Below are 57,671 nucleotides of genomic sequence, written 5' to 3' on the forward strand. Positions count from 1 at the left end.
GATATCGAACATGATTTTAGTGCATTAAAGAGGGCAAGAATGTATGCTCCTGTGGGGACACCCCTTGATGAAATTATTCGTACTTATTGTGTCGCCTAGTGTCTCGTTCTTATTTGAAATAACTATATTTCTGAACCTCCCCCCTAGGAATATACTAGCTATGGCTAAAAGTCTTACAGAGCCTGAGTTAAAATTTAATTTTTTAGTATTTCTGTAGGGAGGCAGACCCTAACTATATATTGGCTTCAAAAACGGGACAATAGCCTTCGGCAACCACTTTAAAACCATAGAGGGGAGAAGCGGGATTCAAACAGCGCTGACTTTTGTAGTGGACACAGACACGACAGCAATCCATCTCCTCTAAAGCTTTGGTGATGCGATTAGGACTCTCGCTTAATAATTCCCGTTGGGAGACTCCCCGCAATAATAATTCTTCCCCTTGCCAGCGCGCTTCCACCAGTCCCGTATCGGCGAAATTACTCCACCGGGGATCCCGGGTGATCGACTCTGGTAAAGTGATAGTGATGATCGAATCCGATTCATTTAATTCTCCCTCATAGTGACTAGGGGCCGGGGGTGTCGGTTGCAGAAAGCGATCGCCAATAGGCAATTCCACCAGGGTTCCCACGGCCGGAGAATGGAGTTGATAACGGCTTTGTAATTCTTCTAAACTGGTCAAATCCGCTAGATATAGGGGCGAGCCATGGACGAACATGATATGCTGCGGTCGCAGGTTATGGATCAGTTGGGTGGTGTTGCGACTATCGCTATGTTCGGCCAGTAGATAGGTTTCTTGGCTAATTAATTGCGAACGCTGTGCCGCTTTTAATCGGGGATTCTCCAGGGTGATATCGTGCAGGTGTTGGGGAACTAACATTAACCAAGGTTTATCCCCTTGTAGATATGTACTCACCTCCTCTAGGCGATCGATTAGTAAAATTATCGGAGTGGTTCCCCCTAGAGGTGTCGGTTTTTCTGGCAACCTTCGCAACCGGGGACAGATGCGCTCATCCCAAAATAAGGGCTGATGTTTGGCAAAATTCTGGACAGATGCGGGAAATTGTGGTAAAATTTCCAGGTAGGCATCGCAAGCTTTAGCGATCTTGCCTCCAACCCAGATATCAATGTCACGGCCCGTGAATTGGTGGTGCGATCGCAGTAATTTTAAAATTTCTTGACCCAATCCCAAAGCGGGGACGGGTAGTAGGACATTTTGTCCCTCAGCGATCGCATGATAGATGCGATTCATCAACTGTTTTTCCTGCTGTCGTCGGTGGGGATGGCGTTCTGTGCCGTAACTGCCCTCAATAATCAGCACATCGGGGGATACTCCCCGCAGCAGATCGATCGATAATCCTTCCACCAGTTGAAAATTAGACAGGGAAAAATCGCCAGTATAGAGGACTTTATAGGTGCGTTTGGGGGTTTTGTAGGTGAATAGGACCACGGCAGCCCCAGGCAGGTGGCCAGCCGGAAAAATCTCGACGGTGAGATCATCAAAGAGAGCGATCGGCGATCGCCATGGCCAACCCTGACAGAAACTGCCGATTTCCTCGGCAGAATCGGGCCATTGTAGGGGCAGCAGTTGCACTGTCACCTCACTGGCATAAACTGGCAATTGGGGATAGGTCTGATGGAGAGCCATTAACCCACGGATGTGATCGCTGTGGGCATGACTACAGAACACCAGATCTACGGGGGGTTTTTTGTTTTGGGTGAGGGGTTGCATATCGGCCAAACCGCAATCTAAAAGAATGCGATAGGGACCGATTTTCAGTAGGAGACAAACTCCTTCTGATGCGTGACCAACACCAAAAGGTAAACAGGATAAAAGGGATTTCGACCCCCAGACAGCAGTAGAGCGTTGAACCATGGCAACCCTGATTATGATGACTGGTTAGTGAGCCGAACCATTGCCATCGTAGTTATCGCTATCGTAAAAACCGTTGCGGGTGCCGAAAAAGAGACAAGATACGGTGAATACAGCCGTTAATGCCAACAAGATTAATTTGATGTCCATATAATTAGTGCAACTCCTCAGAGGGTATCTCCCCTCATACTAACCCAACTTTTTCGGTTCTTAGCAGCTAGGTTTCGGGTTTGACCATCGGCGCTCACCCTCTTTTAATAATTAAACTTGCCAGTAATTTGTGATGGTTTTAGCAAAAACTATTGGTAATTGTCCTAAAAATTAGCATCTTTTGTCATAATAGTCAAGAAAATTTTACAAAAATTTAGCCTGACTTTAAATGCTCCTTTTCTCAAGTGCGACGTAATGATAGGTGTAAATTTTCTCTTTTAGACGTGGGGCAAAAGCAAACAAGTTATTGATTTTGACTCAGATTAGCTCAATTCAATTATAGGGGAATTTTACTATGGGGTTTCGATTAAATTTGCTATTTGCTCCCATTATAAACTTAATTAAGGTTGATTAAAATTAAAGTTTGTTAAACTCGGCTAAGTCATTAGTCTTTCCAAGAAGAGGATAACGAAGTGCTGTTTCATCGACTAGGCTAGATAAATACTCATAAGTCTGACGAAGTTCATAGGCATTATCATCACTTTTTGCTTGGTTACACTGCCAGCATACCAGTTGTAAATTGTCGAAATCAAACAATTTTTCGGGACAGCGAACCTTATTAATTATATGATCGATAGTGACATAATTGGGATGAAAAAATATATAATTGATTTGATTAATAACTTTTTTCCCTTGATAATTATTATATTCGTAACCCCTTTTGATAGCTTCTGACTGAGAAGAAGTTTTAAATTCTTCGCCATGTTTCATCTTTTTACCACAAAAAGGACAGGGGTTTTCTTTGGCCATTGTTCGATATTGATTCGGGCTAATTAATCCTTTTTCGGGATGTTCGATAACTGCTAGATGTTGATTAGAATTCCAGATTTCTGCAATTTCATCGGAGCTATATAATTGAGATAACTTTGATTTTGATATTTTATTCATGGCAGTACATATCAATCATAATAAAGGATATTTAGACAAAGCTTTAGCCGCTATTTCATGCAAATTGTTAGAGATTTTTTCTAAACCTTGTTTTCCTTCTTCAGACATTTTTTTAGCTTTTTCAGACTCAATAATTGCTAAATCAATGGCTTTGTCGAGATTTCCCTTATTTAATTCATGCTGGAATAAACTGACAACTTTATAAGTATTATTTTTAAAATCCTGAAGAAGCTCCCAAGAGCTTTTAACCTTTCCCCATCCGCTATTATAATAGCCCTTTTTTCTCGCTTGTCTTTGTTGCTCTAGGGAAAGGCCATGAAATACTTCACTATTTCTTTTTTGCCATTGGCGATAGCTCATTTCTTCTAGTAAATTCATTGCTTGAGTTCCTGGTCATCTGCAAAGTAACGACTGATTTCTTGCCACTTTTTATCGCCATAGTTATTAATAATATACTTTTTAATATCCCCCAGTTGTCTTCGTAGTTTATCATTAGTTTTTTCCAGAGATTCAACTGTAGAGATGGCTCGCTCTTTTATTTGTGTAATCCCATCCTGTTGTTCCTGAATAGTATTTTTTAGATCGCTCACCGCTAGATTATAACTGTCTTTATGAACTAATTCCTTTTCTAGTAAAGCCTGTTGACGTTCCCAGCCAGTTTTAGATAAACTAGCCTTTAACCATTGACCTAAACGATAAACCTCAGATTGATCAAAGTCTAATAAATCTTGACGTAACCGCTCTAACTTTTGTAGCAACTCATTAACTTTTTCTTGCCAATAACTGACTTCTTGTTTAAGCTCAACATTCTCGTTGGATAAATTCTGATTACTTTTTCCTAACTGTTCAATTTTGCCCTCGTGTCTGGATATTTGCAAGGACTGATTTGAATTAACTTTGGCTCGATCATTTCGTTCTTGTATGATAATCTGGAACAATTCCGCCGCTACAGGATCATCAAGATGTTCTACAATCCATTCTAGATGACGTGCTTTTAACCTATCGCTCAAATAGCCCTTAATTTCTATGTGTTGTTCTTTCAATAGGGCTAGATTAGATTTAATGGTCATGACCGTAATTCTGACTTTAGTAAACTATCCATAGTTATTTTAGTACAAGTATAAGCTTTTGGAAAAAAGCAATCTTATCGGTCATGGTAGTTTTGCCTGTCTCTGGGAATCAACTCGGACTGACTAAAGAAACAAAGGAAAATGGAAATTTTGCCGATCTAGGGCTGGCCTTTGCTATAAGTGAGCTATATAGCGCCTCCTTGGCTAGTGAGGAAATTCTCAAACGCTAAAGCTGAGAGCTTACCGCTATAACTAAGCACACGAATCACCCAGACTGAGAAAATATCATGCGTATCGCTCACGATGTCACCGAATTGGTTGGCCGTACTCCTTTAGTACAATTGAATCGGATTCCCCAGGCGGAGGGCTGTCTTGGCCGAATTGTGATGAAATTAGAAGGGATGAATCCCGCTGCTTCCGTCAAAGACCGCATTGGCACTCACATGATTAATAGCGCCGAAAAAGCGGGTTTAATCAATCCAGAAACCACGGTTTTAGTGGAACCCACCTCTGGCAATACGGGAATTGCTCTAGCGATGACTGCGGCAGCTAAGGGTTATCGCTTGATTTTAACTATGCCGGAAACGATGAGTTTAGAGCGCCGGGCGATGTTAAACGCCTACGGTGCTACCCTAGAACTTACCCCCGGTTCCCAAGGTATGAAAGGGGCAATTTTACGCGCTCAGGAAATCGTTGATAGTATCCCCGGCGCTTATATGTTGCAACAATTTCGCAACCCTTCTAACCCAGAAATTCACCGTCTCACCACCGCTGAGGAAATTTGGCAAGATACGGAGGGACAGGTAGATTTTATTGTTGCGGGTGTGGGTACTGGCGGCACGATTACGGGAGTCGCTGAAGTGATTAAATCGCGTAAACCTAGTTTTCAAGTAGTCGCGGTGGAACCTTTCAATAGTCCGGTGATTTCTGGTGGTAATCCCGGTCCCCATAAAATTCAAGGTATCGGTGCGGGTTTTATTCCGGAAGTTTTACGCACAGATCTGATTGATGAGGTAATTACTGTCAGTGATGAGGAAGCTTTTCAATTTGGTCGTCGTTTGGCAAAAGAAGAGGGTTTACTTTCGGGGATTTCTTCCGGTGCCAATCTTTGCGCTGCGATTCAACTGGCCCAACGACCGGAAAATGATGGTAAATTAATTGTGGTGATTCAGCCTAGTTTTGGAGAACGTTATCTGAGTACGCTGATGTTCCAAAATATCGAGGAGCGCGAGTTAACTTTGGTGTAAAAAAATATCCTCCTCAGCCTCTAGCAGTCAGCTTTAGTTGAGGGCTGATTGCTAATAGCAGAGAGCTTTTTAATCATATTTCAAGAGGGATTTTTTCACCTGTAGGGGTATTTGTAAAGGTTGCGGTTTGATTGCTTCTTTGCCAGAAAAATTATCCAATAAAGCTGATCGCACTTGCGTATCGGTTTCTCGCGAGAGAAGATAACGGAAGTATTCTTGGCATTGTTCTCGACGACTGGGGGAAAGTTCCATTTCACTTAAACGTCGGACTGCCATTAAGCGCATTAAGGGATCATTGACTGTTAATTTTTCTAACCAGCGATCAAAGTTTTTTGACTCATTTTGACCGCGATGGTCGAGAAAATGCCATCCTAGCAGGATTAAAGTCAAAACCGTGCCAAATCCTTGCAAAATTGAGGCCAGGGCCAACCAGCGATTTTCGGCATAGGTCCAAATTGCCACAGCGAGATAGGTGGCTAAACTGCCTAAACCGCCACAGACTACCGCTAAAGTTAACTTACCGCTGTCGGCGCTGAAAAAAGCACGCCACCACAGCCACAGCGATCGCCAGTTTTGCACCTGGAGATGGTAAACTCCAATCATCGCCCCCACCCCGGTTGAAGTGGCCAAAACTAACTGCCAATTCCACGCCCAGAGGATCAAAAAACTAGCACAAGCTGCCGCCCATGTCAAGAATTGACGGGTTTTTTTTGCCGCGAGAGTTTTCATGACTCGACGCTGCAGAGCGGGAGAAAAATAGCGAGGAAGGCGGAATACTGAAGACACGGGAAGTTTTTCACTGAGGGTTTGATGATCACTATAGCCTGTTCTCAGGCAGACAGATCATTTTTCTTGGTAAAAATCTTCGTGGGAAAAGAGGGAAGTGTTAGGGTGGGCTAAAATTGCGATCGAGAATCGGCTAAAGTTCAGATTGGCGAGCTTAGGTGTTAAGATTGTTTGCAATCAAACTCAACTTTTTTTATTAATAAATAGCTCAACAATATTCTGTAAACTTATATATAGAAACCTCAAGAAATATATTAATTTGCAGTTTTTAGGGTAACAAGTTCCGATAGACGATCTAAAGTATTAAGTATAAATACCGCATCTGATTTTACCTAGTCACGCCAGCTATCTAACTCATCTATTTCACTTCCGAACAGAGTTGAAACGTCCTTTGTTACGTTCTGAGAGGCAAAAAAATGACTACTCAACTACAACAAAAAGCCGAACTTGAAATCGTCACCTTGAACCCTGTTTACGGAGTTAACTATAACAAGGGTTACATCGGTTTTACCTATGACGGAACACATCCAGTCGGTCGAGGAATTGCTTATTTTACTAAGTGGGATAAAATGAGCAATATTTATGCTACTCACGCTCTCATCGTTACGGGTGAAAATACCTGTATTGAAGCGAATGCTGGCACGAATATGGTAGAAGAAAATCCTCTAGAACCCTATTTTCAACCTTCTAATTGCCAAATTTTCTTCCGCAAACCCAAAGATTTAACTGATGAGATTGCAGAACGTATTGTTAAGATTCTCAAACCAGAAGTAGGTAAAAAATATGACTATAAACTAATCCTAGCTCATGCCTTTTCTGGAAGTTTACCCGGTCAGATACTCAATCTTTTATCACGGCAAAAAGTCAAAAAATTACTGTCTGAAGCTCTCAATTGTCCTGATAAATGGATTTGTAGTGAGTTAGCGGCTTACGCTTTGGATGAGCAACCTGAATACCGAGATATCGGAGTTCTGATCAATCCTAATTCTACCATTAATCCTCAAAAATTATTTGAAGATGATATGATTTTTCAGGCTTGGGAAAATCAGGTTGCAGCAAAGTTTAAAGATTTAATCACCGGGACAACAGTAATTGCTTAGATGTATTAACTGCATTATTGATGCCATCAGGAGAATATCAAATGACCACGACAACTATTGCTAGAGTTCCTCTTCACGAACCGGGAAAATTACTTGATCCCTATATCAAGGATAATGATGCTTTAATTGCTCCTGCGGAGGATTTTACTATTTCGATCAATACAGTTTCACTGCAACTATACACTAAATACAAAGGTGATTATTTAGCAGGACAGTGGGATAATAACTATTTCGCCCTTGTCAGTCAGATAGGATTAGGAGATCAAGAAACCCCTATTTTAAAGGTTCACTATCTTAATCACATCTCTGGAATGACTTTAGATGTAACAGATATTTGGGCTGAAAATGTTGCTGTCATTGAAGACTTTCAAAAAGATGAAAAATCTCAGCGATTGTATTTATCATTTAGTAGTTTTTGTCAAGGATTAGGACGTTCTACTTTAGAACAAGTTACCAATTCATTGAAGCAAGTTGTGGGAACTGTAGGGGCGGCTTTTCCTAGTTTAATACCTTATACAACACTGGGAAGTACAGCCTTACAGGGCATTAATAATATTCTAGCCACTGTTCTTGAAGCTAGATTTCAACCCCAAGTGAAAACATCAACTTTTGGTCTTTATCCTGCTAACGTTGAGCAAAGACCTGTGATTGGAGAAGCTCCCTTACAAACAGGAGCTTATGCCTTTTTCTTTGAACCCGTTGAGATAGAAACCTTGAAAATGGGCTCAGACGGAATTGTGACTGCAACTAATAATAAACCCGTGAGTCCTTACATTGTAGTTAACATCAAAAAAGGGATTACTTTAGCCCCCAGTCAAATCGAGAAAAACTTAGCCACTGAAGTATTAGAAGCTTACCACAGAACTACTAACTATCCTCTAACCACTTCTAATACTGTGATTCCCTACTTCAATGCTTTAGAAGAATTGGGTAAAACTATTCGTTTAGCTAGTTCTACTAAGCGGTATTTTGAGTTAAAACAAAAAGGTGAACGAGTGACTGAAGCGGAAGCAAAACGTCTAGAGATTCTCTTGGCTTACTTAAAGGAAAATCTTAAGAATTTTGAGCAGTAATCAATTAATTTACATTCCCTAACTTTTAGTATTTGGAAACTGTTTAATAATAGGAGGAAACGATTATGATCTTCTCATGGACTGATTATGTGCGTGCCGTTGCTACCACCGAACAAATTCCCACTCGGTATCGCAAATTACGGGTTGTTCAATTAGCACAAGCAATCGTTGAATCTGCACGAGGTACGAGTAAACTTTTTCAAGAAGCGGGAAACCCCGGTGGACTCAAATGGCGAGATAAAATTGACGACAATTACACCGAAAAAATCACCCATCAAATTTGGTTAGTTACCCCTAGCGAACCCAATGGTTGTTATTGGTGTCATTGGAAAACCGCAGAACAGGCCGCAATGGGATATTGGCGGTTTATCGGTCGTCCGAATTCCCCCTATCAGGGATGGGAAGCCTATGATAATGATCCCGAAGGCTATTTACAATATATTTGGGAAAAGGGCTATGCCACCGACCCAAACTATGTCAGTAAGGTCAAAAATGTTTTCCCTGAAGCTCAAAACTTGCTAGATGAATATGGTGGAGAACAACCTCCTCCATCACGGATTTTCAAAGTTGCTATTATGCCAGGACATGGAGGGACAGATTCAGGGGCAGTCAACCATACGTTAAATTTACGGGAAAAAGACTACAACTGGAAAGAAGCAGTGGAAATTAAAGCCCGTTTAGAAGCGGAAGGCAATTATCAAGTGATTATCTGTCGTCAAGAAAATGAATTAGCTTCCCTTTCCACCTTGCAACAACGAGCTAATGACAGTGGTGCAAATGTTTGTTTGTGTCTGCATCATAATGCTTGTAACCGACAGGCAAAAGGTTGGTGGTTATTTTATGTGAATCGGAGTCCAGAATTTGAGAAATTTATCAAAATCATGGATAAACACTTCCGAGGACTGCCTTTACAAGCACGGGGTTATGAATATGCTGGAACGCCCTTTGCCCATGACTGGTATAGTCGTGTCTGGAATTGTACCCATGATTGTACTATGCCCACCATCTTGCTTGAAAGTTGCTTCATTGACAATGATGAAGATGCTCGTTGGTTGAGAGATGGCGGTTATCAGCAAATTGTTGAGAAAATTTGTGCGGGAGTTAAGGAATATTTAGGAAGTCAACCACCCATCGTTAATCCACCTCAGTCCGAAAAATTCGTCTTTGTCTGTGATGCCAATCCGCCTTTAAATGTGCGGAAAGGTGCAGGAAGTAATTATGATCCTGTGGGGCGTTTAGATAACGGGACACGATTAACGGTTGTAGGTGAAGAGGGCAATTGGCTGAAAATTAGTAAACCGATTGAAGGTTATGTTCATCGTGACTTGACAAAATCTTCCTATTGCGTGTTTGTCAATGACCCAAATCCGCCCTTAAAAGTCCGTTCAGGAGCAGGAACAAACTTTTCAGTGGTGACAGAACTGACTAATGGCACACCCTTAAACGTGATAGGGACGGATGACAATTGGCTCCGCATTGATAAACCTGTGGAAGGTTATGTCTTTACTTCTTTAACTTCCTCGCTGCATCGAGTCTTTGCTGCTGATGCCAATCCTCCCTTAAATGTGCGCTCTGGACCTGGAACTACCTATGAAAAAGTGGGTCAATTAGACAATAACACGGCTTTAACTGTCGTAGATGCTGGTTTGGATAGTCAAGGTGCGAGATGGCTTCGTATTAGTTCACCTTGTTCCGGTTGGGTTCTAGAAAGTTTAACCTCTGATCGCCTGATGGGTTCGGGAATCAACCCTCCTGCTTCTAATCTATCGGAAAGTGAGCAATACGATTATTGTGCCGAGATTATCACCCATAATGGCGGAACATTGCGTAAACGCAACTTAATCTCTTTCCGGAAGGAAACCAGTACAAAAGTCAATCAAGGGAAAGGTCTTTATGATGATGTAACTTTCATGATCTGGAAAGACAATTCAGGAAAGAAATGTGTCAAGCGGTACACCTCTAATACAGAACCTTCCTATCAATATACAGGTCGCTATGGAGTTGATGCAAATGGGGATGGACGGAAGGATTTAGGGCGTTTACCAGAGGGTTATTACGAATATAAAACAGGAACAAGTGCCACCTTGGGTAAAGTATTGTGTCCTACCGCATCAGCCATGGCGGAACGAGATACCAGTCACGATGGCCTATTTCAACCTAATGAACCTCGTGCTTCTGCTGGAACTTCAATGTTATTCCATAAAGGAGGCGTAGAGAATACGGGTAGTGCGGGCTGTCAAACCATGCCTCCTAATGAATACACCAGATTCTGGACTGATTTAAATAGCAACGGTGATCCCGGTGTTATTGGTTACACCATTGTCCGTTGGTGTTCAATTGCTTAATTCCTTGTCCAAAAATTCACGTCAAGTTAAGCAATCACAGATAAAATATTGTCGGCATTGACTTAACTTGATTACCAAGGATGGCAACACTATTGGCTGAAATGGCTAGATAAAAGTCAAGGCGATCGAGACATTCATTTTGTCTTTGACGAATACGCAGAAGTCAAAGAAACTTAAACTTTTTGTTAGGTAGGGCAAAGTGAATCTAATGCTCTCCTAGTTTTAATAATTATGATCACTTATTTGAGGACTTAATTATGATATCAATCCCTGGAGAACTCAATCCCAACCAAGGCATCCCTGGATGGCTAGAACTCGATGATTTAAGCCTTCATGGAGACATGGTAGCACGCATCCCTAAAGGAGCTTATATCAAAGGAATAATCGGTGGAGAAAAACCTTTTTTTCCCGTCTCTGAAATTCTTGGTACAGCTATCTCTAAACCTGAAGGAGTAAATAGCAATTGTGGATGGGTTGAATTAGAAACTCTGACCTTTCATCGTGACATAGAAGCTGTTGCACCCCTTGCTCCTTATGTGCGGGGAGAGATGGATAAAGACCACAATTTTTATCCCGATAAACCTTATACTATTGTGCGCTCAAATGATTTTATTGGCAATGGAGAAGAAAAGTTTATGACGACTCAAGCTATCGAAGCATTGGTAAATACTGTCATTAAAAAATACCCCATTGATAGTACACAGATAACCGATCCAAGACAAAAATTTACTTTATTAGCTGGATCGAAACTTGAGATTCAACAGTATGACAGGGTGGATCATAATCATTGGAAATTGCTTTTATCTTCCCCTGTCAATGGTTCAGTCATCTGGTTTGCTTATAGTCCTCATGTCAATATCATTCGCCCAAATATTAACCGAAGCACGGTGATTACTTACCAAATCTTAAACGATGACAATGGGAAGCTGAAAGCAACCGCTAAATTAGCCTGTAACTTTTGGAATCGTTTTGTCATTCCTCAGTCTAATATTGTGATCCGACTAGGAACATTTTATAGTCCTGGTTCTGTGATTGCTAGAGCCTATAAACCTTATCAACAAGGCAATACCGTCTATGGCAAGATTGAGTTTAATACTAAGTATCTTGGAACGTTTACTAATTATGGTATTGCTGGCACAATTATTCACGAAATTGGACATACATTAGGATTTGGTTGGGATCAATGGATGAATTTGTTTTATCAAAATACGGGTGCTTTTAAACCCGAAACAATCAAGAAGATTCCCGAACTACAATATATGTTTGTTGAAACCGATTATGGTCCAGGAACAGCATATTCCCACTGGGACGAAGAACGATTTGATCAGGAATTAATGACGGGATTCAAAGATACCTATGAATATGTCTTACCTGTGACGATTAAAGTGATGGCACTTCTCGGTCATGTTATTGCTGAGGAATTAATCCAAAAAACGAATTTAGAAACCTTGATTCGTGAGATTGAAGATGTTTTATTCACCATGACAGAAACAGTCCAAGAAATTAACTTTGAATACTATAAAGATACCGAAATATCGGAGGAAATTTACACCGCATTGACCTAAAATTGTCAACATAAATATGGGGGGAGTTATTACTATTTTCCTGAATTAAGCTTCCCCCGATCGAGTGTTTCATAATTTAAGGACTGTTTCTATGAAAATTACCCACCTTTTCAAGCTATTATCAGCACTTAGTTTGGCTCTTCTTCTCGGTTGGCTTTTCCCGATGGCTCATATTAAGGCTGACAATGTATCAACACTGGGAAAATATCCTGTCTGTGAACCATCTGCTGTCGTAAAAGTAACCTGTCCAGAATCAGAAGGAAATTGCCTTTTAGTAGCAGATAATGAACAAAAAGACGCTCTCTTTCTCTATTCTGTGAGTTCTAAGCAATTAGACTCAACTCGTCAAAGTCAGTTAGCCTTAGAGAAAAAAATAAGTGACATTGAAGCGATCGCAAAATTAGATGATAATAAAGTTCTTCTCTTCGGTTCTCACAGTCGTAACAATAAATGTGAGATCAAAGCAAATAGACAACGGTTTGTACAGGCTCAATTGTCGGGAAATCAATTAAAAATTATTGGTGAACTGATCCAAAGTCCTCAAATCGATTCTAAAGTTCTCTTTCAAGGTCTAGATGTGAATTCTAACAAGATTATCAGTGCCGTGAGTCGTACTATTGATGAGGCGGAAACCAAGGCTAATCAATCATTAGGAGATAAAGTGGCGTGTGAACAAGCCAATGCTTTTAATGCGGAAGGAGCAGTAGCCATTCCTGAGCCTTTATCCCTCGAAAAATTCAAGATTTGGATTGGCTTACGTTCTCCCGTTGTCACATTAGACGCTAAGAATTATGCTGTTTTACTATCAATGGCTAATCTGGATAACTATCAATTCGATGGTGCAACACTTCTAGATTTAGGGGGACGGGGAATCAGAGAAATTACCTTTGATAATAACCAGATTTGGGGAATTGCTGGCGGGCCGAAAGATGGTCAAGATAATTTCGTTTTTTGGAAACTATCGGCTGAGGATCTCAAACCCAATACGATTCTTAAACCTGAAATCCTTCGAGAATTACCCCAGTCATCAGAAGGATTAGCGATCGTTGATGGAACAGCCTATATTTTGATTGATGGCAATAGTGGGGATTCTGGAAATCAGTGTGCAATACCTGCCAAGTTTATGCAATTTACTGTCCCTAATTAGGGTTATGTCCTCAAATTTTGCTAGTTTTGAGACTTAGATAATCCTCTGATATTGAAAAAAAGGAGAATCAATGATGACTACCCAAAAACTGAAAGCTCTAGTCAATACTGTTATCAAACAATCTACCCTAGATAGCAGTCAGATTACTGATCTTACTCAAAAATTTTCCTTGACAGCAGGAGATAAAATTGAGATTAATAATTACAAATCTGCGAACAATAATCACTGGGAATTAGAATTAACAACTCCTGTTAATCAGATGACGAAATGGTTCGCTTATATGCCCCATGTCGAAATTAAAAGTAATGACCCTGTGGCCAAGATATTGCAAGATATTAAGCACTCTCAATTTAAGGTGTATCATCGACCAACAGAACAAGATGGAGATGGAGTGGGGATTCCCCCTAATGGACAAGACAACCGTTCAGAAAGAATTTGTCCTGTGTACGTTCTTAGTCCAAGAAGACAAACAGATTCTTTAGTCAGACAACTGATTACACTGCTTCGGGTCAAGGATACAGCGTTCATTATTGCAGAACGATTGCTACAATATCCCGAAGATTATCTCCCCACTATTTCTCAATTTGAAAAAGCGGTCATCGTCCAATCTTTTGTTGGTGTCGGTCCTCCTCAACCGGATCCAACTCCTTATCCGGATTGGGCAAAAGAAAGACACGACAAAGAGTTATGGAGACTCGAACAATCTATCCGTCTATTACAGTCGATAAATCGAAAAATCTCAGCTGTCGTTTGTGCGATGGGAGATTCTCAAAAACATTCATCCAAAGATGTGCGAGAAACAATGCAAACGAGATTAGACAAGCTTTTGGATAAGTATAATCTCTCGGCTCTCAAACAGCCAATTACTTGGGGAGCAGATGAATTAGTAGCAATGGGAATTGCTCAAACTCTTCCTAAAACTAAAGTGCGTGTTCGCATCTCTAATAAGGAGACTGAAATGTGGTACGACGGGAGACGACCACCGAGAGAACTTGTGACCGAAAAATTACAAGCAGTTGGGTTAGAAGAATCAGAAACTGGCTGGGATTTCGAGGTCGCTATCCTAACTCGTCGTCAAAATGGTAGTATTAATGATTATCAGAAAGACGACCAGAAACAAGCCCAATTAGATGAGCAATTTCTGGCTAAATACAAGAACTATTCTTCCGAGCAGCGCGCTAAATTAGTTATCATTGATGGCCGACTTTTTAATGGAGCTTGGAATGCCACTTCTGTGTTACCTTATGATGATTTATTAGCCTTCGGTAGTTGGGGAACATTTGGCAATTGTGTTGGCTCAACTTTGGCGGTGGCAAAAATTCTTTTCTACGCTAAAAATCCCGCCGCTCAAAGACAACTTTATTTAGAAGCCATTGCTCATGATGTTTTTGCTAATGGCTATAAAGAAGTTCAAAGACTCGAAGAACCTAAAAGCTTCTGTAATCAGCTAAAAAATCAAACAGGAATCACTTTCAATCATTACGACGGATATGATAATCCTGCTACGGTCAAAAAAGTCTTTGAGGTCTTAAATCGGCACGTTAATGCCAGAATGCAGGAACATTTTACAGGACTTCCCCTTGTTAATAACCGAGTCTTCCGAATTACCCCGCAATTTTGGCGCACTTTTGAGAGTGAAATCCACATCTGGCCAAGATTACCAGAGGAAATTCATAAAGTTGGTATCTATCGTACCGATCTGGAAGCGATCGCTTTTAATCCTTCATTGGGCGATCAATTCGTCTAACAGTAAATTTTTCAACAATCCCATAGGAGAAATGCCATGACTTCCTTACAAATTATCAATCCTACCAATCATGCTCGATTTGAATGTCTAAAACCTGTTACTTTTACAGGCAAAGTCCCCACTGAAATGGTCACTGTAGAACTCAAAGCAGACGAAAAATATCCCCTGGGCAGTGGTCAGGTTAAAGCGGATGGTTCTTGGTCGATTACTTATTCAGGATTTACCAATATCGGTGGGCGCAAAATTACCGCCATCGGTTTTGATCAAGGAAATCAAAAAAAGGCAGAAACCAGTATCTATATTAATGTTGTTTCCGCCACGGATGGACTTGATAAAATTATCCAGATTGCCGCTAATTCCCAAATAGCCCGTTATCACTGGCTCGATCGAGGAGTTGCCCCCAAAGGTTACATTAAAGGCATGGCAGTTATCTACACTAAGGTTTATTGCCAGCTGAAAGCAGGTAATCCCTTTGCCAAAGAAATGGCGAAAGCTAATACAGGAAACTCCGATAAAGATGCCTTAGCACACTACGCTCAGAAATTCCGTGATTTAGGGATGAATAATAGCGTGGCAGGGGTTGATACCCTCAGACATTTATTTGTCTTGCTGATAGGTTTAGGAATGCGGGAAAGTTCTGGAAAATACTGTGAAGGACGTGATCGTTCAGCCAGCAATACCAGTGCTGAAACGGCGGAAGCTGGATTATTTCAAACAAGCTATAATGCCCGCAGTGCTAGTCCATTATTACCACAGTTATTCGAGCAGTATTTAGCCAATTCATCAGGGTTTATCGAAATCTTTAAGGAAGGGGTTACTTGTCCTCCTCAAGACTGGGAAAACTATGGAGAAGGGAAAGGAAAAGAATTTCAACGCTTGTCGAAAGCTTGTCCGGCTTTTGCCGCCGAATTTGCTGCTATTGGCTTAAGAAATCTCCGAAAACATTGGGGGCCAATTAACCGCCTAGAAGCGGAAATTCGTCCTGAAGCTGATGCTATGTTACAGGAGGTTCAGAAGATTGTTGATCAATTGAATCTTTGTTCATTGTTTTAATTATCTTTTTTTCTATCTCTCAAATAAGGGAAAGGAGGGAGTTATGAAACTGTTCAATACTCTAATTGCTGGTGGATTATTAACTATTAGCTTTTTAGTCATTCCTGTGGCAACCAAAGCTCAGAACTTTCAAGAAAAAGTGGCTGAAAACGCTGTTAAAGAATGGCAAAATTTTCATAATCCACCCATTGTTGTCAGAGCTAAAGCAGATACTGAAATACGCAGAGATACAGGAACAGCTGAAAGACCTCTAGAATATGCTCAATGTAACATAGTTAATCGTTACTGGCGCAGTGTACAAACACCCCCTAGAGGTGACTTTTGTAGATTACCTAAAATAGCAGATAAAACCCGAGGCGGTTGGGATAATCATCCTTGGTCAGCCGCTTTTATTTCTTTTATTATGGAACAATCAGGGGCAGGTGATCAGTTTAAATATAGTGTCCGTCACGCTACTTACATCGTTGATGCTGTCAGAAATCGGGACAATCCTCATGCTTCTTTTCGAGGCTATCCCATTGATTGGAGGCTCTTCTGGTTTCTGTGTGGAAACGGGGTCTATACTGATAGTTTCTTTAGCAAAATAGTCCTAAAAGTCTTTCCCAGTAAACATTTCACGATTCTATAAGCAAAAATTATCACACAAAGTCGAGAAGAGCCGATTGGATTCGTCCATCTGTTGGCGATCTAATCTGTGCGCCGCGAGGAAAAAATGCGGGTTTAACCTATCCACAGATTATTGATAAAGGAGATTTTGAATCTCATTGTGATATTGTGGTTGCCAAAAATAACAATCAATTAGAAGTCATCGGTGGGAATGTAGGCTCTTCTCGACTTTGTGTGATAATTTTTGCTTATGAAATCGTGAAATGTTTACTGGAAAACACTTTTAGGACTATTTTTTTAAATAAACTATCAGTATAGACCTCGTTTCCACACAGAAACCAGAAGAGCCGAATGTAGGAGATATAGCAAAGATCGGGGTGGTTAGGACAATCAATCGCTGAAACCCTTGACCGATAAGAGTTTGAAAATTGAAAGCGTCCTAAATAACCCATTTTTTGCTATAGTGTGGCAAAAACGATTGTTTCTCTAGACGCTCAGGGACACATCAAAGTCACCAAACCTGATTTCAGACCTTGGTTTGTGGTTATCAAAAATAATCTCAGATAAGGTGCAACTCTTGAAGTGATGGCAAACTTGAAATCTTTCAGGAGAAAAGGCGATACAAATGGGAGAATCCTGCGCTTTTCCTACCCCACAGAATTTAAACGTATTGTCGCTGGATAAGACTATTATTTCCCAGCGATAGCTCAATGGATTGAGGGAAATATTCCTGCTGCCATTGTCTAGCAATAACAACAGGGGTAAGAACATCCCCTCATGCGATCGCCAGTGGCAGAGAAAATATTATCTTTAACGATCCCAACCAAAACGATAACAGGGGCTATATTAACGACAAAATCAGCGATAAAAGTCCCAATCGCCAAAATTAGGCGATAATAGTCCCCCAAACTCCCTAGCCATGCCAGTCTTATCGAGAGGATCTGCATAAAAATTTAAGAATGATCCCCGTCTGGTGATAGACTTTTGACTGTTAAGGAAACAAACTCACTAGATAAATCATAGATTCAGTTGTAGGGAGGATCATCGAGTGGAAAGTACGCTAGGGTTAGAAATTATCGAAGTGGTCGAACAGGCTGCCATTGCCTCCTCGAAGTGGATGGGTAAAGGTGAAAAAAATACCGCCGATCACGTCGCGGTGGAAGCGATGCGCGAACGGATGAATAAAATCCATATGCGCGGTCGCATAGTTATTGGAGAAGGGGAAAGAGACGAAGCTCCCATGCTCTATATTGGCGAAGAAGTGGGTATCTGTACCCAAGTTGATGCCAAACAATATTGTAATCCCGACGAATTAGTCGAAATCGATATCGCCGTCGATCCCTGCGAAGGCACTAACTTGGTCGCCTACGGTCAAAATGGTTCTATGGCCGTGTTAGCGATCTCCGAAAAAGGCGGATTATTCGCCGCTCCTGACTTTTATATGAAAAAATTAGCGGCTCCCCCAGCAGCTAAAGGTCATGTGGATATTAATAAATCGGCGACGGAAAACCTGAAAGTTCTTTCCGATTGTCTCAATCGTTCGATCGAAGAACTGGTAGTAGTAGTTATGGATCGTCCCCGTCACAAGGAATTAATCCAAGAAATCCGCAACGCTGGGGCCAGAGTTCGTCTGATCAGCGATGGTGACGTATCGGCCGCTATTTCCTGCGCTTTTTCGGGAACTAATATTCATGCTCTCATGGGTATCGGTGCTGCTCCAGAAGGGGTAATCTCGGCGGCGGCTATGCGTTGTCTGGGGGGTCACTTCCAGGGACAATTAATCTATGATCCGGAAGTGGTCAAAACCGGTTTAATCGGCGAAAGCCGCGAGGGTAATATCGCTCGTCTGCAAGAAATGGGCATCACTGATCCCGATCGCGTTTACGGTTGCGAAGAATTAGCCAGTGGCCAAACCGTTCTCTTTGCCGCCTGTGGTATCACCCCCGGCACCCTGATGGAAGGGGTACGCTTCTTCCATGGTGGTGCTCGTACCCAAAGCTTGGTTATCTCCACCCAATCGAAAACCGCTCGCTTTGTCGATACCGTTCACCTGTTCGACCAACCCAAATACATTCAACTGAGATAATTCTCTGACCGGGTGGGGTGGGCATGGCTCACCTCGCCCCCATTGGTAAAAATATATAAAGTTTTTTTTCAAACATCTTTTATTTGCATCCCGATTGGGACTAAATTGCAACAATTAGAGACATAACGCACTGATCTTTATCAATAATTTTTGTAGCCTGAGCAACATTTGTAGGAGAACATAAATGAATATTGCTGTAGTGGGCTTGAGTCACAAGACAGCCCCTGTGGAAATTCGCGAAAAATTGAGTATTCCGGAAGCGAAAATCGAGTCCGCTCTTACCCACCTCAAGGGTTATCCCCACATCCAAGAGGTGGCTATCATCAGCACCTGTAACCGTTTGGAGATCTACGCCGTGGTTACGGATACGGAAAAGGGTGTGGTGGAAATTACCCAGTTTCTCGCTGAAATCGGGCATATTCCCCTTAATGTCCTGCGTCGTTATCTGTTTACCCTACTGCATCAGGATGCTGTCCGTCATCTGCTGCGGGTGTCGGCCGGTTTAGAAAGTCTTGTCCTCGGTGAAGGGCAAATTCTCGCTCAAGTTAAAAATACCCATAAATTAGCTCAGAAGTACAATACTATTAGCCAGTTACTCGATCGCCTGTTTAAACAAGCGATGACTGCCGGTAAGCGCGTCCGCACGGAAACCAGCATCGGCACGGGAGCCGTATCGATCAGTTCGGCGGCGGTGGAGTTAGCCCATGCTAAGGTGACAGACCTCAGCAGCAAGAAAATCGCTATTATCGGGGCAGGGAAAATGTCCCGATTATTAGTTACTCACCTTCTGGCTAAGGGTTCTCAGCAAATTGCGATCATCAATCGCTCCCAAAGACGGGCCCAGGAGTTGGCCCGTGAATTTCCTAACCTACCGCTGCAACTATATGGCTTAGAAGAGATGATGGCCATCGTAGCGGCATCGGATATCGTCTTTACCAGTACCGGAGCCACGGAACCGATTTTAACTAAAAATTTATTGACAGAAGTGACGATTACTGCTAACTCGCTGATGTTAATCGATATTTCCGTTCCCCGCAACGTCCACACCGACGTGAAGGAATTGGCACAAGTGCAAGCTTTTAACGTCGATGATCTTAAAGCGGTGGTTGCCGCCAATCAGGAAAGTCGCCGTCAGATGGCTAGGGAAGCAGAGGCACTCCTAGAGCAGGAAGTGGAAGCTTTCGAGCTTTGGTGGCGTTCTTTGGACACTGTACCGACAATTAGCTGTTTAAGAAGCAAAATTGAAGATATTCGCGAACAGGAATTAGAAAAAGCCCTCTCCCGTCTGGGGACGGAATTCGCCGAAAAACACCAAGAAGTTATCGAAGCAATGACCCGCGGTATCGTCAATAAAATCCTTCACGAACCCATGGTACAACTACGCGCCCAACAGGATATCGAAGCGCGTAAGCGCTGTTTACAATCCCTGCAAATGCTCTTTAATCTCAGTGTCGGAGAAGAATATAGTTAGGGACCGACAATTGACAAAAATTAAGGGCGATTCTATTGGTCTGTCAAGGTTATTTTGAGGGATTGGGATCCGATAATTTTGCCTGATTCCCCTATCCACAATTTCAAGATTGACAGACCAATAGACGTTTGGCTGTAGAAATGCGGTAATTATGCCCAAATTGAGGGGGTGTTTAACTGATGGAAGTGGGATAGTAGGACAGAGGAGGGTGCGAGACAGCAGGGAGCGATATGATTAATAGTTAGACTGCCAAAAACTGAGTTCTCTCTTTCACAGAGTCGTCATCAATTTCATTGTTAGCTCGTTATACTTGGAAAAGCATACTAAGCCTGAGTAATATGGAAAACCTTGCAGAAAAAGTAGCCTTACTCGAAAAAGCAGTCTCAGATGAGAGAAAAAGGCTGTCGTCTGATAGGCTTGACATTTCTTTTGGGGAGTTGATCAACCTATACAAAAATAATCAATTAATAATTAGACCAGAGTATCAGAGATTATTCCGATGGTCAGAAGCACAAAAAACTCCACTTATAGAATCAATTCTACTCTCGATTCCAATTCCTCCAATATTTGTGGACGAGGATAAAAATGGTGTATGGGAATTAGTCGATGGATTGCAACGTGTTTCTACTTTCATAAGTTTTTTTGGTGAACTAAAAGGTAGTGGATGGACAATTGACTATCAAGAAGTTCTAGACAGATCAGGAGTCGAAGAAGAAGAAGAAATTGATGAGAAAAGCGGGGAAGAAACTGGAGGGATAAAAACTACAAATAAATGGACTTTGCAAGAAGGAGGATTGGTCACAAGCTTGCAAGGCTTTAATGTTGATAATCTTCCACCAAATCTAAAAATAAACTTGAAAAGGGCTGTTTGTAGAGTTGAAATTCTGAGAGGAGAAAGTATTACTTCCATGAAGTATGAGTTGTTCAAAAGACTCAACTCTGGAGGTTCAAAATTAACTCCACAGGAGATAAGAAATGCAATTTGTCGAGGGGTTAATCCTAGACTTAACGAGCTTTTACTAACTTTTAGTAAAAGCGAAGTTTTCAGATCTCTTACTCAATTAAGTAGTGTCAAACTTAATGAATTATATGATCAAGAATTAGTTTTTAGGTTTTTTGCTTTGACAAAGTAAAGTAACTCTATAGGGCGGCGCTGCTGAATCAAGGTATGAATGCCAACTGTGCAAGTTCCAGGGTAAAAGTTAGTTGGGGTCTAGGTTTGAAGAAATTCCACCAAAGAAGATTCAGACCTCAAATCAGCAACGCCTTTGATTTTTAACTTGACGTAAGCGGTCAGGGATTGAGATAATCTAACAAGTATGTACGACAATGAAATCCTAGACTCCAGCAACTCCTTAAATAATCCTCTCGATGGGAGCGATCCAGATCAAGCAGCGGAAATCCCCCCCGATCCAGAGGAAATGCTGTCATTGCTTACTTCTGCTCATGTCAGCGAGAGAATGATCGCCGCCCGCGCCTTTTGTGAATTGCGTGACGAAAGAGCGATCGCTCCTTTACTAGAGATGTTAAACGATGTCTGTCCCCTAGTGCGTGTCAGTGTCGCCTACGCTTTGGGCAGAAATCCCAGTCTTAACTCTGCGGAACCCTTAATCGATTTACTGGCCAGAGATTGGAATGGTTACGTCAGAAAAGGGGTAGTTTGGGCCCTAGGTAACTGTGGCGATCGCAGAGCGATCGAGCCTTTGGTTCATGCCCTCAAAACTGATATTTCGGCGGTGCGATTATGGGCTGCTAGTAGTTTGGCCCAGATTGCCAAGGTCAATTATGAAGATATCATCACCGTGTTGCCGCCTTTAATTGAAGGATTGCGCCGGGATTTAATCGCAGCGGTGCGGAGTAATTGTGCTTGGTCGATCGGTCAATTATGCCGAGAATTGCCCTTAAATGTGATTTATGCCACGTCGATCGATGCTTTGATCGAGGCCTTGGTGGAAGATGAGGATTTAGGTGTCAAGGAAGATGCCAGAGGTGCTTTATTAAAAGTAGGCGACCCAAGAGGATTACAATTGATCGAGGAATTAGAGATTGAAGGAATTATCTAAACCGCTAATTTTGGGCGTTACGGGGGCATCAGGGCTGATTTATGCCGTCCGCACCCTCAAATATCTACTTTTAGCCGACTACACGATCGATCTAGTGGCCTCCAAATCAGCTTACACTGTCTGGCAAGCGGAAGATAAAACGCGTATGCCTCCAGAACCAGAGCTGCAAGAACAATTTTGGCGCAGCCAATGCGGGGTGATCGAAAAGGGAAAATTACGCTGTCATCGTTGGGGTGATGTGGGGGCAACGATCGCCAGTGGTTCCTATCGCACCCTTGGTATGATAATTATTCCCTGTAGCATGAGTACAGTGGCCAAATTAGCGGGGGGATTAAGTTCCGATTTGCTAGAAAGGGCGGCCGATGTGCAGATCAAGGAGGGCAGAAAATTGGTTGTAGTACCTCGAGAAACCCCTTTTAGTTTAATTCATCTGCGTAATTTAACTACTTTGTCCGAGGCAGGCGTTAGAATTGTGCCAGCAATACCGGCATGGTATCACCATCCCCAATCGATCGAGGATTTGGTCGATTTTGTCATCGCTCGTACTCTCGATCAGTTAGATATCGATTGTGTGACAATTAATCGCTGGCAAGGACATTAACAGTTATCAGTTATCAGTTATCAGTTATCAGTGGGTAAGTTATCAGTTATCAGTGGGTAAGTTATCAGTTATCAGTGGGTAAGTTATCAGTTATCAGTGGGTAAGTTATCAGTGGGTAAGTTATCAGTTATCAGATGTAAGTTTTAAGTTAATTAGTTAGTTAGTTATCTTTATCTTTATACCTGTTTACTGTTTACTGATCACTGTTTACTGATCACTGTTTACTGATCACTGTTTACTGATCACTGAGTCAAGGGAGGTAAAAATGGGCTGGATTATGGTCTTATTTGCGATCGCTGTGGGCGGATTACTGATCTGGCAGAATCTGGGGGTGATCACTTTGGTCTTTTTTGGCGGTATTATGACAGTAAAACTGCCCCTAGCTGTCTGGGTGTTACTTTTCACCCTAGTGGGAATTATCAGTGGTTTAACCCTGCAATTTCTCTATAGTTTTGGTCGTCCTTTGGCTGCCCCAAAAACTTCCCCTCCGATAGCCAATAATCCTAGAGTTCCACCCCCATCTCCCCGACCCACCTATATTCAGGATTCTGCTGCGTCTCCACCGGGTAACGATTGGGAAAGAGATAGCGGTGATGATTGGAATTTTGATACACCCCCCCTTCAACGTAGCTCAGGGCAAGCCGAAAAACCGACGACCATTCAGGATCGGCAAGAATTCACGCCTAGGGTGGCCGATGAGGAAAAAGTTGATTTTGTCAAGCCTCCAAGTGACAGTTCTAAAACTGGCACGGTTTATTCCTATAGTTACCGCACAGCCAAACAGACTCGCGGGGAAAAAGTCGATCAAGTTTACGATGTCAATTATCGGATTATTACGCCACCTACCCAGGATCAAAACCAAGATCGGGAGGTAAACAAAGGGGATGAGGAAGAGTGGATTTAACTAGCCCTTCGACGTAGCTCAGGGCTAGGATAGAGTAGAGGTTCCTTCCTGCCCAAATCCCTCCGAGAAGACAAACTGTTGTGGCCTTGCTTCCTGTCTTACAATGGGGAAATCTAGGTTGTGCAGACAGAGCGCCATGAAACACACATTATCCGTATTAGTTGAAGATGAAGCAGGAGTCTTAACCCGTATTGCTGGATTGTTTGCCCGTCGGGGCTTTAATATTGAAAGTCTAGCCGTGGGTCCGGCCGAACAAATGGGCGTTTCTCGGATTACGATGGTAGTACCCGGGGACGAGGACAGCATCGAACAGTTAACCAAACAACTTTACAAACTAATTAACGTCCTCAAGGTACAGGATATCACCCAAACCCCTTGCGTGGAAAGGGAATTAATGCTGATTAAAGTTAATGCTACCGCCGATCGCCGAGCGGAAGTGATCGAATTAGCGCAGGTATTCCGAGCGCGGATTGTGGATATTTCCGAGGAAACCCTGACCATCGAAGTGGTGGGGGATCCAGGTAAAATGGTGGCGATTATGCAAATGCTAAATAAATTTGGCGTTCGCGAGGTGGCGCGTACCGGTAAAATCGCTCTGATTCGCGAGTCGGGAGTCAATACGGAATACCTCAAAGCTTTAGAGGCTAAAATGGCAATTTAGGCATATTGGCTATGAATTGGGGTGTTGGGGTTTTAGGGTGTTAGGGTGTTAGTTGAAATTCCCCACTTCCCCACTTCCCCTATTGCCTTCAGAAGCTGATAACTGATAAAAACTATGTCTAACCAGTCGCCGAAAACCCAAATTAGTCAACTTGTCACCGTTGCCGTGCAGAAATTGCAAGGAAAGGTGAATTTTCAGGCGGTAAATCTCAAAAAAGGGGCAAGGGTTCCCGAATTACGCATTAAAAACGAGAATGGCAGTGGGGAAAGCAAATATCCCCTCATTGGCGATCGCTATTTGTTAGGCCGCAGTTCCAGTTCCTGTGATATTACTATCCGTAATACCGTGGTTAGTCAGATTCATTGTTCACTACAGCGTGACCCAAAAAATCCCCATAATTTCCTGCTCACAGATGAAAACTCCACTAACGGGGTTTATATAGGTAAACGTCGTCTGAAAAGCGTTTCCCTGCGTCATGGTGATACCTTTACCCTAGCCCCCCCAGACTTAGCCAATTGTGTCACCATCTCCTATTACTGTCCCCCTCCTCTGTGGGCGCGACTTTTGCGCTATGGTTTCTACGGTGCGGGTGGTATTTTCGGTTTATTAGTTTTAGCGGTTATCTGGGAAAGTCGCAAAGTTAGTGTTTATCCACTCCCTTCCGGGGTAAGCGGTCCGGTGGTCGTCTATGCTAGGGATGGTCAAACTCCCCTCAATCCCATTCGACAGGAAACTCACCAAGAATTAGATAATCTGGGCGATTTTTCTCCCTATTTGCCCAAGGCGGTCGTCGCTTCCGAAGATAGTCGTTTTTACTGGCATTTTGGCGTTGATCCGTTGGGGATTGTCCGGGCTGTTATGATTAATTGGCAAGGTCGGGGCATTCGTCAAGGGGCCAGCACCCTAACTCAACAGTTGGCCCGTAGTTTATTCCCCGAAGTCGGTCGCCAAAATACTGCCGATCGCAAACTCCGGGAGATGGTTGTCGCTTTACAATTAGAAGCGGTCTATAGTAAGGATACAATCCTCAAAACCTATCTCAATCGAGTTTATCTCGGTCTGGGCGGTTACGGTTTTGAAGATGCGGCCCGCTTTTATTTCGATAAATCCGCTAGAGATTTAGATATCTCCGAGGCTGCCACCCTTGTGGCTATGTTACCCGCCCCGAATCTATTTAATCCCATTCAAGATTACGACACTTCCGTGCAATTACGCAATCGTGTCATCGATCGCATGGCCCAATTAGGCATGATTTCCCCAGAAGCGGCCGCCAGCGCCCGCAGATCCCGCATTGAAATCAGTCCCCAAGCCAAAAAATCCCTATCTAGTACGATTGCACCATATTTTTATAGTTACGTTTTCGAGGAATTACAGGACCTTTTAGGGGAAGAAGTGGCGAAAGAAGGCAATTTTATCGTTGAAACCAGTTTAGACCGCCAGATGCAGGCGATCGCAGAAAAAAGCTTAAAAAATAATGTCTTAAACCAAGGCCCCCGCTATCGTTACTCCCAAGGTGCTTTAGTCACCCTAAACAGTCAAACTGGGGAAATTCTCGCTTTAGTCGGGGGAGTTGATTATCAAAAAAGCCAATTTAACCGCGCTATCCAAGCGAAACGTCAACCCGGTTCCACTTTTAAGGTATTTGCTTATGCTGCCGCCCTAGAAAAGGGAATATCCCCCTATAAAACCTATAGCTGCGCTGGACTCTCTTGGCAAGGACAAGCTTATTCTCCCTGTGAACGTAGTAGCGGGGGGGTCAATATGTTTCAAGGTTTAGCGCGATCAGAAAATAGCGTCGCCCTTCGCATTGCTCGCGAGGCAGGATTAAGTAATGTGGTCAATGTGGCGGAACGTTTGGGGGTGAAATCACCTTTAAATCCCGTACCGGGGCTAATTTTAGGGCAAAGCGAGGTAAATGTCTTGGAAATGACTGGCGCTTATGCGGTTTTTGACCATGGCGGGCGCTGGAATCGTCCCCACGCCATTAAACGCATTCTCGACGCTTCCGACTGTGAAAATGTGGAGGATTTGAGTACCTGTCGGGTTATTTATGACTATGGCGAAGATAGCGAGAGAAATCAGCAGGTAATCTCCCCTAAAACCGCCGAAACGATGAATAGCCTATTGCGGGGGGTGATAACTAATGGTACAGGAGGCGCTGCCAGTATTGGCATGGGAGAAGCGGGTAAAACGGGAACTACGGATAATTATGTAGACCTCTGGTTTATCGGTTATCTTCCCCGTCGCGACTGGGTGACGGGCATTTGGTTGGGTAATGATAATAATTCCCCCACTTCCGGCAGTAGTCAACAGGCAGCGAGGTTATGGGGCGATTATCACCGTCAGTTAATCACTACACAAAACTAATCCCAATGACTCTCAAGCTCAGACCGATTTTAACCGTCTATCCTTAAGATTAGTGGAAGGAACCACAGAAACACAAAAGACACGAAGATCGATCGCTTCTATAGTAAGTTAAACTGATCACACAAAGAGTTAGAGAGCCGCTGAATCTCCCCCACTTCCCACTTCCCACTTCCCAAATAATAAGGGTGTGTTAGCCCTAGCTAACACACCCGCAGAGATTATTTCTGGTGGCCTAATTTTAGCCCAAAAATCCACAACTGCTAGACCCACCTGAGTGGAGGGACAGGGATAGATTAGATAACGACAATATTAGTATTGGCGATAGATGCCAAGTTACTGAGAGTTGCGATTTGAATCGCAGCAGTAGCACCATTACCATCTACGTCAAACCGTAAAGCGCCATCAGTGGTATTGTAGATGAATCTTTGCGTTGCATTATTGGCGCTAGTAACTCCCGCACCAGATCGGAATTGTGTAGCCAACAAAGTACCAACAACCAGTCCACCAGCAAAACCAGCGGCAGAAACTAGGATAGAATCGGCATTTCCGCCACTGGTGGCAAAATCGGTGATGGTGTCAACGCCTTCGCTGGGATTGTTGAAAACAAAGCTATCACTATTACCAGAACCGGTTAGGGTATCGGTTCCCGCGCCGCCAATTAGGGTATCGTTTTGCCCGGCACCGGTTAGACTATCATTGCCATCGCCACCGATTAGGCTATCGGTTCCCTGCCCACCATCTAGGGTATCGTTGCCATCACCACCGATTAGGGTATCGGCTCCCTGCCCACCGTTTAGGATGTCGTTTCCATCACCACCGATTAAGGTATCGTTTCCATTATCACCACTTAGGGTGTCATTGCCCGTACCGCCATCGAGTAGGTTCGCACTATTATTCCCGGTAAGGTTGTCGTTGCCAGCGCCGCCAAAGAGGTTTTCGATATTGCTGAGGGTGTCCGTACCCTCGCCAGTGTCCTGGGATCCGCCAGCACCCAGGTTGACGGTGTTGTCGGCTTCGCCAAATATTGCCGTGTCGAGACCTGCGCCACCGTTTAGGCTATCGTCCCCCAGACCACCAGTTAGGCTATCGGCGCCACCGTTACCATTTAGGGTATCGTTGCCAGTACCACCAATGAGAGTGTCTGCGTTAGCGCCGCCGGTCAGGGTGACAGCAGTGGCATTTCCGCTATTGGTGAGCGTCCATCCCGATGTACCAGTCGCTGAAGCAACGTTGATGTTAAAGCCGCTCGCCGTGACCGATGCAGTGCCTGCGTTGCTGGTCGATCCAGTGGCAGTCCAGGCTGCTGCCGCCGTGGCATTCGCCGTGGCACCAGCGGCGACAAGCAGGATGTCGGTGCCGTTTCCAAGATCGGAAATGGTGTCGGTGCCAGCGGCGACGTTGAAGGTATCGTTGCCATCGCCACCGATTAGGCTATCGTCCCCTAGGCCACCATTTAGGCTATCGTCCCCTAGGCCACCGATTATGGTATCCGCTGCACTGCCACCGGTTAGAGTATCGTTGAAAGCACTACCTGTAATGAAATAGGGAACGTTGGCGGGGAGTGGTGCGATCGTAGTTTGACCAGGTGTGGGTATGCCCAGATTTATTGGTACCGTATTTGCCGCTTTCGTGTACGAAGGACCGTTGGGGTTGATTTTTAGTGTATGAGTGCCGCCAGCCGTAGCCGTAGATCTAACAAAGGTATTGGTATTTGCTGGCAGAACAAGGGTTTTAGAAAAGCCTCCACCGTAGCGAGAAAGGGTTGAGCTAACATCACTGCCAGTTCCGTTGAATAATCTCCAAGCCGTATTGCCGCCAGCAAAAACGCCAATGGAAGTAAGATTATAGGTACCAGTGGCTGTTGTCGGCAGGGAAATAGGGGTATCAGTAAAGGTGTTCAGGAACTGGGCAACTGTTGCAAATTGACCAACAGCGAAATTAACACCAGTGGTGGAGTTAGCGAAAGATATAATGATAGCGGACATAGTTTTTCCTTTGAGTGATATAGCAAAAAATGGGTTATTTAGGACGCTTTCAATTTTCAAACTCTTATTGGTCAAGGGTTTCAGCGATTGATTGTCCTAACCACCCCGATCTTTGCTATATGTTTGAACTTTAAGAGTTTAACAGGCTTCCCCCGATAATTATATACCGAGAAAAAAAATGCAATCATGTTCGCGAGGCTTGTTTCCTGAATTATTGCTAATGGTTAAGTTTTTATCAATTTTGGGTTAATTTTGGGCTGGGTGTGATATAAATCAGACCAGAAATTAAAGTTAATGTCACCGATAGCCAAAAGGCAATCTGAGAAATTAAGTTATATTCAGAAGGCAAGGGAGCAATTAAAAGAGCGATAGCGATAATTTGGCTGACTGTTTTGCTTTTTCCCCACCAATTAGCCCCTTTTATGTCGCTATTTCCTGTTAAATTCGGATTAATGCGCCAACCAGCGATCGCTAATTCCCGAGCTAGAATCAAAAATACTCCCCAAGCAGCAATTAAATCCATTTCAATCAGAGCTAAGAGGGGAGCGAGAACCAGCAATTTATCGACCAAAGGATCGAGAAATTTCCCTAATTCGGTGATTTGATTCAATTTTCGCGCTAGATAACCATCGAGCCAATCGGTGCTGGCAGCAATCAGAAAGACAATTAAACTTAACCAGCGATCGATTTCTGTGCCTTGGTGCAACCAGTATAAAATTAATGGCAGTCCCAAGAGTCGCGATAGGGTAATCGAGTTGGGTAGGTTCATTTTTCAGTGATCAGTAATCAGTAATCAGTAATCAGTCAACAGTAATCAGTAATCAGGCTCTCTTAGGTTTGGTGGGTAAAATGTATTCTAAGATACAGTCTTGGGGCAGTGAGTGGAAAGAACCACAGAGACACAGAGGACACAAAGATCGAACACTACTATATAAGTTAAACTTATCACACAAAGAATAAGAGATCCGTAATCAGTAAACATTAAACAGTCAACAGTAATCAGTAAAAAGGCAGCTCCGAGCTTGTCCCTTAATACTATTCACTGAAAACTTAAAACTGATAACTGATAACTGATAACTGATCACTGATTTTAGCTGGCTAATTTGAGATCGAAATTACTTTGTTTATTGCCTAATTGTCTGAGCCAACGATAATTATAAGCTAAAGCCCCGCGCAGGGTGGGATAAACAGCATAATTAACGCCAAATTCTTGGCAAACTTCCGCTAAAATTGGGGCTATCTTAGGGTAGTGAATATGACAAATCTGCGGGAAAAGATGGTGAACAACTTGATAATTTAATCCACCTAAATACCAATTTAGAAAAGCATTTTTAGGAGCAAAATCTACGGTAGTTCGCACTTGAAAGATTGCCCATTCGTCTTCGATTTGGTTAGCTACCGAGGGTTGAATAAATTCGGCGGGTTCCAAAACGTGAGCTAACATAAATACATGACAGGCAAGCACTCCATAGGTCATAAAAGCAATGAGAAAACCGATCGCTATTTCTAGAAGACTATAACCAACTAAGAGAGGAATGCCAATAAACCAAAAGAGATAAACAACTTTTCCGCTTAATAAAACGAATAGATCGATCGGTTTAGGATTGGGAATTTTAATCTCGCCAAAACGATTACGAAAGAGGATAGAGCGCACATCAGAGAATGACCAATATATAGGAATTATAGCGTAGAGAATCGGGATGAATAAATGTTGATAACGATGATACCATTTATGCTCGGCATGGGGAGTCATTCGCACCACACCATCGCCGTGAATTTCCACATCATACCCTAAAACATTGGTGTAGGTATGATGGAGATAATTATGACGAAAACGCCAGAGATAACTGGAAGTACCGATGATATAATCGTAGCTCATGCCAAGGAGAGAATTAACCCATTTTTTACTAGAATAGCCGCCATGGTTGGCATCATGACCGATACTAAAACCAATTCCCGCTAATCCTCCTCCTAAAACCATACAACCGATAATTTTTAGCCACCAGATATCCGGACCAAAAAGCACAAACAGCCAAGCGGCAATTACCCAAGTTAAAATCGTGATCGTCTTCAGGTACATGGCCAAATTATCTCTGGTGGGGATGCCGTTTTCGGTAAAATAAGCATCAACCCGTTTATTCAATTCCTTTCTAAAACCCTGATTTTCGGTAAAAGTTACTCGCATTCCTATTTTTGTCCTAGAAGTTGGTATGACGGCAATTTGTGGCAGCTCAGAGTGAATTTATGAGTCTTTTACTGGTTTGCTAAGGCTGTCTCACTATAACTGATAGTTTCTCATCAGTCTCTCATCTATTGTCAGAGAAAGAGGTGCGCTTGGCAAGGGAATCGCTCAATTTATTTGCCACTCTTGCAAAAAATCCTCTGATTTTACCTAATCAGATAGTAGATACCTGTAGCCGGTGATAGAGATGCGCGTTAGGTGCTTTTGTACTACTATTAAATCCATTGAAGGCGATCGAGTTTTCTGGTGCGAAGTGCCACAATTAAGAAGATCGATCGATGCGATCGCTGGAAGCGTGGCAAATGACGAAGCAGTGTATCTTGATCTGTGGCAATGGTTACAGAATGATCCTAATAACCAATTAGTCAAGTCTCATTGGATGGTTTTTTTACAATATCGCTCCTGTATAGTAACGCAAAGGGTCTATCAAAATGTTGGCCATCGGATCGATGCTGATTATGAAACCCTATTCTACTATTTGCTGAACTTGCTTGCCACGGCAATCACCAACAATCCTAGCAATTTTTACAGTAACTTTCAGGATAAAAAGACCAAACCGGTATTTTTTCGCTTAATCTTAGAAAAATGGACAGATAAAAAATTAAGAAATACTCTCTATAATTTCCTGCGAGGAGAGTATAAAACTATTGGCAGGACTAATCTCGGTATAGTCAGTCTTTTTAGTGCGAATAAAATTCAAAAAGTTTTACGAGCATCGGGTATCTTTACCGAGAATCATCTGCTAATATTTAACTGTTTTCGAGAGGTAAAAAAAGCTTCTCCTAGATCATTGGATAAGTGGCAAGAGGAGGATTGGCAACAAGTAATCGATCGCTTGCATCAGTTACAACCGCAAGTTATTCTCACCGTGGAGGAAGTACAAGCAAAACTCAATCAAATAGGGGAGATAATGCGTAATCATATCGATCCTCCTTACTCTAAATTTGAGCCGACTAATTATGACCATGATAGCAATTACTTTTGGGAAAATCTCCCCAGCAAGAGGACAAATCAAGACTTACTACAACAGCAAGAAATCCAGGAAGATATCAATAAGTTATTAATCACTCAAGAGGAGGAAGTTAAACAGATTGTATATTGTTACTATCATCAAAAGATGACGCAGGCACAGATATCTAATCGATTGGGAGTTCATCCATCTACTATTAGTCGAGAAATAACCCAATTATGTAAAAAAGTTTATCAGCTACTCTGTGCAAGGGAAGGCAAATATTGTCCTAAGTTGTTAAATGAGATTAAATTACAATCTCGGCAAAAACAAGAGATCGATGCTTATCTAGAATATTTTTGTCAGTCCTACTTAACTTAAATCTAATCTGTTAGGAGATACCATGAAAGTCAACCTCGATATTTTGCAACAAATTAACCCAAAATCCCTTTGGCTAACTTTTTCGGAAACAGAGATTAAACAAGCTCGATCGATTCTCGGTCAATACTCTAATCAAACCGCCAAAAATCAGGCTTTGATTAATTACTTAGTGCAAATATGCTTAAGCAATTGGCTGAAAGATCATCTTGATTCTTCTCTTCAAATAATACCTGAAAACCCTCAGTATCTTTGGGAGTTTATTAACGGGGTTACTTGGCAAGTCCAAGATAAAAAAGTGACTACTATTCCCAGTCAAACTATTGACATTGAGGGATTGATAATAGAGCAAGAATGGGTTGATATTCCCGATTTAGCGGCGGATTTTTATCTAGGGGTACAGGTAGATTTAGCAGAAAAATTTCTCAATATCTGGGGTTTTATATCCAGAGAAGATGTTAAAAATCTCGCAGAATACGATCCAATTTACCATCAATATTATTTAGATAGTGAGCAAATAATTGATGATTTAGATATTCTTTGGCAGAGTTGTTTAGAGGGAGAGAGTGAAAAAGGAAAGCTGGAATCTCTAGCAAATTTATCGCCAGCAACAGCAGAAAATTTAATTAAAAAGTTAAGTCAAGTTTCACCCTATTCTCCAAGATTAGATATTAATTTTCAGCAGTGGTTAGCTTTGTTGAATAATCAACAATGGCGAGAAAAACTTTATCAGCAGCGTTTAGAGGTAATCCCCACCAAACTTAGTCAATGGTTGCAGGGAATTATTACAGAGAAATGGCAGGAAATCCTCGACAATTATCGTCCAATTAATCCAGGGTTTTTGTTGGCTGCTGAAAAAATCAGCAGTCGAGAATCTCCAGCAGATATTCAGCGAGGAATTAGACAACTGTATGCTAGTCAAAAAGGGGTGGAATTTTCGGAACATTTAACCCCAGAGGAAGCTTTAGCAAAACTACAACATCAAACCCAAGATGAAACTATTCGCTGGCAAGCGGCCGAATATCTCTGGAATATCGATCCCCATTATCCCAATGCTGCTATCCGCAAAATGCTCGATGTGGGTAGTCAATTAATGGGTTATAAAATCGCTTTAATGGTGGGAGTTTTATCGACCAGTCACCAGAGAATTGCTGTCTTAATTCGTGCCTATGCCATGGACAATTTTGCCAAGCTACCCCCCGGTTTATCTTTGCAAATTAGCGATGAAATAGGCCAATTAATCCCCAGTTTAGAAGCAATAGCAAGGGAGAAACCCTTAGATAGCTATCTACAACTTTATTTTCTAGCTGATGCCGACGATCGCTTTAATGTTAACCTAAGTTTAGGGGATAGTAGCATTACCGAACAGTTTAGGATTTAATAGAGATAGCAGAAAATGTCAAGGATAAAGACATGAGCAGAGTTGTGATTCTGAAAATTGGGGAGGGAAATTTTGCAACGGGATTCTCCGTCACTCTAGAAATTCGTGACAATCATCGCTTGATAGCGCCTTTTGCCGAGGGTAAATTAGTCCCTAACCTTGACATTGCTGACGCTTTGCAAAATTATCGTCGAGCTTATTATCATTGGGTAAAAAGTCAACCCAGTTTAGGAATTACCGTTCCTCATAGTATGATCACCCATGCAGCGTTAGGTGATCCTAGAGACAACCTCAGAAAAGCCACTAAAACTTTAAAAGATAGCTTAAATGAATGGCTAAATTCCAGTTCTCTGAGTTCGATACAAAATCATATCTTGTTCCATATAAATACTAAGTCAGAAGTCAGATTTTTTATCCAAACTACCCACTTTGATCTACAACAAATTCCCTGGGAGTGTTGGAATTTTTTACACCAATGGTGTCCCGATGTGGAAATTGCTCTTACTATCCAGAGAAATCCCCCGATAATTAACCTTACTCCTCCAATTAAGGTTTTAGTAATTTTGGGCAATATTGACATCAAAAACGATCATAATTACCTGTGTTTATCCAGTTTACAAATGTTACTAGGAAACCCAAATCAGGTTTCTATGCAAATATTGAGTCCCAGTTCAAAAGTTCCTATTTCAACAAAAAATATTCACAATGAGTTGATCAAAAATCAATGGGATATTGTAGTTTATTTAGGTCATAGTCAAACCAGTAGCGACGGTCACGATGGAGTTTTTATCATTGATAATGATACGGCTTTATCTCCTGATCATAACTTAAGAAATTCCCTAGAAATAGCTGTTAAAAAAGGATTAAAACTTGTTATCTGTAACTCCTGCGATGGGTTAGGTATTGGTCGTCAGTTGGCTAATATTGGAGTACCGCATATTATTGTTATGAAAGAACCGATCGCCGTGCGGGTTGCTTTGAGATTTCTAGAAGTTTTTCTTCCCAATTTTCTTGGACATAAATCCCTACAGGAATCCTTAACAATTGCTCGACAAGAATTAAGATTACATGAATTTGAGGTGGATGCTGCTAGTTCTTCTTTGCTGCCTCGTTTGATAGAAAATCCTGAAGAATCACCGTTAATTCTACCTTTACCCCCTGAAAATACGGAGGAAAATCACCAAAATAATGATGAGCAAAGTTGGCCTTTCCGTCTATCTAGTCGCTGGAAACAAGCTCTGTTATTTATTTTAAGTCTTCTGGTAACTTTATCGGTTTTATATTGGGGAGGAGTATTTTCCGGTGATGCTAGTAAATACCCAGAAATTAGCTTAGGTGAAGAAATATTATTAAAGACAAATCGACAAGATAACATTATTGAACGGGGAAGACAAGCTTTTAAAAACCAAGAATATAAACAAGCAGTTCAGCTTTTTAAAAAATCCCTTGATCGCTTGCCCAATAATCCAGAAATTCGCATCTATTATAATAACGCTCGTGCGGCCTATCAAGACAAAAATCCCTTAAAAATTGCCACCAGTGTTCCGCTTGGTAATAATCCAGAAATAGCTCAAGAAATTTTACGAGGTATTGCTTTATTGCAACAGGAGTTAAATGATGAACAGGCCAACAACCCCGATTTTCACTTTCTACAGGTAGTGGTCGCTAATGATAATAATAGTGCCGCAGATGCCAAAGATCGAGCCGAAAAATTTGTTAAAGATCCGTCAATCATAGCAGTGGTTGGTCATAATGCTTCTGCTGCTAGTGAAGCGGCCAAAGATATTTATGTACAAGGGAAAATTGTGGCCCTATCTCCCACCAGCTTTTCCCTGAAAATATCTGGTAATGGCTATATATATAAAATGGTTCCCGATCTGGAAACTTTTGCCACAAGCTTAACTGAATATATCCGCGAACAAACTGACAAGCTAATTATCCAAAACCCCACTAATTTAATTTGTTACGATAGTCGCTCTGGGGATAATTATAACTTTGCTCAAAAATATAGAAACATTCTTCTCGGTCAGCAGTTTCAAAAATTCGTCAAAGATGAAGATTTTGACTGCAATATCGAACCAAAAATTAATTTAGATAAACAAGAAATTTATCAAAAAATCGCTCAATATCAAGTAAATATTCTCATGGTTGCTCCCTATATTAACGATCTGAAAAGAGCCGTCAGTATCTTTAAGCAACGTCCCGCACAACAGTTAAACTTAGTAATTTTGGGTTCCCCCTCTTTTCAAAGTTATCTCACCCTTGCAGAAGGTAAACAGGGGGTAGAAAATTTAGTTATCGCCGTGCCTTGGTATGATCTCACACAAGATAATTATATCCACAGTTTTTGGCAAAATAAGATCAATGTTTGGCGCACTCCCATGGCCTACGATGCGACCAAAGTTATCCTCAACGCTTTGCGACAGTTATCCCAACAAGGACAAAAATTCGATCGAGAATCATTAAATCAAGTTTTAAGAGAGGATTTTTCTATCGAAGGAATGACTGGCACGGTTAGATTCGATGAGAATGGTGTCCGCAACATGAATAATAATCCTGATGATCGCCGCTACTTGATTCTACAGGTCAAAAATGGTCAATTTGTCCCCCTCGCTCCCATTAAATCTGCCGGTCTACTCTAAACCTTCCTATCCTTGTCAAGACTTTTTACAAAACTTAACCTTACCCACTGCATTAAAGTTGGCCATCACTCCTAATTAACAGGTAACACCTCTAGGAGACAAACGGCATGAAATTGTTAAAAAAATTAACCCCAAAGGCCTTGATTTTTTGGCTGATCGGTGATAAGGCAGGAAATTCTCTCGTTGCGATCTGGAATTGGTTGTGGGGTATTCCCATCGAATCCGGCGGAAAAATTGCCGTAGAATCGGCCAAAGAATCCCTAGAATCGATGCAAAAATCCCTAGCGGAATTGACAGAATCGGTGGCGCAAGTAGTAGCCGCCCAGCAATCGGCTCAAGCACAATACGAGGCAAAAAAACAGGAACACACAAACTACTTGCAGCAGGCTGTCACCGCTCAAAAAAAAGGACTTCAAGAAGCGGCAAGACTGGCTATGGTTAAGGTTATCTCCCTAGAAAAAATTCTACCCGCCATGAAAGATCGGGTCGATAATGCCGAAAAAGTGGTCATTGCTGCTAAGGAAAAACTTCGTAAAGAGCAGGAAAAAATCGAGCATTATAAGTTAGAAATGAGCAACTTAAAAGCGATTAGTTCCATGAATGAGGCTTTAGGTAAAATAAACGAATTTGATAGTAGTCTCAACCTCAATACCTCCCGCGATCGCTTTGAGGATGCCAATGAAGCGATTAAAGACCGTTATCGAAAAGAAAACGCCTATAGTGAATTAAGCGAGAACTATAGCGAGAAATTAGCTCAAGAAATCGATTTCTTAAGCCTTGATGACGAAATTAACCGCCGTTTAGCCGAATTCAATCAGCAAAGTTAAGGAGTAAAGCGATGACAAAGACTGGCAAAAAAGCGAGCTTACCGCCAATTTTCTATATTTTACTGGGGTTGATCGGTTGGTTTCTTTTTCCCCAAATATTGGCAATATTTGCCCCAAAAGCCGATAATAATCCCCGCATCAGTTACGGCAATCATCTCCTGATCAAAACTAATTCTAACACCATCAAAGAATCAGCGATCGCTGCCATTGCTCAAGGTGATCACCAAGAAGCAGAGCAACTCCTGCAAAAATCCCTCGCTCAACATCCCAACGATCCCGAAAGCATAATTTATCTCAGCAACCTGCAAACTGGCTCAAATCCCTTTAAAATCGCCGTTGTTGTGCCAGCTACAACTAATCCCAACGTCGCTCAGGAAATATTGCGAGGAGTCGCCAGCGCACAAACCCAGATCAATCAACAGGGAGGGATCAACGGCAGAAAACTGATGGTTATCGTGGTTAATGACGATAATCAGCCGCAGATATCGAAAGAGGTAGCCAGTGAATTAGTCAAAAATCCTGATATTATCGCTGTTATCGGTCATAATGCCTCCGATGCCAGTTTAGCCGCCGCTCCCATCTACGAAAAAGGTGGTTTGGTGATGATTTCTCCCACCTCCCTGGCTAATAATCTCTCCGGTGCGGGAAATTATATCTTTCGTCTGGTGGCTTCTAACGGCAAAATTACGGAAATCTTAGCAAATTACATAGTAAATACTGCTAAAGTCCGGAAAATTGCTTTTTGCTACGATTCTCAAGCTCCCGATAATATTTCCTTTAAAGATGAGTTGATGGCTAATGTGGCGAAAAAAGGCGGTCAAATTGTGCCGATTGTCTGCGATCTGAGCGTCCCCAATTTTAAGGCCGATCAAGCTCTTAATCAGGCGATTTCTGGGGGTGCTAACGGCCTATTTGTCGTCGCTCATGTTGATCGTCTCGATCCCGTTTTTGAGGTTATTCGCTCCAATCGTCAGCGTTTGCCTCTGTTTAGTAGTCCCACCCTCTACAATATTCGCACCCTCGAAGATGGCGGCAAAAACGCCCAAGGTTTAACCCTTGCCGCACCCTGGCACCCATCGCTTAACCAGACTTTTGCCAATCTTATGCAGGAACAGTGGCGCGGTCCGGTTAGTTGGCGCACAGCCACCAGTTTTGACGCTACACGGGTGATTATTGCCGGTTTAAGGGAAAATCCTCATCGTCAGGGCCTACAATCCCTGCTGCGCTCCGGCAATTTTCAACAAACAGGGGCCACCGGAAAAATTAGCTTTGATCCTAATACTGGCGATCGCATCGGTCAACCGGTGTTAATTCAAGTGCGATCGACTCCCTCCGGTGAGCAGTTTGTCCCTTTACCTTGAAAAGTCCCCAGTCCACCAAAGTCGGGAGAGTTGGCAACTCTCCCCCCCAAAAAATCTCAAAAATTACAATTATTTCAATGTTCAAGCTTGAGTGAGAAATGAATGGCTAATATGTTAAAATATGCCTAGATATTTGTAAAAATTTTCCCTTGTATGGATATCGTTATTATCGAGGATGAAATTGAAATCGCCCATTTGATTCAGCAAACTTTAGAGAGGGAGTCCTTTACTTGTCATCTGGCTTATAATGGTAGGGTAGGACTAGAACTATTTTATCAAAAGCAACCAGAATTAGTTATTTTAGATTTAATGTTACCCGAATTAGACGGACTAGAATTGTGTGCTAGAATTCGGCAAAAACCCGGTGCAAAAGATCCCTATATTTTAATGTTAACCGCTAGGGGAGAAGAAATTGATCGCATTATCGGTCTATCTACGGGAGCCGATGATTATATGGTCAAACCCTTTAGTCCCCGGGAATTAACCGCTCGCGTAAGAGCCTTATTAAGACGTAGTTTAAGACACGATAGTCAACCCCAGCAACTCCATCGCAGCCGTCATTTTATTATCGACTTAGATCAACATTCTGCTCTTCGTAAATTAGAGGGAATGCCGGAGGAAACCCTCGATTTAACCACCTTAGAATTTAATTTATTAGCTACCTTTGTCAGTTATCCTAATCGCGTCTGGAGTCGCACCCAATTAATCGATAATCTCTGGGGAAATGATTTTTTTGGCGATGAAAGGGTAGTAGATACCCATATCCGACGCTTACGCAAAAAAGTAGAACCCGATCCTGCTAATCCCATCTTTATCAAAACTGTAGTCGGTGTCGGTTATAAATTTGAGGATGACATTGTTTAGAAACTATTGATCGGTAATTGGTAGTGATCAGTGATCAGTGATCAGTGTTCAGGTGTGAGTTTTCAGTGATCAAGTGTGAGTTTTCAGTGAATAGTATTAAGGGACAAGCTCGCAGCTGCCTTTTTACTTGTTACTGATTACTGCTCACTGTTTACTGACCAACACCCCAACCCCAATAAAAAATTCTCCCTAAAGGCATTTAAGCAGTCTTTAACCCTTATGTGCTACAATTTTTGAAGATTTTGCCATTCATTTAGGTTCAATCAGGGATCACAGCCTTTTTAGGGAAATTTTATGACAAGTAACTACGGCGCGGAACAGATACAAGTTCTCGAAGGGTTAGAACCAGTCAGGAAGCGGCCGGGTATGTATATCGGTACGACCGGGCCGCGGGGACTACATCATTTAGTCTATGAAGTGGTGGACAACTCGATCGATGAGGCCCTAGCGGGTTACTGTACTCATATCGAAGTGGATATCAAGGCCGATGGTTCCGTCAGCGTTACCGACGATGGCCGGGGTATTCCCACCGATGTCCACCCCACCACGGGTAAATCTGCCCTCGAAACCGTTCTCACTATACTTCATGCCGGCGGTAAATTTGGCAGTGGTGGCTATAAAGTATCGGGAGGGTTACACGGAGTCGGGATTTCCGTCGTTAATGCTCTTTCCGCATGGGTCGATGTGACCGTCTGGCGCGATCATAAAGTACATACCCAACGCTACGAAAGGGGTATCCCCGTCACAGAATTGGTCAGCAGTCCTAGTGAAGGGGAAAAAACAGGAACTAGGGTTAATTTCCTGCCAGACACCGAAATTTTTAGCCAAGGCATCGAATTTGATTACAGTACCCTCTCCGGACGTTTACGAGAACTAGCCTACTTAAATGCCGGTGTTAAAATCACCTTTAGCGATTACCGTGCCGAAGAACCCCACATCGAAACCTATTGTTATGAGGGGGGTATTAAAGAATATGTTGCCTATATGTGTCGGGAAAAAGAAACCCTGCACAAAGATATTATCTATGTATCGGGGGAAAAGAACGGAATTAATATCGAAGTGGCGTTTCAGTGGTGTATAGATGCCTATAGCGACAATATTCTCGGTTTTGCTAATAATATCCGCACCATTGACGGGGGAACTCACTTAGAAGGATTAAAGGCAGTTCTGACCCGTACTTTAAATAATGTCGCTCGTAAACGCAATAAAATTAAAGAAAATGAGCCTAATCTCGCGGGGGAAAACGTCCGTGAGGGTTTAACCGCCGTTATTTCCGTAAAAGTCCCCGAACCAGAATTTGAGGGCCAAACCAAGACCAAATTGGGTAACACCGAAGTCCGGGGTATTGTTGATTCGCTGGTGGGGGAAACTCTCAACGAATACCTAGAACAAAATCCCCAAGTGGCCGACACGATTATCGAAAAAGCAGTACAAGCGTACAAAGCGGCGGAAGCAGCCCGACGGGCCCGGGACTTAGTACGACGGAAATCGGTTCTGGAATCCTCACCTTTACCTGGTAAATTGGCTGATTGTAGCGAAAGAGACCCGGAAAAGTCAGAAATTTACATCGTCGAAGGGGACAGCGCCGGCGGAAGTGCCAAACAGGGGCGCGATCGTCGTTTTCAAGCGATTCTACCTCTGCGGGGAAAAATCCTCAATATCGAAAAAACCGATGATGCCAAAATCTACAAAAATACGGAAATTCAATCCTTAATTACGGCCCTCGGTTTAGGGATTAAAGGAGAAGATTTCGACCCCTCACAATTGCGCTATCATCGCATTGTTTTAATGACTGATGCTGATGTGGATGGCGCCCACATCCGAACTTTGTTGTTAACTTTCTTCTATCGTTATCAGAAGAATTTAATTGATCAAGGTTATGTATATATCGCCTGTCCTCCTCTCTATAAATTGGAACGCGGTAAAAATCATTCCTACTGCTATAGCGATCGAGAATTACAGCAAAAGATAGCGGAATTTCCCTCTAATGCTAACTACACAATCCAACGTTTTAAAGGGTTAGGGGAAATGATGCCCCAACAACTTTGGGATACTACCATGAATCCCGAAACTCGCACTTTAAAACGGGTGGAAATCGAAGACGCAGCCAAAGCTGAGGAATTATTTACGATTCTTATGGGCGATCGAGTTGCCCCCCGGCGAGAATTTATCGAAACCCACGGATCGCGTTTAAATCTTACGGATTTGGACATTTAAACCGTAACTTTGGGCTGTGTTAGTCTAGGCTAATACAGCCCCCGATAAAATCCCTAAATCCAGTTACTAAAGATCGATTATTCATTACCGATTCGACTGACTTCAAATATAGCTTACAAGCTTTTTTGCCCAACCCTAGTTAATCAGCCTCTGGCAATAAGTAAAAGTTCTAATTTTATAGATAAATAATTAAAATATTTAAATATTTTAGCCAATCAGTTAAATGTAACAATGAAGTTACGATATCTAAGTTTTCCCAGAATTTGCCAAAATTTGGCTGTAAATCGGGATTGCCTACATTTATTAATATGGTATGATCGTGGTATGCTGTGGGCTTAGTTTAAGCGTTAAACCTCAAATCAACGGAAAACCGAGACAATCAGGGGACTGTATCGATTCCCTTCCCCAAAAAAAGCCGCTAAAGGTGACATTTTTTTGTGAGGCAATTTTTGAAGTTTTGTAAAGGGTATTGACTTAAAGCCAGAATTGTGTTAGCTGTACTGTATTGAAACTGTGGATTGAGAATTTTAGTACAAACGCTCAAACTTCCTCTCCCTGCTCCCAAATCCGGCACCCCGGCGCAGTCTTAACGAGTAATTTAGATAGTCAACAGCTTAGAGAGTTTTCCTACTAATTAGCCTGATGACGAGAACTACCTGAGATCGAGCGAAATGGGATTTAATAAAAATAAGGCCGCATGACTAGCCATTTCTTCTGATAAATAAATCTTTTTATACTTAATAATCCCCGTTTCTAGAAAAGAATCCCTTAACATGGCTTTTGTCCCACTATTAAAGTCCGCCTCATAAAAAACTTCTTTAATTCCCGAAGAAATAATTAGTTTCAAGCAGGAAATACAGGGTTCTAAAGTAACGTAAATACTAGCTCCTTGGGTAGAAATACCGTGTTTGGCCGCTTGAGCGATCGCATTAGCTTCGGCATGAATTGCCCGAGAGGGAATTTCTCCAGATTCTCGACAGGTTCCCAAACCGGGATAACAAAAACCCTGGGCAGTACAATGAACTGTTCCTGATGGAGAACCATTGTAACCCGTGGCTAAAACCTGCCGATCTTTGACAATTACCGCACCGACGGGAAAAGCTAAACAGGTGGATCTGGTGGCGGCTAATTTAGCGATCATTAAAAAATATTCATCCCAAGTCGGTCTTTTTTCTTCAGAGTTGATCACGGTTTTATACCAAGCTAGAAAAAGCGAAAAAGAGGGGGTTATCTCTGATAGCTTATCATTAGATGACCTGTAAACCAATTACAATTAAAGCACCAACCTGACCACCGATCGCTTGGCAATAGCCACAATTAAACCAGCTAGTAAACCGAATCAAGCAAAAGTTTTAAGCTGATTCATCTTTATTTATCTTAACTGGTTAATAGTCACCAGCCTCTTCTAACTGATCACTGCTCACTGATTAAGGACTAGCATAAAAACTGAAAAAAACTGGAAAAATTAATAATAATTTAAAAAGTTTGAAGCTGGAGAATAATTGAGATTTTGGCTGATAGCTAAACCCTGACGGCCAGAAAAATAACAGAAATTCTTAAGAAGCTAAAGGGTTTAAATCCCCAGAGAGAGCATTGTAGAATAAAGCGGTTAGTTATCTACTAGAAGATAGGACTTTTACGTCCCAGCGAAACAATTCTATTGAAATCTTTAACCCAAATTGCCAAGGAGACTGAGTTTTAATGTCTATTAATTTTCTAGGAGTGGGTTGGTTTCACCCTCTCCTGACCCCTTATCTCGCCCTCCATATTCCCGACGGCTTTTTGAGTCCATCGGTGAGTCTATTTACTTGGATAATTGCCCTTGTCCTGATTGGCTTTTCTCTCAAAAAAGTGCGCGGTCACTACGCTGAACGGGCTGTACCTTTGATGGGAGTTTGTGCCGCCTTTATTTTTGCCGCCCAGATGATTAATTTTCCCATTCCGGGGGGAACCTCCGGACATTTATTAGGGGGGACTCTGGCGGGGGTTTTACTCGGTCCCTGGGCGGGTTCTCTGGTGATGGCGGTGGTTTTTATCGTTCAGGCTTTATTTTTTCAAGATGGCGGTTTAACGGTTTTGGGGGCGAATATCGTCAATATGGGTCTGATCGGGACTTTTGGCGGTTATTATCTCTATCTGGGGATGAGAAAAGCCCTTGGTTTTAATAGTTGGCGCAGTATGGCGATCGCTGTTGCCGTGGCTGCTTGGACAAGTGTAGTGGTGGCGGCGTTAGCTTGCGCCCTGCAATTGGCTTTATCTGGCACTGTACCGCCTTTAGTCGCCCTTTTTGCCATGTTATCTTGGCATATCCTCATCGGCATCGGGGAAGCGGTGATTACGGTTTTCGCTGTCGGTTATATCTGGCGAACTCGTCCCGATCTCCTCTACGATCCGCCCCATTCCGTTAATACTTCTGTTCCCCCTGCCTACGCTTCTCGTCAATAAAGATTAGCCCATGAATATTCGCAGAAATAGCCAATTTTTTCTGATTGGCCTAGTATGTTCCCTCATTATCGCCGTTTTTCTCTCTCCCTTTGCCAGTCCCGATCCCGATGGACTCGATCGAGTGGCGGAAGACTTGCAATTTAGCCAAAAAGAAGACCCTAACGCCCTCGGCGGTCAATTACCCTTCGCCCGAATTTTTGATGGTTATGCCCTCAAAGGTGTTCCCCAAGGTGTCGCCACTCCCCTCGCCGGTTTTCTGGGAACTCTTGCCACTTTCGGTATCGCTTGGGGTATCGGTAAATTAGTCATTCCAAAATCCCAAAATCAGGAGTAAGGAATCAGGAGTCGAGAAGTGGGGTAGTGGGGCATTGAGCTGAAATTTCCCTCAACCCCTAAACCCCTATATCCCTATATCCCCTTTCTAACTGATCACTGAATAAATGCTACACATTGCCACTTTTTCTCCCGAAAATGATTGCCAAAATTTCGTTTTTTGGCAAAAACTTGCGCCCCATACCAGGGTTTTAGTTACTCTTTTGTTAGTTTTTGCCACAGCCTTAACTCCCAATGGTAGCTGGGAAACTTGGGGGATTTACGGATTAGGATTAATTATTTTAATTCTGATCAGTCGTGTGACTATTCCCGTGCTTTTACAAAGAGTAGCGATCGAATTTGTCTTTATCGGTGTGGTTTTATTGGGAACCCTTTTTCGCGATGGCGGCGAAATTCTTTGGTCTTGGGGATTTTTGCGGATAACTAGCGAGGGATTGCTGGTGTTAGGCAGTGTCGCCCTAAAAGCTTTTCTCTGTCTTTGTACGGTCAATATTCTGGTTTTAACGACAGCGATTCCCGACCTGTTGCAAGCATTAGTTACTCTGAAAACTCCCCCGTTATTGGTGGCAATTTTGGCTTCTATGTACCGTTATCTAGCTGTTTTGATCGCTGAATTTAATTCCATGCGAAGGGCAGCAATTGCGCGTAACTTAATGAGTAGTCCCCGATGGCAACGGCTGCTAGTGGGACACATGATCGGCTCTTTATTTATCCGTACCTACGAACGTGGCGATCGCATTTATCAAGCCATGTTATCGAGGGGTTACACTGGTTCCTTACTTTCTGTACAGGTTCCCCAAAGCAAACTGAACGATTATCTCGCTATAATTGGCATAGTAATTCTGATCCTCTGGGGTCAAATGGTACATCTACTCAGGTAAAAGTCTCGTTTTTCATGCACCACAACCCGATTTTTATTGAAAACCTAGTTTATACCTATCCTGACGGTACAGAAGCGTTAAAGGGTATTAATTTAGCCATTGAAGCTACGGAAAAGGTGGCTTTGGTAGGGGCCAATGGATCGGGAAAATCCACCTTATTACTGCATTTTAACGGTATTCTCCCGCCGCAAACCGGTAGAATCACCGTCGGTCCCTACCAAGTTAAACCGGAGAATTTAGAAAATATCCGCAATTTTGTCGGTTTAGTCTTCCAAAACCCCGACGATCAGCTATTTATGCCCACTGTCTGGGAAGATGTGACTTTTGGCCCGATGAATCAGGGAATTCGGGGAGAGGATTTAAACCATCGCTGTCATCATGCTTTACACGCGGTGGGATTGGATTCCCAGCATTACGGTAAGAGAAACAGTCAGAATCTATCGGGGGGTGAAAAAAAACGCGTGGCCATTGCGGGGGTTTTAGCTATGTTGCCGCAGGTCTTAGTTTTTGATGAACCTAGCGCCCAACTGGACCCCCGATCCCGTCGGCAATTAATACAACTGTTGGCCACTTTACCCCAAACCCAGGTGATCGCCACCCACGATCTCGATCTGGCTTTAGAATTATGCGATCGCACAGTGGTGTTAAGTCGTGGTCAGGTGGTGGGAGAGGGAGAAACCGCTAAGATTTTAAGTAATCGGGAATTTTTGGAACAACACGACCTGGAAACACCCCTTTGTTATAGTCGTCCCTACTGTGCGATCGCTGATGCGCCCTCTACTGAAGTCTGATGCACAATTTTGAGATTTATTATCGGTTTCCTGCATAGGGGAGAAGACAAAAGCGAGAAAGTCTGACATTCTTGGGATAGGTAGCACGAAAATCGAGGCCATTTCTGACGATGCAAGCTCTGCTAGAAAAAGCTCAGATAGCGTTGAATAAAAAAGACTGGGAGACAGTAAACACCAGCATACAGCGACTTTTAAACCAAAAAGATGCGATTGAACCGATTATTAACGATGAAATCCTCGATTTAGCCCTAGAAGCTTTACAAAAATGCGATTTTCAACAGCGATGGGAGATAGCGAAACTATTTCCCCAAATCGGCCAACCAGCGATCGCTCCTTTAATTGCCCTGTTAGAATCCGAGGAACAAGATGGGGAAATGCGCTGGTTTCTGGCAAGAATTCTCAGTCAATTTGACGATCGAGCCTGTATTCTCGCTCTCAGTCAATTATTGCAAAGATCGGAGGAGGAGGAACTCAGCCAAATGGCTGCGGCTGCTTTAGCCAATATCGGCAGTTCTGCAATCTCCAGTTTAGAACAATTACTGTCCGACTCGAACAGGCGTTTTTTAGCCGTACAAGCTTTATCACAAATTCGCCGGCCGGAAATTATCGAACCACTTTTAACCGTAGTTAAGGATCAATCTAGCACCATTCGGGCCATGGCGATCGAAGCTTTAAGCAGTTTTCACCATCCCCAGATTACTGCGATGATCCTCGATGCTTTACAGGATCCGGCCATCGAGGTGCGACGGGAAGCAATTAAAGCTAGTAGTTACCTAGGGCCAAATTATCCCCAAGCAGATTTAGTTAACCATCTGCAACCGCTGTTATTCGATATCCACCTCGATATCTGTCAAGAAACGGCGATCGCTCTCGGCCGTATCGGCACAGCAACCTCAGCCAAAGCTTTAAATCCACTGCTGCAATCTTCCTTAACTCCCGATAGTTTAAAATTAACTGTAGTGCGAGCATTAGGCTGGATCGGAGATGAGGAAGCTTTAAATTACCTAGAAAAGGCGTTATATAGCGAAAATATCTTGATTTGTCGGGAAATTATCGCTATTCTCGGCCGGCAAACAGGCCAGAAATTACGCCGACAAGCAGGGGAAATTCTCAGTAATTTTTATCACTCTCGTCCGGCGATCCTCGCTGATACGGGAGTTAAACAGTCTCTAGCGATCGCTTTAGGAGAATTAGATCGGGATAATAAAAGTATTTTGCTGACTTTAGCAGCCGACGGGGAGGCGATCGTCCGTCTCCATGCTCTCAGCGCCCTGAAAAAGCTAGATCATGGGACTATCTAGGGTTGGCTGAATATCGGTGAAAACTTTGTCAGCACTTTCAAAACCCCCATCTGTCAAGTTTTCGAGCAGATGTTGCAATCTAATAGAAGTCACCGAAAATTAACCCCAGAAAAAATAAAGCACCCGACCAGATGATCGGTGTACTGTTACGGGGTGTCTTCGGCACCGCCCTAAGTTTCAGGTTAGCCTATTCAAGTCTGTGCTAGAAAGGCGTATTTGGGATCGAGCCGAACATCAATAGCATAGAAATAATAGTGTAATAGTGTCACTTGTTTAAGAGAGAATTCCTGCTGCACCACCTCAAACACTGAAGTTTCGCTAGTATAGAATTTAATTAATTTAGAAACCGTAAGGTAGGATGATGGGGGTGGATATCCTTCGGGGTCAACAGGCAATTTCAGCTTCTCAAAAACAGGTATCATTTCTTGGCGATTGACTGAGAAAACTGTGTGCAAGATAAAGGCAAGGATGGCATTGCCATCATCTTGGTCTAATTCAGTTTCCTTGATTAACTGTTTTAACTTGGAGCTTTCCTGATGTAACAAGGCGTATGCCTGTTCCTGCCAGTAAATTGGGTTGAGCGTTCCTAGATCTGGGTGTTCTACCCAGGGAGGCAGTGGAACTCCTTCTAAGCTAATACCCTTGAGGCAAGACATCAATTCCTCTAGCTGTGAGAAATCTATGCTTTGGACAAATAAACGCCAGTTGCGTGTTAGCCTGTAGTATCTAGAGAGAAAAGTTTCCCGCGCATATTGCATGAAATTGTGGACTTCGGCAATCCCCCCAAAATGATGTAAGAGTTTGGAATTGTAGTAATAGGATGGGTGAAATAGCGTTTTAGGAGTCTCCTCATTTTGAGTAATCGTAATCACTTGTTGTCTGGCCTCTTCGGGAAGATTATCAAGGCATTCATAAACCCTTAAAGCGGGATAACTATCGGCCTCATCAAACTTTAGATCAAGCTGATTTTTGGTAAAAGTTTCTAAGGTGGTGCGAATAGAGTCCAGTGTTGCGTATGGATTTCCTAGCCATGACCAAAGTACCCAACGGGGTTGTCGTCTTTCGGCGAACTCTGGTTCTTCATTGAGTTCCATCAGATTGTTGATATGCTCTAGAGCGTGCCTAACCCGATAGGGTTCCCGCATCTGTTTTAGGTTTTCATCGCTCAAGGTTGAAAAGGGTGCGCTCTGTTCAATCAACAGCCCCGATCTCAAAAGCAGTCGAAATTCATCTTTATTGAATTTCACAGGTAGAAAGTAAGAACGCCAGAATATTGGATTGGCTAATGTTTCGTTAATGCGAATCACTCTTTCAGCCAACTCTAGAACATGATCCTTGGCAAAATTCAGTTCAGAGCAAATAAACCAGTAATACCTGAGACCATAGCGCAGTAAGTTGTGAATTTCAGCCTCGATAACATCGAGATTTCGTAACTGGACAGTAGTTCCCTTTACCTTTGGTTCACAACAAAAGACACAAGCGCAAGGACAACCGCGAGCTATTTCAATGGCAATGGAAATTCCTGTGTCTTTATAGGAACCGAGACCTGGAACACTTTCAAGATGGGCGTTTCGCAGGGTGCGTTCGCCATGAAAGCGGAATATTTCGTCAATAATGTCTTCGGAGTATTCTATATCGTCTAAAGGCCCCCAGAATACCCGTTGATTCTGCTGCCACTTACCATTAGCACGATAGACTAAGTTGGATATTCCCTCAGTTGTACCCTGGAGAACTTCGTCAAAGTGCCGGAAAAACTCGTCAGGTTCACCAAGAATACCAAAATCAGGTTGTAAATACTCGGCGGCCGATACAGAGTTAACAGTGAAATTAAAGCCCCCAACAAAAATCTTGGCATCGGTTAGTTGACGCACGTGTAAAATCGCCGCACGAGTTTCTTCTACTGGAAACCAAGGATTTTTGGCAGGAGTTTTGGCATCAATGCTGATGTAATTATCAGCCGCAACGGAATCTGCTTGTCGAATCGTGAAAGCAACGGCACGGGGTTGGTGGTTCCTGATCAGTTGGGCAATACAATCAAGCTTGTGTTGTAGGCTCAACTCCAACCCATCCCACCGAACAACAGATAGCCCCACCCGTCGAGCAAGTGCAGATACTTGAACAAAAGCGTAAGGATAAACTGGCCGACCAGGCAGATTGCTCAAGTTAATAAAGAGAATATCAACAGGTTTTCGGGGTCGAATGCCTGTATATGCAGGTAGCGCACAGTTAGTCATACTTAGACAATTTCAATTTATTTTTCCTATAGAAATCTATCACGAGTAGCCCCAGTAAGACCGCTCTAATACTGGATTCTTTAGATGGATCATCGATCTGTCTTTTCACTGATTACTGATTACTGATCACTGATCACTGATCACTGATTTAAGGTCTTTGCAGGAAGATTAATTCTTCAACGGGTAGGAAATCATAGTATTGACCTTGATTAGCTAAAACTGCGATTAAATGGAGACGAGCATCGGGTTCAATGTGTAATCCTTCCCAGGGGACAGCAATTTCCAAACATTGATTAAAAGAAGCTTTGGCACTACTAGGAACTCGTTGCCAAGTAAAATACTCTTGAGCGACTTCTAACCAAGTAAATTCCGTGATTAAATTAACTCCTAGATGATGATGATAACCGTAATCGAGGGGCGATCGATGGGGAATATCTGTTAGGGGAATTGGACTTTGCAGACGATGCACTTCATCATAATACCAATATAAATGCACTTCAGGCGGGATATCTTTGCCTAATTCCGCCCCCGGTTTCCAATCGAAACGCAAATAAAAATTGAGGTGATCCCAACCGAAAAAGAGCCTTTGTACTAAGGAAGTCCGGTGCATCGTACCACTGGCGCCGCCAATTTCGACCCGTCCAGCTTTATCCCAATCCTGTTCGTCACCAAAACCGTCGATAATGGGGTGAATAAAAGCCAGCGGACGATTACTTTGTTTATCCCCGTGTTCTTCCACCGGTTCGAGCAAATAGGAGGGAATTGGCTCATTTAAAGCTTGATAAATAGCGATCAGGTGTTCGCGGAAAAGTTGGTCAAAAATTGCGTCATGATTGGAAGAATGGCCATAACCAAACCACCAAAACCAATCGGAACCTTCCGCTGCATACAATGCTTCCCAGGCGTCAGGGTTATTATCTTCCGTCGCTTCTGGGTGATTAGCCAGGGTTTGACGGGCTAAAATTAGATATTCCCACGCTTTATTTTTAGCGGGGTCGCCGATCCAAGTGGTAAAATTGGCATCGATCCAAGAGCCGCTATGAAGTTGATTGACGGGGATTTTGGCATTAGCGGGAAAGCGATCGAGATATTCGGAGACGGTGACTAATTCGATCGCTTGGTGGTCGCTTAAAAGTTGATAAAGGTTCTCTAGGAAGGGTAAACCGTCTTGATGATAGTTTTCCCAACAGTTTTCGCCATCTAGCGCAATGGTAACTAACCAGGGTTTTTCTAGGGTCGTGGTTTCTGCGTTGGTTTTCAGTTGTTCGGCGATCGCTTCTAGGTGTTTAACTAAGTCTGTAGCGGCCTCGGTTGCTTTCATGCCACTATAGCTAAATCCGATCAGATCCGAGAGACGATGATCGCGGAAAACCATGGATAAATTGCCGTTGCTAGTTTCCAGACGGTAGGGACGATAAAGCAATTCTGGTTCGCTAATATTGCCCTTTTCGTCGCGATGAAAGTAATGTCCCAGAGACCAACCTAACACCCCCTCATCGGAACATAACCACTGAAAACCCTGTTTAGCGACTGCGGGGAGAATCGCGGGACTAACGGATTGTTCCGAGGGCCAAAGTCCTCGAGGATGCTTATCAAAGCGATCGATATAGATTTGCCAAGCTTTCTGGAGATGGCGGTAAATATCTTCAGGATAGTGGAAATATTGGCGAGGAAGGGTCATATTCGGCACTGCTACCCGGCCGGCTTCCGAGTTGGCCAGCAGGGGTAAAATCGGATGGGTGTAGGGACTGGTAATGATTTCTAGTTGTCCAGTTTCCTGCATTAACCGGTGTTGCGGCAAGATACGACGCAGAATTTGACGCTGTTTGGAGATAATTCGCTGGCGATCGCTTAAAGTGAAGTTTTTTCCCTGTTCTAACCAGGCTGTGATTTCTGGGTCACTGTGAAAGATAGGATCGATCCAAGCGAGGTTATGCCAAGCCAAGAGATCGCTATAATCCTGTAGATGCCAATGGTTAATACACCAACTATGACCGTTTTCTTGACGCTGTGCGTATAATTGGGCGTAACGGGGGTGCGGATCGATGAGAGTACGATGATTTGCGTCGAAAAAATGTTCGATGATAAAGTGTTTTTGTGCCAGGGTTAACTGCGCTTCTGAGGTGACGGTGAGAGCAAGATAGGGGTCCATAGCTAGTCCGTTGACGTAATCCTCTAATTGCAGGATTAAAGAGGGGACAAGGTTGACAGTTTGGTGTAATTTGGGAAAACGTTCTAGAATTAGGATTAAATCGAGATAATCTTTCACTCCATGCAGTCGCACCCAGGGTAAGCGATATTGTCCCGAAGCATCCGCGCGAGTTTGACAGGATTTGTAAAGGGGTTGGTGTTGATGCCAAATAAAAGCGACGTAGAGAGGATAGGCCATGATAATACCGAGAAAAAGTGCATATAACAAGCTATTGAGCCGTTATTTGGATGAGAATAGACAATAACGCCTATTCTAGATTCTTAAAAATTGATTTCGGTCACTACCATAATCCTATCAACTGGTTTTGAAGGGGTATCGTCTCTTTGTCTTTGTTAAAGGATCGGATTCGGTTTAGCAGAGTGAGTTAGGCAAGAATAACTTAGGTGATATATCGACAAATTTAATCTTGTCCCTAACCCACCACAAGACTCAATATCTAAAATCCAAAGGAATAACCAATTTTTAACTTTAATTGACTTTGATCATTGCTATTAGTAGAAATATCTCCCTCAATACCGAAATCGATCACACCTTGACGATTAATTTGTTGACGAATTCCCATTCCAGTGCGAATCAACGCCCCACCATTACTATTATCACTGGTAATTACGCCCAATTCTGCTAAAAAAGTGCGATCAAAACGTTTCGGATAACCAATTGGTCGCGAATAACCAAGAATTGCAGCCGGTAAAAAAGCTCGATCGCCGTTATCGGGGTCAGTTTTTATGTTTAAATCGAGATTAAGATGCAAGCGATCGAATTGACCGACAGTTTTACTGGCAATTCCCCGCAGACGAAAATCTAATCCCCTAGCATTATTTCCCGTCGGTAATCCCACATCAGTACGAATAGCAAAAGCGGGAACATTATCGTATTCGCGATTGAAATTATAGAAAAAACCTACAGATAAATTTCCCACATCAAAATCCGTGTCATTACTATTAACTCGTCCTCCCACTTGTGGATCAATACCGATAATAATATGACCATTGCGAATAATACCGTTGAGGTATTCAAGATCAAATTCACCACCGACATTGCTGTTTTCAGGAAAGACTAACCCAGTACCAAATTCTATCGATTGTTCCCCAAAACCGATACTCTCAGCATCATCAAAAGAAAGGGGACGACCAGAATCCAGATTATTATGATCGTTGGCAAAAACTGGATTAGTAAAAATGGCAACTAAACCCACAGCAATTAATAAAAATCTTCTCATTTTATCGGTTCCTGTTGCTCATTGCTGTTGTCAGGTTTTTTCTCCGTATTAGGAGGGTTTTCCGGAGAGTGATTTTCGTGGTTATGGTGTTGGTGATCTTCTTCCTCATGTCCCTGAGAATCATCAGGTTTTTTCTCAGAATTATCAGGATTGTCGTGATTATGACCTTCGTGAGAAATATCTGCTGGCATTAATCCCATACCCGGAATTCCTGACTCAAAACGATGATCGTGTAGTCCTTCACCACCATAATTTTTTCCTGCTTCCATTTCCCGATGATTAGCAGCCATGACTAACCAAATAGCGCGGGTAATTTGTTCGTCTTTTTGTTGGGGAGTTAGCCAATCGGAAGCCAGAATATCATTGACCATATCATGCAACATATGCAGGTTATCAAAGGTGTTAGATATTTCGGGAAAACGTCGGGCAAACTTGGGACTAAGTTCGGCAAACATGGGCATAAAAGCTCGATCGGTGCGATACAATTCCTTAGTATGGTATTGTTTTCCCACCTGTTTATAAGCTTGTTTTTGTTCTTCTAGCGTCTTTTCATAAAGCAAGTCATACATGGTTCCTTGTAACCAATGGTAGCCCCAAAATAAGCCATTTACTTTCGGATATTTTTGCCGAAAGGCTTTAGAATAGGGCTGGGAATCCAGATAGCCCATATTCATGGGTAATCCAGTAATAGCATAGGGAACTTTTGTCAAGTAAAATTGATATAATTTTTCAATTTCTGCTTCTTTTTCCTCGTTGGTTAATTTGCTGCTGGCTAAAACATCAACGGTTTGATCATGGAAAATATGCGCCCACTCGAAAACCTGTTCTAAAACGCCATATTTTCTGCCAAAAGTTGGGGAAATATTACCCTCATCGGGCATAAATTTAGGCGGATTTTTTAAAACCCAATTAATTTTTTGGTATGTCTTAGTTTCTAAATCTTTCGCTTTTCCTGTTACAATATCTTCGTAAGCAAAAGCATGACCAACAGCGATCGCATTCAAGTCTAAAGCTAAATCTCTGACATTATAAATTGCATTGTTATAAACCCCTCTTTGGGGATAAATATGATTACGTTGCTTGTTATACATCCAAGCTGGTATATTGTCTGGAATTGCTTGTAAAGTCTGAGTTTGAGGTGACTGAGGATGTAGATGTTGAGCAATGACAGGAGTAGAAATCATTGCTAAAGTTGCCAATAAAATTAACTTGTTCATGATAGTTAAACCTTGAGATTAGGGCAAATAAATTGATCGTCTTTTACAGGTGTATCCGTCCATCCTTGCAGGGTTTCGGTTAATTGTTGACGCAATAAAAGCAATTGTTCCACTTGTTTATCGATCTCAGCAATATGTTTAATTAATTTTTCCTGAATATCTCCACAGGGTAATTCTCCATGGTCATGAATTACTAAACATTCGCGGATATCTTGCAGACTCAAACCCAAAGATTGCAATCTCTTGACAAATAGCAAGCGATGGACAGTATCGGGAGTAAATAGGCGAAATTTTCCCTCTGTCCTCTCAGGAGACTGAATTAGTCCTAATTCCTCGTAATAACGAATCGTTTTAATTGAAACGCCACTTTCTAGGGAAAGTTGACCGATTTTGAGCATTATTGTTGCTCCTTAATCCTATCGTTTCTCCATGATAAAATCTCCCCTTGACTGGAGAATCAAGGGGGGAGAAGAAATATTTTTTTTTAACTGACTTTACACTCAACCCCAAAACCCACCAAGAGAACTTTTTCTAAGGGTTCCCCCTCCTGGGGACGTTGATAGTTAATAATTTTGCGAATTCGCAAGTCTGGATTAATTAAAGTAATTGAATCCACGGAAACACTGCGAGTATAATTGGTGGTCATTAATAACTCTCTGGTGGTGGAATCAAAGCGAAAAGCGGAGATAATTGGTCTTGCTTCTTCGTAAGCGCGATCACGAAGATAATCTCCTTCTAAATAACCGTTATTTTCTGCTTTAACCACAAATAAAAGATTAAGATTTTGTCGCACTTCTTCCCCTTTTTCCGAGATGGTATAAAAACCTAAATTAAAACCAGGGATAGTTTCTAAATCCGCAATATCGGGATAGTTATTATCTGTCAGAACTTTCTGTTTAATCTCCCTGGTGAGGGGTTGAATGAGGAACTCAGTACGGGAACGTTCCACTTCTTGAGCAGCTAGATAATGATAGGTTCTTTCGGTTTGCCAACTACCGACACAATAGGCAAAAAATTGCTGAAAAATTTTGGTATTCATAGATGTAATTCTCCTCTCGTCAGTATCTCAATTTTAAGTTATTTTATCAGTAACTTGTTCCCTATTTTCAAAACCATAACAATCTCGAACCAGATAAAGTGGCCTCCCCTTAACTTCTTCATAAACCCTGCCAATATATTCGCCAATAATACCAAGGGTGAGTAATTGAATTCCTCCTAAAAATAATACAGCAACCATCAGAGAAGCGTATCCGGGTAAATCGATTCCGAAGATAATAGTCCTGAGCATTAAAAAACTAGCATAAACAAGACTAACAAGTGCAATGATAAATCCTACATAAGTCCAGACTTTCAGAGGTAAAAAACTAAAAGAAGTAATACCATCGATGGCAAAATTCCATAATTTCCAGTAATTCCATTTAGTTTGTCCTTGATACCGGGGTTCTCGATCGAATAAAATTGATGTCTGTTTATATCCCACCCAAGCAAATATTCCTTTCATAAATCTTTGACGTTCGGGCATCTTTTTAATTGATTCTACCACTCGGCGATCGATTAAGCGAAAATCTCCCGTATTAGGGGGAATAGGAACCCGACTTAATTTATTAATGACTTGATAGAAACCCCCAGCGGTGAAACGTTTAAACCAACTTTCGCCAATTCTAACCCGACGGGACGCATAAACCACATCATAACCCTCGTGCCATTTTTCGATCATCTCGGCAATTAATTCGGGGGGATCTTGTAAATCAGCATCAATAGGAATAACTGCCATTCCTTGACTGTAATCAATTCCTGCTGACATGGCGATATCTTTACCAAAATTACGGGATAAATTAACCACTTTAATTTGTGGGTAACGTTGATGATATTCCACGAGATTTTTGAGAGTATTATCACGACTACCATCATTAACGCAAACAATCTCATAACTGGTATTTATTGCATCTAAAACTGCTAAAAGTCGCTGAAAAAGAGCATCGATATTTTCTTCTTCATTATACAGAGGAACAACAACAGATATTTTCACTGGTATTTGATTTGATAGCATATTAATTTACAAAAAACTAGAGAAATTTTCTAATAAATGTCAGCAGTAAAAACTTGTTCTTACTTAGCAGCTACTTGCGGCCAAGTATAATTATCTTCGATTAACTTGCGAGCATTTCTAGATAATTTTTCTCGCAACTCTGCCGATTCAAAAAGACTACTAATCGCCCTACAATATTCCTCAATACTATTAGCCCTTAAGGCTGCTAAAGGAACATTATTTCCCTCCACTGTTAACCCTTCTAAACCTCGATCGCTGGCCACCACCGGCACCCCCGCAGCCATGGATTCTAGGGTTTTATTTTTAATTCCAAAACCCGAACGCATTGCCACAACACAGATAGTAGCATGATGAAGATACTCGGCCATAGATGGAACTCGACCCGTGACAGTGATTTGAGAATTTTTTGTCAATTCTATGACCGATGGAGCAGGATTGGAGCCAACGATCATCAGAGTAACCTCAGGATATTTTTGTTGTAAAATAGGGAAAACTTCTAAGCTAAAAAAGCGTACTGCGTCTATATTAGAACCGTAATCTAGGCCTCCCGTCATAATGATTTGATAACCACTGGGATCGGTTTCTCGATAGGGGAACATTTCCAAGTCAACGCCGTTGGGAATTGCGACAACAGGGCGATTAATGTTCAACTCTTCCATCTGTTCCTTGTCTTCGGAAGTGGTGACAACTATAGTATTGAATTTCTGACAAAATCTCCGTTCGTAACGTTCGAGAAGTGGTAGATACAATGTATCTCGAATAGGATTAGTGCTAACTCCTATTTCTAATTGATTTTTGCAGGTTCTATAGGCTGAACTATGTATATTTACTATAGTTTTAAGCTTTTTTTGCCAATGGGGTCGGACAAAGATATCATTGACGCTATGCTCACAAGTAATAACATCAAATTTTTGACTATCAATGACACGATCAAGCCAAAATTGAATATCAGCACTATACACATATCTAACGTTGGGAGGAGTACCTTGCCTGATAAAATCATAAAAACGATGTATTTTGCCTAAAATACTAGGGTTGGGAGAATTGGAATAGGGAAATACCTTTACCTCCTTAACAAATCTTTCCAAAGCTTCAATATCACTCCTACTAACATCCGAATTTGGTCGAGTCATGATCGTGACTTCATGATTCTTACTCAGGTGTTTTAAAAGATTGAAGGTTCTAACTTGAGTTCCCCCTCTGGTGGGGGGATAGGGAAAAGTAGAGGATAGAATTAAAATTTTCATGGCTTGAGCAAAGTTAGCGTTTGATGACTTTCCAT

General features: G+C 42.3%; 49 protein-coding genes and 1 pseudogene (1 of these 50 running past the window's edge). 31 read left to right on the plus strand and 19 right to left on the minus strand.

What is annotated here, in order from left to right; genetic code table 11:
- Positions 1 to 99: pseudogene (locus MiAbW_RS01160) on the plus strand (IS630 family transposase); the annotation flags it as partial.
- 133 nt (positions 100 to 232) lie between these two features.
- Here MiAbW_RS01160 and MiAbW_RS01170 read toward each other — a convergent pair.
- From MiAbW_RS01170 to MiAbW_RS01185, 5 genes are all read right to left on the minus strand, one after another.
- The gene (locus tag MiAbW_RS01170; protein ID WP_151694578.1) at positions 233 to 1,873 is read right to left on the minus strand and encodes an MBL fold metallo-hydrolase; all 1,641 of its coding nucleotides are present in this window, start codon (positions 1,871 to 1,873) and stop codon (positions 233 to 235) included.
- Positions 1,874 to 1,897: 24 nt separating this feature from the next.
- Positions 1,898 to 2,020, minus strand: coding sequence for a hypothetical protein (locus MiAbW_RS20380; protein ID WP_002737208.1), 123 nt, complete (start codon positions 2,018 to 2,020; stop codon positions 1,898 to 1,900).
- Positions 2,021 to 2,437: 417 nt separating this feature from the next.
- A complete protein-coding gene (locus MiAbW_RS01175) occupies positions 2,438 to 2,968 on the minus strand; it encodes an HNH endonuclease (RefSeq protein ID WP_151694579.1) in 531 nt (176 codons plus the stop codon).
- A 15-nt stretch (positions 2,969 to 2,983) separates the two neighbouring features.
- Positions 2,984 to 3,346, minus strand: coding sequence for a hypothetical protein (locus MiAbW_RS01180; protein WP_151694580.1), 363 nt, complete (start codon positions 3,344 to 3,346; stop codon positions 2,984 to 2,986).
- On the minus strand, positions 3,343 to 4,038 hold the full coding sequence (locus MiAbW_RS01185; protein ID WP_151694581.1) for a hypothetical protein: 696 nt from the start codon (positions 4,036 to 4,038) through the stop codon (positions 3,343 to 3,345). The genes MiAbW_RS01180 and MiAbW_RS01185 overlap by 4 nt, the downstream gene beginning before the upstream one ends.
- 287 nt (positions 4,039 to 4,325) lie before the next feature.
- On the opposite strand from MiAbW_RS01185, the gene cysK reads away from it, so the two are divergent.
- Positions 4,326 to 5,285, plus strand: a complete 960-nt coding sequence (gene cysK, locus MiAbW_RS01190; protein ID WP_151694582.1) for a cysteine synthase A — start codon at positions 4,326 to 4,328, stop codon at positions 5,283 to 5,285.
- A gap of 69 nt (positions 5,286 to 5,354) precedes the next feature.
- Here the strand turns inward: cysK and MiAbW_RS01195 are convergent, their stop codons facing one another.
- The gene (locus MiAbW_RS01195) at positions 5,355 to 6,071 is read right to left on the minus strand and encodes a hypothetical protein (RefSeq protein WP_151694583.1); all 717 of its coding nucleotides are present in this window, start codon (positions 6,069 to 6,071) and stop codon (positions 5,355 to 5,357) included.
- Between the two features lie 416 nt (positions 6,072 to 6,487).
- Between MiAbW_RS01195 and MiAbW_RS01200 the strand changes: the two genes are divergently transcribed.
- From MiAbW_RS01200 to MiAbW_RS01285, 17 genes are all read left to right on the plus strand, one after another.
- Positions 6,488 to 7,171 carry a hypothetical protein gene (locus MiAbW_RS01200; protein WP_151694584.1) on the plus strand — a complete coding sequence of 228 codons (684 nt, stop codon included), beginning with the start codon at positions 6,488 to 6,490 and terminating at the stop codon, positions 7,169 to 7,171.
- Positions 7,172 to 7,212: 41 nt separating this feature from the next.
- Positions 7,213 to 8,244: a hypothetical protein gene (locus MiAbW_RS01205; protein WP_110578789.1), complete on the plus strand. Its 1,032-nt coding sequence runs from the start codon at positions 7,213 to 7,215 to the stop codon at positions 8,242 to 8,244.
- Between the two features lie 65 nt (positions 8,245 to 8,309).
- Positions 8,310 to 10,589, plus strand: coding sequence for an SH3 domain-containing protein (locus tag MiAbW_RS01210; RefSeq protein WP_110578788.1), 2,280 nt, complete (start codon positions 8,310 to 8,312; stop codon positions 10,587 to 10,589).
- Positions 10,590 to 10,846: 257 nt separating this feature from the next.
- On the plus strand, positions 10,847 to 12,154 hold the full coding sequence (locus MiAbW_RS01215) for a leishmanolysin-related zinc metalloendopeptidase (protein WP_110578787.1): 1,308 nt from the start codon (positions 10,847 to 10,849) through the stop codon (positions 12,152 to 12,154).
- Positions 12,155 to 12,218: 64 nt separating this feature from the next.
- Positions 12,219 to 13,301: a DUF3616 domain-containing protein gene (locus MiAbW_RS01220; RefSeq protein WP_238707164.1), complete on the plus strand. Its 1,083-nt coding sequence runs from the start codon at positions 12,219 to 12,221 to the stop codon at positions 13,299 to 13,301.
- Positions 13,302 to 13,374: 73 nt separating this feature from the next.
- Positions 13,375 to 15,048: a DUF4127 family protein gene (locus tag MiAbW_RS01225; protein ID WP_238707165.1), complete on the plus strand. Its 1,674-nt coding sequence runs from the start codon at positions 13,375 to 13,377 to the stop codon at positions 15,046 to 15,048.
- A gap of 36 nt (positions 15,049 to 15,084) precedes the next feature.
- The gene (locus MiAbW_RS01230; RefSeq protein WP_151694586.1) at positions 15,085 to 16,101 is read left to right on the plus strand and encodes a hypothetical protein; all 1,017 of its coding nucleotides are present in this window, start codon (positions 15,085 to 15,087) and stop codon (positions 16,099 to 16,101) included.
- Positions 16,102 to 16,144: 43 nt separating this feature from the next.
- Positions 16,145 to 16,729, plus strand: coding sequence for a DUF2272 domain-containing protein (locus MiAbW_RS01235; RefSeq protein ID WP_238707166.1), 585 nt, complete (start codon positions 16,145 to 16,147; stop codon positions 16,727 to 16,729).
- Positions 16,730 to 16,791: 62 nt separating this feature from the next.
- Entirely contained in the window at positions 16,792 to 17,025 is a 234-nt protein-coding gene (locus MiAbW_RS19850; RefSeq protein WP_238707173.1) for a DUF2272 domain-containing protein, read from the plus strand.
- A gap of 730 nt (positions 17,026 to 17,755) precedes the next feature.
- Complete coding sequence (gene glpX / locus MiAbW_RS01250; protein ID WP_108937198.1) at positions 17,756 to 18,793, plus strand: class II fructose-bisphosphatase; 1,038 nt, start codon at positions 17,756 to 17,758, stop codon at positions 18,791 to 18,793.
- Between the two features lie 184 nt (positions 18,794 to 18,977).
- Positions 18,978 to 20,264 (plus strand): glutamyl-tRNA reductase, encoded by a 1,287-nt coding sequence (locus MiAbW_RS01255; protein ID WP_151694587.1) that lies wholly within the window; start codon positions 18,978 to 18,980, stop codon positions 20,262 to 20,264.
- A 293-nt stretch (positions 20,265 to 20,557) separates the two neighbouring features.
- Positions 20,558 to 21,397, plus strand: coding sequence for a DUF262 domain-containing protein (locus tag MiAbW_RS01260; RefSeq protein WP_238707167.1), 840 nt, complete (start codon positions 20,558 to 20,560; stop codon positions 21,395 to 21,397).
- Positions 21,398 to 21,583: 186 nt separating this feature from the next.
- Positions 21,584 to 22,327 carry a HEAT repeat domain-containing protein gene (locus tag MiAbW_RS01265; protein ID WP_151694588.1) on the plus strand — a complete coding sequence of 248 codons (744 nt, stop codon included), beginning with the start codon at positions 21,584 to 21,586 and terminating at the stop codon, positions 22,325 to 22,327.
- Positions 22,311 to 22,928, plus strand: coding sequence for a flavin prenyltransferase UbiX (locus MiAbW_RS01270; protein WP_151694589.1), 618 nt, complete (start codon positions 22,311 to 22,313; stop codon positions 22,926 to 22,928). The genes MiAbW_RS01265 and MiAbW_RS01270 overlap by 17 nt, the downstream gene beginning before the upstream one ends.
- 265 nt (positions 22,929 to 23,193) lie before the next feature.
- Positions 23,194 to 23,832, plus strand: a complete 639-nt coding sequence (locus tag MiAbW_RS01275; RefSeq protein WP_151694590.1) for a hypothetical protein — start codon at positions 23,194 to 23,196, stop codon at positions 23,830 to 23,832.
- A 136-nt stretch (positions 23,833 to 23,968) separates the two neighbouring features.
- Entirely contained in the window at positions 23,969 to 24,493 is a 525-nt protein-coding gene (gene ilvN / locus MiAbW_RS01280) for an acetolactate synthase small subunit (RefSeq protein WP_045360298.1), read from the plus strand.
- A 114-nt stretch (positions 24,494 to 24,607) separates the two neighbouring features.
- The gene (locus tag MiAbW_RS01285; protein ID WP_151694591.1) at positions 24,608 to 26,860 is read left to right on the plus strand and encodes a PBP1A family penicillin-binding protein; all 2,253 of its coding nucleotides are present in this window, start codon (positions 24,608 to 24,610) and stop codon (positions 26,858 to 26,860) included.
- A 293-nt stretch (positions 26,861 to 27,153) separates the two neighbouring features.
- Here MiAbW_RS01285 and MiAbW_RS01290 read toward each other — a convergent pair whose 3' ends face one another.
- From MiAbW_RS01290 to MiAbW_RS01300, 3 genes are all read right to left on the minus strand, one after another.
- Entirely contained in the window at positions 27,154 to 28,920 is a 1,767-nt protein-coding gene (locus MiAbW_RS01290) for a calcium-binding protein (RefSeq protein WP_238707168.1), read from the minus strand.
- A gap of 160 nt (positions 28,921 to 29,080) precedes the next feature.
- On the minus strand, positions 29,081 to 29,614 hold the full coding sequence (gene pgsA, locus MiAbW_RS01295; protein WP_151694593.1) for a CDP-diacylglycerol--glycerol-3-phosphate 3-phosphatidyltransferase: 534 nt from the start codon (positions 29,612 to 29,614) through the stop codon (positions 29,081 to 29,083).
- Positions 29,615 to 29,935: 321 nt separating this feature from the next.
- Positions 29,936 to 31,030: a fatty acid desaturase family protein gene (locus MiAbW_RS01300; RefSeq protein WP_151694594.1), complete on the minus strand. Its 1,095-nt coding sequence runs from the start codon at positions 31,028 to 31,030 to the stop codon at positions 29,936 to 29,938.
- Between the two features lie 244 nt (positions 31,031 to 31,274).
- Here MiAbW_RS01300 and MiAbW_RS01305 point away from each other — a divergent pair, with 244 nt between their 5' ends.
- The 7 genes from MiAbW_RS01305 to gyrB all read left to right on the plus strand — a co-directional run bounded on the left by MiAbW_RS01305 (position 31,275) and on the right by gyrB (position 41,706).
- The gene (locus MiAbW_RS01305; protein ID WP_151694595.1) at positions 31,275 to 32,417 is read left to right on the plus strand and encodes a helix-turn-helix domain-containing protein; all 1,143 of its coding nucleotides are present in this window, start codon (positions 31,275 to 31,277) and stop codon (positions 32,415 to 32,417) included.
- A 22-nt stretch (positions 32,418 to 32,439) separates the two neighbouring features.
- Positions 32,440 to 33,795, plus strand: a complete 1,356-nt coding sequence (locus tag MiAbW_RS01310) for a DUF1822 family protein (protein WP_151694596.1) — start codon at positions 32,440 to 32,442, stop codon at positions 33,793 to 33,795.
- A 32-nt stretch (positions 33,796 to 33,827) separates the two neighbouring features.
- Positions 33,828 to 36,437 carry an ABC transporter substrate-binding protein gene (locus tag MiAbW_RS01315; protein WP_151694597.1) on the plus strand — a complete coding sequence of 870 codons (2,610 nt, stop codon included), beginning with the start codon at positions 33,828 to 33,830 and terminating at the stop codon, positions 36,435 to 36,437.
- A 107-nt stretch (positions 36,438 to 36,544) separates the two neighbouring features.
- Positions 36,545 to 37,264: a PspA/IM30 family protein gene (locus tag MiAbW_RS01320; RefSeq protein ID WP_151694598.1), complete on the plus strand. Its 720-nt coding sequence runs from the start codon at positions 36,545 to 36,547 to the stop codon at positions 37,262 to 37,264.
- Positions 37,265 to 37,275: 11 nt separating this feature from the next.
- Positions 37,276 to 38,625 (plus strand): ABC transporter substrate-binding protein, encoded by a 1,350-nt coding sequence (locus tag MiAbW_RS01325; RefSeq protein WP_151694599.1) that lies wholly within the window; start codon positions 37,276 to 37,278, stop codon positions 38,623 to 38,625.
- A gap of 153 nt (positions 38,626 to 38,778) precedes the next feature.
- Positions 38,779 to 39,489 carry a response regulator transcription factor gene (locus MiAbW_RS01330; RefSeq protein WP_151694600.1) on the plus strand — a complete coding sequence of 237 codons (711 nt, stop codon included), beginning with the start codon at positions 38,779 to 38,781 and terminating at the stop codon, positions 39,487 to 39,489.
- A gap of 294 nt (positions 39,490 to 39,783) precedes the next feature.
- Positions 39,784 to 41,706, plus strand: coding sequence for a DNA topoisomerase (ATP-hydrolyzing) subunit B (gene gyrB / locus MiAbW_RS01335; protein ID WP_151694601.1), 1,923 nt, complete (start codon positions 39,784 to 39,786; stop codon positions 41,704 to 41,706).
- Between the two features lie 652 nt (positions 41,707 to 42,358).
- Here gyrB and MiAbW_RS01340 read toward each other — a convergent pair.
- Positions 42,359 to 42,895, minus strand: a complete 537-nt coding sequence (locus MiAbW_RS01340; RefSeq protein ID WP_151694602.1) for a deoxycytidylate deaminase — start codon at positions 42,893 to 42,895, stop codon at positions 42,359 to 42,361.
- Between the two features lie 512 nt (positions 42,896 to 43,407).
- Here MiAbW_RS01340 and MiAbW_RS01345 point away from each other — a divergent pair.
- The 5 genes from MiAbW_RS01345 to MiAbW_RS01365 all read left to right on the plus strand — a co-directional run bounded on the left by MiAbW_RS01345 (position 43,408) and on the right by MiAbW_RS01365 (position 47,457).
- A complete protein-coding gene (locus MiAbW_RS01345) occupies positions 43,408 to 44,151 on the plus strand; it encodes an energy-coupling factor ABC transporter permease (protein WP_151694603.1) in 744 nt (247 codons plus the stop codon).
- A gap of 10 nt (positions 44,152 to 44,161) precedes the next feature.
- A complete protein-coding gene (locus tag MiAbW_RS01350) occupies positions 44,162 to 44,485 on the plus strand; it encodes a PDGLE domain-containing protein (protein ID WP_151694604.1) in 324 nt (107 codons plus the stop codon).
- Positions 44,486 to 44,591: 106 nt separating this feature from the next.
- Entirely contained in the window at positions 44,592 to 45,365 is a 774-nt protein-coding gene (gene cbiQ / locus MiAbW_RS01355) for a cobalt ECF transporter T component CbiQ (protein WP_151694605.1), read from the plus strand.
- 14 nt (positions 45,366 to 45,379) lie between these two features.
- Positions 45,380 to 46,156 carry an energy-coupling factor ABC transporter ATP-binding protein gene (locus MiAbW_RS01360; RefSeq protein ID WP_151694606.1) on the plus strand — a complete coding sequence of 259 codons (777 nt, stop codon included), beginning with the start codon at positions 45,380 to 45,382 and terminating at the stop codon, positions 46,154 to 46,156.
- A 110-nt stretch (positions 46,157 to 46,266) separates the two neighbouring features.
- Complete coding sequence (locus tag MiAbW_RS01365) at positions 46,267 to 47,457, plus strand: HEAT repeat domain-containing protein (protein ID WP_151694607.1); 1,191 nt, start codon at positions 46,267 to 46,269, stop codon at positions 47,455 to 47,457.
- 191 nt (positions 47,458 to 47,648) lie between these two features.
- Here the strand turns inward: MiAbW_RS01365 and MiAbW_RS01370 are convergent, their stop codons facing one another.
- From MiAbW_RS01370 to MiAbW_RS01410, 9 genes are all read right to left on the minus strand, one after another.
- Positions 47,649 to 49,691 carry a B12-binding domain-containing radical SAM protein gene (locus MiAbW_RS01370; RefSeq protein ID WP_151694608.1) on the minus strand — a complete coding sequence of 681 codons (2,043 nt, stop codon included), beginning with the start codon at positions 49,689 to 49,691 and terminating at the stop codon, positions 47,649 to 47,651.
- Positions 49,692 to 49,839: 148 nt separating this feature from the next.
- On the minus strand, positions 49,840 to 52,080 hold the full coding sequence (locus MiAbW_RS01375) for a glycoside hydrolase (RefSeq protein ID WP_151694718.1): 2,241 nt from the start codon (positions 52,078 to 52,080) through the stop codon (positions 49,840 to 49,842).
- Between the two features lie 259 nt (positions 52,081 to 52,339).
- Entirely contained in the window at positions 52,340 to 53,122 is a 783-nt protein-coding gene (locus tag MiAbW_RS01380) for a hypothetical protein (RefSeq protein ID WP_151694609.1), read from the minus strand.
- A complete protein-coding gene (locus tag MiAbW_RS01385) occupies positions 53,119 to 54,339 on the minus strand; it encodes a hypothetical protein (protein WP_151694610.1) in 1,221 nt (406 codons plus the stop codon). The genes MiAbW_RS01380 and MiAbW_RS01385 overlap by 4 nt, the downstream gene beginning before the upstream one ends.
- Positions 54,340 to 54,344: 5 nt before the next feature.
- Positions 54,345 to 54,737: a heavy metal-responsive transcriptional regulator gene (locus MiAbW_RS01390; protein WP_151694611.1), complete on the minus strand. Its 393-nt coding sequence runs from the start codon at positions 54,735 to 54,737 to the stop codon at positions 54,345 to 54,347.
- Positions 54,738 to 54,823: 86 nt separating this feature from the next.
- The gene (locus MiAbW_RS01395) at positions 54,824 to 55,378 is read right to left on the minus strand and encodes a phycobiliprotein lyase (RefSeq protein WP_151694612.1); all 555 of its coding nucleotides are present in this window, start codon (positions 55,376 to 55,378) and stop codon (positions 54,824 to 54,826) included.
- Positions 55,379 to 55,411: 33 nt separating this feature from the next.
- Positions 55,412 to 56,389: a glycosyltransferase family 2 protein gene (locus tag MiAbW_RS01400; protein ID WP_151694613.1), complete on the minus strand. Its 978-nt coding sequence runs from the start codon at positions 56,387 to 56,389 to the stop codon at positions 55,412 to 55,414.
- A 59-nt stretch (positions 56,390 to 56,448) separates the two neighbouring features.
- On the minus strand, positions 56,449 to 57,636 hold the full coding sequence (locus tag MiAbW_RS01405; protein WP_151694614.1) for a glycosyltransferase family 4 protein: 1,188 nt from the start codon (positions 57,634 to 57,636) through the stop codon (positions 56,449 to 56,451).
- A gap of 13 nt (positions 57,637 to 57,649) precedes the next feature.
- Positions 57,650 to 57,671: the final stretch of a glycosyltransferase family 39 protein gene (locus MiAbW_RS01410; RefSeq protein ID WP_172967331.1), read on the minus strand. It continues 1,532 nt past the right edge of the window; the window shows 22 of its 1,554 coding nt (coding positions 1,533–1,554); its start codon lies beyond the right edge, outside the window; it ends in the stop codon at positions 57,650 to 57,652.

The organism is Microcystis aeruginosa NIES-4325 (genome assembly GCF_008974145.1).
Lineage (GTDB): Bacteria > Cyanobacteriota > Cyanobacteriia > Cyanobacteriales > Microcystaceae > Microcystis > Microcystis aeruginosa_G.

What these genes read in the sequence shown, in the direction of transcription:
- ilvN (WP_045360298.1), top strand. Translation starts at nt 23,969, where the DNA reads ATGAAACACACATTATCCGTATTAGTTGAAGATGAAGCAGGAGTCTTA.
- MiAbW_RS01235 (WP_238707166.1), top strand. Translation starts at nt 16,145, where the DNA reads ATGAAACTGTTCAATACTCTAATTGCTGGTGGATTATTAACTATTAGC.
- MiAbW_RS01285 (WP_151694591.1), top strand. Translation starts at nt 24,608, where the DNA reads ATGTCTAACCAGTCGCCGAAAACCCAAATTAGTCAACTTGTCACCGTT.
- MiAbW_RS01350 (WP_151694604.1), top strand. Translation starts at nt 44,162, where the DNA reads ATGAATATTCGCAGAAATAGCCAATTTTTTCTGATTGGCCTAGTATGT.
- MiAbW_RS01325 (WP_151694599.1), top strand. Translation starts at nt 37,276, where the DNA reads ATGACAAAGACTGGCAAAAAAGCGAGCTTACCGCCAATTTTCTATATT.
- MiAbW_RS01395 (WP_151694612.1), bottom strand. Translation starts at nt 55,378, where the DNA reads ATGAATACCAAAATTTTTCAGCAATTTTTTGCCTATTGTGTCGGTAGT.
- cysK (WP_151694582.1), top strand. Translation starts at nt 4,326, where the DNA reads ATGCGTATCGCTCACGATGTCACCGAATTGGTTGGCCGTACTCCTTTA.
- MiAbW_RS01215 (WP_110578787.1), top strand. Translation starts at nt 10,847, where the DNA reads ATGATATCAATCCCTGGAGAACTCAATCCCAACCAAGGCATCCCTGGA.
- MiAbW_RS01265 (WP_151694588.1), top strand. Translation starts at nt 21,584, where the DNA reads ATGTACGACAATGAAATCCTAGACTCCAGCAACTCCTTAAATAATCCT.
- MiAbW_RS01225 (WP_238707165.1), top strand. Translation starts at nt 13,375, where the DNA reads ATGACTACCCAAAAACTGAAAGCTCTAGTCAATACTGTTATCAAACAA.
- gyrB (WP_151694601.1), top strand. Translation starts at nt 39,784, where the DNA reads ATGACAAGTAACTACGGCGCGGAACAGATACAAGTTCTCGAAGGGTTA.
- MiAbW_RS01200 (WP_151694584.1), top strand. Translation starts at nt 6,488, where the DNA reads ATGACTACTCAACTACAACAAAAAGCCGAACTTGAAATCGTCACCTTG.
- MiAbW_RS01320 (WP_151694598.1), top strand. Translation starts at nt 36,545, where the DNA reads ATGAAATTGTTAAAAAAATTAACCCCAAAGGCCTTGATTTTTTGGCTG.
- MiAbW_RS01205 (WP_110578789.1), top strand. Translation starts at nt 7,213, where the DNA reads ATGACCACGACAACTATTGCTAGAGTTCCTCTTCACGAACCGGGAAAA.
- MiAbW_RS01365 (WP_151694607.1), top strand. Translation starts at nt 46,267, where the DNA reads ATGCAAGCTCTGCTAGAAAAAGCTCAGATAGCGTTGAATAAAAAAGAC.
- MiAbW_RS01370 (WP_151694608.1), bottom strand. Translation starts at nt 49,691, where the DNA reads ATGACTAACTGTGCGCTACCTGCATATACAGGCATTCGACCCCGAAAA.
- MiAbW_RS01405 (WP_151694614.1), bottom strand. Translation starts at nt 57,636, where the DNA reads ATGAAAATTTTAATTCTATCCTCTACTTTTCCCTATCCCCCCACCAGA.
- MiAbW_RS01330 (WP_151694600.1), top strand. Translation starts at nt 38,779, where the DNA reads ATGGATATCGTTATTATCGAGGATGAAATTGAAATCGCCCATTTGATT.
- MiAbW_RS01185 (WP_151694581.1), bottom strand. Translation starts at nt 4,038, where the DNA reads ATGACCATTAAATCTAATCTAGCCCTATTGAAAGAACAACACATAGAA.
- MiAbW_RS01390 (WP_151694611.1), bottom strand. Translation starts at nt 54,737, where the DNA reads ATGCTCAAAATCGGTCAACTTTCCCTAGAAAGTGGCGTTTCAATTAAA.
- cbiQ (WP_151694605.1), top strand. Translation starts at nt 44,592, where the DNA reads ATGCTACACATTGCCACTTTTTCTCCCGAAAATGATTGCCAAAATTTC.
- MiAbW_RS01305 (WP_151694595.1), top strand. Translation starts at nt 31,275, where the DNA reads ATGCGCGTTAGGTGCTTTTGTACTACTATTAAATCCATTGAAGGCGAT.
- MiAbW_RS01380 (WP_151694609.1), bottom strand. Translation starts at nt 53,122, where the DNA reads ATGAGAAGATTTTTATTAATTGCTGTGGGTTTAGTTGCCATTTTTACT.
- MiAbW_RS01300 (WP_151694594.1), bottom strand. Translation starts at nt 31,030, where the DNA reads ATGCGAGTAACTTTTACCGAAAATCAGGGTTTTAGAAAGGAATTGAAT.
- MiAbW_RS01315 (WP_151694597.1), top strand. Translation starts at nt 33,828, where the DNA reads ATGAGCAGAGTTGTGATTCTGAAAATTGGGGAGGGAAATTTTGCAACG.
- MiAbW_RS01210 (WP_110578788.1), top strand. Translation starts at nt 8,310, where the DNA reads ATGATCTTCTCATGGACTGATTATGTGCGTGCCGTTGCTACCACCGAA.
- MiAbW_RS01375 (WP_151694718.1), bottom strand. Translation starts at nt 52,080, where the DNA reads ATGGCCTATCCTCTCTACGTCGCTTTTATTTGGCATCAACACCAACCC.
- MiAbW_RS01310 (WP_151694596.1), top strand. Translation starts at nt 32,440, where the DNA reads ATGAAAGTCAACCTCGATATTTTGCAACAAATTAACCCAAAATCCCTT.
- MiAbW_RS01230 (WP_151694586.1), top strand. Translation starts at nt 15,085, where the DNA reads ATGACTTCCTTACAAATTATCAATCCTACCAATCATGCTCGATTTGAA.
- MiAbW_RS01170 (WP_151694578.1), bottom strand. Translation starts at nt 1,873, where the DNA reads ATGGTTCAACGCTCTACTGCTGTCTGGGGGTCGAAATCCCTTTTATCC.
- MiAbW_RS01385 (WP_151694610.1), bottom strand. Translation starts at nt 54,339, where the DNA reads ATGAACAAGTTAATTTTATTGGCAACTTTAGCAATGATTTCTACTCCT.
- MiAbW_RS01275 (WP_151694590.1), top strand. Translation starts at nt 23,194, where the DNA reads ATGGGCTGGATTATGGTCTTATTTGCGATCGCTGTGGGCGGATTACTG.
- MiAbW_RS01255 (WP_151694587.1), top strand. Translation starts at nt 18,978, where the DNA reads ATGAATATTGCTGTAGTGGGCTTGAGTCACAAGACAGCCCCTGTGGAA.
- MiAbW_RS01175 (WP_151694579.1), bottom strand. Translation starts at nt 2,968, where the DNA reads ATGAATAAAATATCAAAATCAAAGTTATCTCAATTATATAGCTCCGAT.
- pgsA (WP_151694593.1), bottom strand. Translation starts at nt 29,614, where the DNA reads ATGAACCTACCCAACTCGATTACCCTATCGCGACTCTTGGGACTGCCA.
- MiAbW_RS20380 (WP_002737208.1), bottom strand. Translation starts at nt 2,020, where the DNA reads ATGGACATCAAATTAATCTTGTTGGCATTAACGGCTGTATTCACCGTA.
- MiAbW_RS01400 (WP_151694613.1), bottom strand. Translation starts at nt 56,389, where the DNA reads ATGCTATCAAATCAAATACCAGTGAAAATATCTGTTGTTGTTCCTCTG.
- MiAbW_RS01180 (WP_151694580.1), bottom strand. Translation starts at nt 3,346, where the DNA reads ATGAATTTACTAGAAGAAATGAGCTATCGCCAATGGCAAAAAAGAAAT.
- MiAbW_RS01345 (WP_151694603.1), top strand. Translation starts at nt 43,408, where the DNA reads ATGTCTATTAATTTTCTAGGAGTGGGTTGGTTTCACCCTCTCCTGACC.
- MiAbW_RS01360 (WP_151694606.1), top strand. Translation starts at nt 45,380, where the DNA reads ATGCACCACAACCCGATTTTTATTGAAAACCTAGTTTATACCTATCCT.